This window comes from Amphritea opalescens (assembly GCF_003957515.1).
Taxonomy (GTDB): domain Bacteria; phylum Pseudomonadota; class Gammaproteobacteria; order Pseudomonadales; family Balneatricaceae; genus Amphritea; species Amphritea opalescens.
Genome location: NZ_RQXW01000019.1, coordinates 1 through 57,255, shown reverse-complemented (window position 1 = coordinate 57,255; position 57,255 = coordinate 1). Strand labels below are relative to the sequence as shown.

Genomic DNA, 57,255 nt, shown 5'->3' with positions numbered 1-57,255 from the left:
ATGCGTGCCCGTGGTGCACAGCTGACGGATATCGTTATTTTGGTTGTCGCGGCGGATGATGGTGTTATGCCTCAGACCGAAGAAGCGGTTAACCATGCGAAATCTGCTGGCGTGCCATTGGTTATCGCGGTTAACAAAATCGATAAAGAAGACGCTGATCCAGAACGTGTTAAGAACGAACTGGCGCAGCGGGATGTCTTGCCGGAAGAGTGGGGTGGTGATGTTCAGTTCGTCAACGTTTCCGCTAAAACCGGTGAAGGTATCGATGCACTGCTGGATGCCGTATTGATGCAAGCAGAATTGCTTGAATTGAAAGCGATCCCTGAAGCACCGGGCCGTGGTGTGGTGGTTGAATCCCGTCTGGATAAAGGACGTGGTCCCGTTGCAACACTGTTGGTTCAGAATGGTACCCTGAAACAGGGCGATATCGTTCTGGCCGGACTGCAGTATGGTCGTGTGCGTGCGATGCTGGATGAAAATGGTAAGCCGGTTAAAACCGCTGGACCTTCTATTCCCGTTGAGATCCTCGGTCTAGATGGTACGCCAGGTGCAGGTGATGAATTCACTGTTGTCTCTAACGAGAAGAAAGCCCGTGAAGTGGCCTTGTTCCGTCAGGGTAAATACCGTGAAATTAAACTGCAGCGTCAGCAGCAGGCGAAACTTGAGAACCTGTTCGAGAACATGCAAGCGGGCGATGTTAAAACACTTAACATCATCCTTAAAGCGGACGTACGTGGTTCTCTTGAAGCACTGACCAGCTCGTTGATGGAACTGAGCACCGATGAAGTTAAGGTGAATGTCGTTTCCGGTGGTGTCGGTGGTATTGCTGAAACCGATGCGAACCTTGCGGTTGCCTCTAGCTCAATCATGATCGGCTTTAACGTCCGTGCTGATGCACAGGCCCGTGCGATCGTTGAGCGTGAAGGTATCGAACTACGTTATTACAGCGTTATCTACGACATCATCGATGATGTTAAGTTAGCGATGACTGGTTTGCTGTCTCCTGAGTTTAAGGAACAGATTGTCGGTATTGCTGAAGTACGTGATGTCTTCCGTGCACCTAAGATCGGTGCAGTTGCCGGTTGTATGGTGACTGAAGGTTCTGTTTTCCGTAACAAGCGTATCCGCGTATTGCGTGAAAACGTTGTTATCTATGAAGGTGAGCTGGAATCCCTGCGTCGCTTTAAAGATAACGTGGCTGACGTTCGTCAGGGCATGGAATGCGGTATCGGCGTTAAGAACTATAATGATGTGAAGGTCGGTGATCAGATCGAAGTCTTCGATACCATTGAAGTTCAGCGTACCCTTTAAGAGTGTTTTGACAGGCTATTATGGCAAGAGAATTTAGTCGTACAGAGCGAATCTCTGACCAGGTCCAAAAGGACCTGGCTCAGTTGATTCAGCGAGAAATTAAAGACCCACGCCTGGGGATGGTGACGATCAGTTATGTAAAGATCGCCAAGGATCTCGGTTATGCCGATATCTACATCACCGTCATGGCAATGGGTGGTAAAGATGAAGCAACGGCCGTGACAGAGTCTCTTAAGGTTCTGAATAGCGCGTCGGGCTTCCTGCGTGGACAGTTGTCCAGCAAGATCAAACTGCGGGTGATGCCGCAATTACGTTTTCACTTTGATGAAAGTGTAGACCGTGGCCGTCGCCTGAATGACTTGATTATTAAGGCGACTCGGGAAGACGGTAAGCACGCTCAGGACGACGAGGAGTAACCCTTGGCAAGACGGGCAAAAGGCCGGTCGGTCAATGGTATTTTTCTACTCGATAAGCCGGGTGGAATGTCGTCAAACCGGGCGTTGCAAATTGTAAAGCGGATCTATGGTGCGGCCAAAGCGGGTCACACCGGCGCTTTAGATCCGCTGGCGACGGGAATGCTGCCGCTTTGCTTTGGTGAAGCGACTAAGTTTTCCCAGTTTCTGCTGAATGCCGACAAACGCTACATTACTACCGCAAAGCTGGGTCAGCGAACTGATACCAGTGATGCCGATGGTGAAGTGGTTGAAGAACGGCCGTTGCCTGATAACCTGAGCGCAGCGCAGATTGATGAGCTGTTGCAACGGGAGTTTACCGGCTTGATTACGCAGGTGCCGTCGATGTTTTCGGCGCTTAAGCATAATGGTCAGCCGCTGTATAAGCTGGCACGCCAAGGTATTCAGGTTGAAGTTAAGAGTCGTCAAGTCACGGTATTTAGCATCGAGCTACTGGCGTTTCGTGGCGATGAAGTCGATCTCGATATCCGTTGTAGTAAGGGCACCTATATCCGCTCGATTGTTCAGGATATGGGCGAGATGTTAGGTTGCGGAGCCCATGTTCAAATGCTCCGTCGGCTTGATTCTGGTCCTTATAAGGCTGAGGCGATGATGCCATTGGCTGAGCTAGAGCAACGGGTCGCTGATATGGGTAGTGATGCGGCTTTGGAAGACATACAAATGTCTTTGGATGCGCTATTATTACCGTCTTGGAGTCCGGTTGCGGATACACCTGAAGTGTTGTTGTCTGATAGTCAAACCCGTGCCCTCTGTAACGGTCAACGGGTGATGTTGGATAGCTTTGAAGAACAGCCTTTGGTGCGTATTCGTGATAGCGGTAGCGACAAGTTTCTGGGGATTGGTGAGATCGACACCTATGGGCAGTTACTGCCCCGTCGCTTGATGAATACTCAGGATATATAATTGATGTGTCTGTGTGGCTTCGGCGGCACGGGCAATATGACGTTGAACTGATAATATGCTCGGTACAACGCGACTATTAATCCATCACACGTTTATCGGTGGTGTGCATATTAATTTTGGAGTTTTTGAAAATGGCATTATCTGTTGAAAAGAAAGCTGAGATCGTTGCTGAATACGCACGCGTTGAAGGCGACACTGGTTCTCCTGAAGTTCAGGTTGCACTGCTGACCCACAACATCGTTGGTCTGCAATCTCACTTTAAAGGTCACATCCATGACCACCATTCTCGTCGCGGTCTGATCCGCATGGTAAACCAGCGTCGTAAGCTGCTGGATTACTTGAAGAAGAAAGATGTAACTCGTTACGCTGATCTGATCAAGCGTCTCGGCCTGCGTCGTTAAGATAATGTTCCGGGGTCATCTTTGATGGCCCCGGTGCTTTTTAAGGTCTGCTAAAATAGAGATCTCTATATGCGTCTGTACCGCGTTTTACACCAACCAGCCTGTACTCTGGTGCGTTCTGAGTGTTACCAGAGCCCAGCAGAGTACTGGCTATAAAGAGGCCGGTGTGACGTTGCACAGACATTTTTTTTGTTTCGCATAAAGATAAGGAATTGTATCGTGCCACAAGCAATTACTAAGACATTCCAATACGGTAAGCATGAAGTTACCCTTGAAACGGGCCGCGTTGCTCGTCAAGCGAGCGGTGCTGTATTGGTTACCATGGGTGGTGTACAGGTTTTGTGTACCGTTGTTGGTGCTAAATCAGCCCGTGAAGGCCAAGACTTTTTCCCACTATCTGTTCACTACCAAGAAAAATACTACGCCGTTGGCCGTATCCCAGGTGGTTTCTTTAAGCGTGAAGCCCGTCCGTCAGAAAAAGAAACACTGACGTCTCGCCTGATCGACCGTCCTATCCGCCCGCTGTTCCCTAAGGGTTACATGAATGAAGTACAGGTTATCTGTACTGTTATGTCTGCGGATAAGATTAACGATCCTGATATCGCTGCAATGATCGGTACTTCTGCTGCGTTGGCCGTTTCTGGTATCCCATTCCAAGGCCCAATCGGTGGCGCACGTGTCGGTTATACCGAAGCGGAAGGTTACTCCCTAAACCCAACTTACGAAGAACTGCAAACCTCTATGCTCGACATGGTTGTTGCGGGTACGTCTGATGCGGTTCTGATGGTTGAATCTGAAGCGCAAGAGCTGTCTGAAGATGAGATGCTCGGTGCGGTTGTCTTTGCTCATCAGCAGATGCAAGTTGCTATCAGTGCTATCAACGAATTGGTTGCTGAAGCCGGCAAGCCACGTTGGGAATATGCACCAGAAGCTAAAAACGAAGCGCTGATCGAACAGGTTCGCGGTGTCGTTGGTGATGATATCAATGCTGCTTACCAAACGGCTGACAAAATGGAGCGTCAGAACGCTCTGGGTCAAGCTCGTAGCAAAGCGGTTGAAACGCTGTGTGGTGAAGAGGGTCAACCTTCTGCTGCTGAAGTATCCGGTATCTTTAAGTCACTGGAAAAAGAGATTGTTCGGGGTCGTATCCTTGATGGTCAGCCACGTATCGATGGCCGTGACAGCAAAACTGTCCGTGGTATCGATGTTGAAGTCGACGTACTGAGCGGTACTCACGGTTCTGCACTCTTTACCCGTGGTGAAACTCAGGCGATCGCTACCTGTACACTGGGTACTGCCCGTGATTCACAAATCATCGATGCGATCGAAGGCGAACGCCGCGATCCATTCATGCTGCACTACAACTTCCCTCCTTACTCTGTAGGTGAAGCGGGTCGTATGGGCGCAACTGGCCGTCGTGAGATTGGTCACGGTCGTCTGGCGCGTCGTAGTGTTGCTGCGGTTCTGCCGACACAGGAAGAGTTTCCGTACACTATCCGTATCGTGTCTGAGATCACTGAATCTAACGGTTCAAGCTCTATGGCCTCTGTTTGTGGTGCGTCTCTGTCTATGATGGATGCAGGTGTTCCATTGAAAGCACCGGTTGCGGGTATCGCAATGGGTCTGGTTAAGGAAGGCGAGCGTTTCACTGTATTGACCGATATCCTAGGTGACGAAGATCACCTGGGTGACATGGACTTTAAAGTGGCCGGTACTGAAGCGGGTGTTACTGCGCTACAGATGGATATCAAGATCACCGGTATTACCGAAGAGATCATGGATATCGCACTGGAACAGGCTTATGAAGCTCGTGCTCACATCCTGAAAGAGATGGCTAAAGTGATTGGTTATGCACGTCCAGAACTACCGGACAATGCACCTGCCATGACACTGTTAGAAATCAACCCAGAGAAGATCCGTGATGTTATCGGTAAAGGTGGTGCAACCATCCGTGCCCTGACTGAACAGACTGGCGCGACTATCGATATCGAAGATAACGGTACTGTGCGTATCTACGCAGCTGATAAAGCAGCAGCGAAAGCGGCTGTGGATAAAGTGCGTGAGATTACCGCTGAAGCTGAAGTTGGTAAGATCTACGAAGGTAAGGTTGTGCGTCTGGAAGAGTTCGGCGCCTTTGTTAACATCCTGCCGGGTAAAGATGGTTTGGTTCACATCTCTCAAATCGCTAACAAGCGTATTGAGAAGGTAACCGACTACATCAAGATGGATGACACGGTTAAAGTTAAAGTGATGGAAGTAGACCCACGTGGTCGCATCAAGTTGACTATGCGTGATCTAGAGCAAGATGAATCAGTAGAATAAGATTTTAGTCTGCTGTTAAAAAAACCCGCTGATGCGGGTTTTTTTGTATCTGCTAGAGCCATATTGATGGGTATTTTGTTGAGGGTGAGAAAATGAAAAAACGGATGATGCTCGTCTCTGCTTTGCTGTTGGCGGGCTGCGGCGATGAAGTCGGGGATGTATCACTTGGGCTGCTAACGACGAAGGATATTAAACTGAATGTGTTGGTGGACCCCATCGTTACCGGTGTGACCTGTCATATCGCGAGTATCGAGGCGGATCTTGATTTTTCGGACCCCAGCGACTCATCGATTGCCTGTCGTCAAACGGGCCCGATTACGGCGGAGATGATTGCCGCGATTGACCGAGCCAAAGATGGCGAGGTGGTATTTCGTAAATCCAAGAGCGTGCTCTTTAAAACGATGAAGGTGCGACGTATTTTTGATCCGCAATCTCAGACCCTGATGTATCTGTCATACTCAACCAAAGAGATTAATGGTAGCTATAAACACAGCCTTTCTACGGTGCCGTTATGGGGAACTTCTGCCTATCAAACGCAACAAATCCCCACGAAGTAAAGAATTACACGGCTGATTTATATTGCTCTAATCCCGCGATGGACGGTTGATAATCGCGCTGATCACTCTTGGCTAGCGCCCGTAATAGGCGTCCGGTAATGCAGTTAAAGCATTGTGGTCCATTGCGCTGACAGAGAGAGTTAGCACAGGCATTGAGTAGCAGTTCATGGGCTACCTGTTGTTGTACGCTGCGGGTGGTTGAGTACAGCTCATGGCAGGTAACAATGCCTAGCTCAAATAGCTCTGAGACAGCAGTGCCACGCCATTCAGCGATCAGATGATTGGATAGACCGCTGTGCAGCTTTATCACCGGTTCTTTGCGTTCTAGCCATGCATCAATTCTCAGTGCATTCATCATTAACTCTCCATTTATTGAATGATAATGATTCTCATTATGATTATTTGAGTCGTTAATGCAATAGTTTTATCACCTTATTTTTTATTGTGCATTTATTACCCTAACGGCTGAAGCCTACGAGCGCTGAGGCTTAGCCTAGTTGTCCCAATGTTATGCACAGGCTTGTGCCGTGAAAGCTGGGGATAACCTCAGTGGATAAGGTTTGCTCTAACCCTGTTTTTGACTTGTGAGTCTCCTCGTAGACTTAGCTCATAACGGTTGTGATTTATATGACGGTGCTGATTCTGCTTGTCTCTTCTTGTATACGGCTGATAGCTAGGTCATGCTTACGATTCAGTATCTATTCAGTTGATTTTGGCGGTTAAAATGATTCAAGACTTAGAGGCAAACAAAGCCAATGCGATAGCCTTCTATCGGACAGCCTATTTAGGTGATCCCAGTGCGGCGATCGCGACCTATGTTGGCGCGGAATATATCCAACATAACCCGGTGGTGGCGGGTGGTAAGCAAGGGTTTATCGATTACTTTGATGAAATGGCGCGAGACTTTCCGGATAAAACCATCGAGTTTGTTCGTGCGATAGCACAAGGGGATCTCGTCGCCTTGCATACCCATCAGGTTTGGCCGGGTAATGATCAGTATGTGACGATGGATTTCTTTCGTTTTGATGAGCAGGGGAAGATCGTCGAGCATTGGGATGCGATACAGGGCGTGCCTGCTGAGAGTAAAAATGGTAATCCGATGTATTGATCGGCGAGGTCTGTGCGCCTCGTTAACGAGGCTCTAGAGGCTTTTTGCGTTTAGTCGAAGGGAAACTAGGCTTCCCTTCGAACGGCGTACAGGTGATGCTGTTAAGCGTGCGTTACTGCTTTTCCCGCATCACACAATAAAGCCGGAAGCCGTAAATGGTATACAGGCAGTTCAGAAAGCCAAACACGATATCAAACAGGCTGCGTAGTATCAGTGATTCGATACCCAGTGTTTGAAGCAGCATCTCTATCAGTAGATTACTGCCGAGCAGTATGACAAAGAGGAATGCTAGGCCATTGAGTAGAGGCCAGAAGAACTCAGAAGTGTCTTGCCAGCTGTTTTTTAACGACTCGGTGGGGCCTGATTTTTCGATCACGCTGTGATATTCGGCAAACCCCCAACGGATCATGACGTAAACGCCGGGGATAAAAAACAGCAGTAAACCGATAACGATACCGCAAGCGCCTAAGAGTTTGGTGAGAAACAAGGGGCCCCAGCGTTGTAGGCCGATTTTGAGTGCTTGGCCTGTGGTGATCGGGTCTTTATTAACGACCGATTCGAGGTAGGCGATCGTTGCACCGGCATACAGCGGCAGAAAGACCAGGCTAGCCAGATAGAACATCAGAATCGAATCGTTCATCTCTGGGTTTTCTGGGTCAACCGATTGCAAAGCGCTCATGCTAATCAGGGTGATGAGAATAATAAATGGTAGCTGTATCCGCATAATCGGTTGCAGATGTGCGCGGAAGAAGAACCAAGTTTGTTTTAGATAAGTGGCGATCATGCTGTCTTTGTCACTCGTGTTTAGTGCGGTTGGGCCAGTAGTATCAACTTAAAGCTACCGTTGTCGGCGATCACTTCTATGGTTGAGAACAATTTTTTGGCTTTTCGTTCAAGCGGGATATGTAAGTTCACCACAAAGCAGGCGATCCCGTCTGATTGTAGGTGTCTGCGTGCCGCGTTAAGGAAACGGTCGGTCATATCGCCTTCAACACTGAATCCCTGATGAAACGGTGGATTGCAGAGTATGAGAGGATAGCGTTGCTCGATCTCTTCGGCGCAGTCTGCGACCACCACTTCACCATTGATACCCTGTGCGCGAAAGTTGGCTTCACAGGCCAGCAGGGCGCCAGCATTGTTATCCGTCGCGGTGATTTTACAGCCAAGGGGTGCGCAGTTCATCGCTAGATAACCATAGCCACAGCCGAGGTCGAGGGCGGTTTCTGGTGGCGCCGTGAGTCGTTCGGTGAATTGCGCTAACTCAGAAATCAGAAAAGCGCTGCCTTTATCGATCTTATTCCAACCATAGACGCCGGGCTTACTGCTGTAATTGAAGTGTTCATCGCTGGCCACTTCTCGTAGCTGAGGATAATCCTGGTCGTCCAGTAATTCGCTGTCGGCGGCTCCCGGTGATTGCAGAATTCCCATCCAAGTGTTTTTGTCTAACTTGGATTGCTCCATCTGCCCCGCGAATAGTTTTTTCGCTTTATCCAGATAGGTTTTAATGCCTTCGTTTTTCAGCCCTGCGATGCTCAGTGTTCCGCCCGGTTTGAGAATGCGGATCGCCTGATTAATCACATGATGCACCACGGGTTTCTCTTTCGATACCCGATAGATGATGTTATCCACACTGTGGTCGGCATAGGCGGTGAAGTCGAAATCTGAAAACTGGCTAGTCCAACCGGCGTTTTCTAACTGCTGACAGAGATCGAAGCGGTTGCTGATCACGGTGACGGCAGGATTAACCCGAGAGGTTTGGTTGAGCAGGTTCTCATCGGCAATCCACAAAGAGGTGCCGGTGGCGTTATCCAGTTGTGGTTTTAAGAGGGTAAAGGCGGTGTCAGTCATCAGAACGATTTCGCTTCGGCTTCGGTGAGAAAACGGTATTCACCGGGTTCTAGGTCTTCATCTAAATGGACATTACCAATCTGCTCCCGGTGCAAGGCGGTGACTTTGTTACCCATCGCGGCGAACATGCGCTTAACCTGATGATAGCGGCCTTCATGTAGTGTGATTCTGGCTTGGGTATCCGAAAGAATCTCTAATTCAGCCGGCAGGGTGGGTTTGTCTTCGTTACGTAGCGTAATACCGGCAGCAAACTGTTCGGCATAATCGGGGGTAATCGGCTCTGCGGTGCTAACAAGATAGACTTTATCGCACTGGTGTTTAGGCGAGGTGATGCGATGCGACCATTGGCCATCGTTGGTGATCAGCACTAACCCTGTGGTGTCGATATCTAAGCGCCCAGCGGGGTGTAGATCACGTATGGTGAGCTGCTCCAATAAGTCGATAACCGTCGGATGTTCACTGTCTTCGGTGACGCAAACAGTACCCGCGGGTTTATTCAGCATTAAATATTTAGGGCCTGGCGGGGCAATATCATTGCCTTCCAGAGATACCTGGTCATCGCTTAGGACTTTGTAACCGTGATCCTGACACAGCTGACCGTTCACCTCGACATTCTTACATTTGATCTGTCGTTTAATTAGACTGCGGGGTAAACCAGTTGCCTGACTTAGGTATTTATCCAGTCGCATTGAATTTCATCTGCCTGTTATCGAAAAAGAGCTAGTATACCGGTACTCGTCAGAATGCAATAGGGCTGCTAATCAGCTAATATACGCCGTTCTGATATCCATCCCTTGCCATTAACCGTGTGACTGCCTGTGAAGCTTTTTGTAGATAACCTTACCAACGTTGATTTTTCTTACTTACATCCTCAGCGCGGCCTGCTGGGAGAGTCCTGGCTAGTGCAGTTGGTGCTCGATGGTGACCTCAATGCAGAAGGGATGATCTGTGATTTTGGAATCGTTAAAAAAGCGGTGAAACATTGGTTTGATAACAGCATCGACCATGCGTTGGTCGTGCCGACCGAGATGGCTAATCTGCATTCAGAGCAACTGAATGGCGAAACAACGGTTATCTGGCGTTATCCCGCGGGTGGTGAATTCTACTGTCGTTCACCAGAACAGGCGATCGTGCTGGTGGATATCGATCAGATTGACGAGATTAGCTTGGCCGCTTGGTGTAATGCCCAACTCTTGGCGCTATTCCCTGAAGAGGTGAAAGGACTGGAGATCAGCTTTGTGCCGGAAGCGATCAATGGCGCATCTTATCATTACAGCCATGGATTACAGCAGCACGATGGCAATTGTCAGCGGATTGCGCACGGCCATCGTTCGCGTATCGAAGTCTTTTTAGATGGGCAGCGGGATGCGGCGGTTGAACAGCAATGGGCGACAACCTTTAATGATATCTATATCGGTACCCGAGGCCATTTGGTGAGTGCGACCGATGAAGAACACCACTATTGCTATGATGCCCCACAGGGTGAGTTTGAGATTCGTTTGCCTGCGAGCCACTGCTATCTGATCGATACGGAAACCACGGTAGAGCAGATCGCCTGCCATCTTGCCGCACAGGTGAAGCTATCCCATCCAGATAAAGAGGTCATGGTGAAGGCGTTTGAAGGCGTAGGAAAAGGCGCTATAGCGACAGCCTGATTGGGGCCTCGCTCGCGATGAATCTCTGACGCATGAAAGCGTGAATGACAGACATAAAAAACGCGGCTATTGGGCCGCGTTTTTTGTTACAACAGTTTAGCGAGGTTTAGCTGCGTTCGATCGCTAGCGCAGTACCCATACCACCACCGATACAGAGTGTCGCCAAGCCTTTTTTAGCATCGCGACGAGCCATCTCGTGCAGTAGGGAAACGAAGATACGGCAGCCTGAAGCACCGATTGGGTGGCCTAAGGCGATAGCGCCGCCGTTCACGTTAACCAAGGTGGTGTCCCAGCCGAGTTCTTTGTTAACCGACAGAGCCTGAGCCGCGAAAGCTTCGTTCGCTTCAATCAACTCTAGGTCATCAACGGTCCAGCCAGCTTTTTCGAGAGCTTTCTGAGTCGCGCAGATTGGACCTGTACCCATGATCGATGGATCAACACCCGCAGACGCATAAGCCTTGATGGTTGCCAATACAGGTAGACCCAGCTCAGCAGCTTTCTCTGCAGAACAGAGAATAACGGCCGCAGCACCATCGTTGATGGTAGAAGAGTTACCGGCGGTGACTGTGCCATCTTTTTTGAAGGCTGGACGCAGTTTACCCAGTGCTTCTGCCGTGACGCCAAAACGAGGCTGCTCATCGGTATCAAACACAATAGGATCGCCTTTACGCTGAGGCATCACAACGGGGATGATCTCATCTTTGAACTTGCCAGAGGTGACAGCGGCTTCTGCTTTGTTCTGAGAGGCTGCAGCAAAGACATCCTGCTCTTCACGGCTGAAACCATACTTGTCGACAATGTTCTCAGTGGTGATACCCATGTGATAGTCGTTGAACGCATCCCATAGGCCGTCTTTGATCATGGTATCAACCATTTTCCAGTCACCCATACGGGTGCCTTGACGGGAGTTTGGCAGGATATGTCCAGAGATGCTCATATTTTCCTGACCACCGGCAATGATCATTTCAGCATCGCCACAGCGAATCGCTTGAGTCGCCAGTTGAATAGATTTTAAGCCAGAGCCACAGACTTTGTTGATCGTCATGGCGGGTACTTCAATTGGCAGACCAGCATTGACCGCCGCTTGGCGTGCTGGGTTTTGGCCGCAGCCACCCGTTAACACTTGGCCAAGAATGACTTCGTCAATTTGATCAGCCGCAATACCGGATTTTTCCAGCAGCCCTTTAATAACAATCGTGCCGAGCTCGCTGGCAGGAACGGATGACAGAGAACCATTAAAACTACCTACAGCCGTACGGCCAGCAGCTACAATAACAACATCACGCATGATTATTCCTCTTGCTTATAAGATTGCTGCAGAAGTGTAGTCACATAGCGTGACGAAATTATGGCAGGTCAGTCAGAAACCTGACACGGGATACTCTACAGCTGTTTTGTAATCATTTTTATTTGTGCAGTGCAGTACAACATAGACAAAACGCTACTGCAATGGGGTTAGCCCTGCGAGGTGACATGAAGCATAAAAATTGCCACCGGCCTGAGAATTTAACAGGTGTTTCGCGGATAGCCAAGCAGACTAAAGGTGGAGAGGGCGGGGGAATTGCATTTTGAGGATCAGGTGCCACGCTTCGGCGGCACCTGATCATGGCTTAGAGATCGAGCATCATATTGTCGATGAGCCGAGCTTTGCCTAGGTAAGCCGCGGCGATTAAGATGATCTCGGTATCGTCACTGTCGGCCTGTCGTAGATCATCACGTTTAGAGATGCAGTAATAATCACGTTTAAAACCGGCTTGCTCGAGAGCTGTCTGAGCCTCTTCCTGTAACGTTAGATAATCACGTCGGCCTGCGGTTATCTCCGCGATAGTCGTACGGATCGTTTGATTCAAGATTGGCGCAATGGCCAGCTCTTCAGGTGTCAGGTATGCGTTACGGGAACTCAGCGCCAGATTGCTTTGTGCTCGAGCAATGGGTGACCCCTGTATCTCGACGGGTAGGAATAGATCTTCTGCCATCCGGCGAATCACCAGTAGCTGTTGAAAATCTTTCTCGCCAAAGATGGCAACATCGGGCTGAACAATACCGAAGAGTTTACATACTACGGTGGCTACGCCGCGAAAATGTCCCGGCCGGGTGGCACCACAATGGATATCAGAGATACCCGGCACTTCGATTAGGGTTTGTATCACCTGACCATTGGGGTACATCTCTTTAATGGTCGGAGCAAACAGGTAATCGCAGTTCGCCAGTGCGAGCTTTTCCTGATCTGCTTCCAGTGTTCGAGGATAGGCATCTAGGTCTTCGTTCTCACCAAATTGCAGCGGGTTAACGAAGATACTGGCGACGGTGATGTCAGCATTATTATTGGACTGTTGGATCAATTGGATATGACCCGTATGGAGATTGCCCATCGTTGGGACAAAACCGATGCGTTTGCCCGCACGACGTTCTGCGCCGATAGCATCACGCAGTTCGGCGATAGAGTGGATAGTTTTCATGATTACTTGAATCCGTGTTCCGGTCCGGGGAAGGTGCCTGCCTTAACTTCGTCAGCATAGGCTTTAAAGGCTCCGGCGATATCATTGCTGTGCGCCATAAAGTTTTTGACAAACTTCGGACTGCGCCCCGGTGTAATACCCAGCATGTCGTGCATCACGAGTACTTGCGCATCGGTGTCAGCACCCGCGCCTATCCCGATCACCGGAATATCGACGGCTTGCGTGATTTCACCGGCTAACAGGGAAGGGACGCACTCTAGCAGCAGCATGGCTGCACCGGCCTGTTCTAGGCGTACGGCGTCTTCAATCATCTGTTTGGCGGCACTGTTATCGCGACCTTGAATTTTATAGCCACCGAGGACGTTAACCGCCTGTGGGGTGAGTCCTAGGTGGGCGCAAACGGGAATGCCACGTTGCGCTAGCAGGGCGATGGTCTCGTCCAGCCAAGCGGCGCCTTCCAGTTTGACGATATGTGCACCGGCTTGCATCAATGCCGCAGCACTGTCCATCGCTTGTTCGGGCGTGCCGTAGCTCATGAAGGGTAGATCCGCCATGATCATGGAGCCCTGATTGCCCGCTTTTACAGCCGCCGTGTGGTATGCCATCTCTTCGACGGTAACCGGAAGTGTACTATCGTTGCCCTGCAGTACCATGCCCAGGGAGTCGCCCACTAACATCACTTCAACACCCGCGGTGCTGATAAGGTGAGAGAAACAGGCATCGTATGCAGTGAGAACTGCAAATTTTTCACCGGCCTGTTTCCGCGCCATTAGGGTATGAAGGGTAATGCTGCTCATAAGAGAACCTGCTTATTTATTACTCACACGGGTGGGGATTATACCTAGGCCTTTTCGGATTAACTATTGTCTATTGAGCATAGACAGCAAAAACGTTATAACTTATTGTTTTATAATAAAATTAGTTTGACTATATTCGTTCTAAAGAGCCGTTTTCGCAGCATTTAAGGCAGTCTGCTAGGCTTGTTTGGCTGGTGATCCACAGGTCGGGAGCGATTTCTGCGAGGGGATAAAGTACAAAGTTACGTGCTTGAATAAAGGCGTGTGGGACCGTTAAACGCTCGTTATTGATCTGTTGATCACCATACAGGAGGAGGTCTAAATCCAGTGTGCGAGGCCCCCAATGTTGTATTCTCACCCGCTGGTGGTGTTGCTCAATCGCTTGTAGAGCATCCAGTAGATCGAGAGGCAGCAGCGTTGTTTCTAAGCAGGCGACGGCATTGATATAGTCGGGTTGGCCGGGTGGGCCAACTGGATCGCTCCGGTATAGGCTGGAATGGGTCAGGGCGCGACAGTTAGCTAAACGTTCAAGTTCGAGTAGCGCTGTCGTCACCTGTGTCACTGGGTTTTCGAGATTACTTCCCAGGCCGATATAGCAACGGGTCCATGTGGCGTGGGCTTGCTCAGCCATTGTTCTGCTCAGGTTTTTTACCGGGGCTGCGGCGACGTCTGCGACGTTTTGGTGCCTCATCCTTAGGTACTTCGCGGGACATATGGCTGCGGATCTGTGGGTTTTGAGTTTGGTAGTCTGTCCACCATTTACCCAATCCTTCGAGATCTTCACCACTATTTTCACGCAACATCAGCAGATCATAGGCGGCTCTAAAGCGCGGGTGTTCCATGAGTCGGTCGGCACGTTTACCTTGACGACGCGGCAGGCGGAATTGTAACTCCCAGATCTCGCGGATCGGGGTGGAAAAGCGCCGAGGAATCGCCGTTTGCTGTATCTGTTCAGATAGAATCTGATTAGCGGCTTCGTGCATGGCAGGCACCGTGTGCATACCATCATTCTTCTGCAGCTGCGTCATGCGCCGCTGCATTGGGTACCAGAGTAGCGCTGCGAACAGAAAGGCCGGGGTGACGCTTTTGTTCTGCTGTAAGCGTCGGTCGGTATTCTGTAAGGCGTTCAGTATCAGTTGTTCAACAGGCTGACCTTGTGGGTCATCAAGGCAGGCCGCCGTCTGACGGAAAACATGCTCTAACAGGCCGTATTTGCGGAACTGATGAAAGGATTCGATGCCGTGGCCGGATTGAAATATTTTTAGTACTTCATCGAACAGTCGCGCCGGAGCAATATCTTTGAGCAGATAGCCTAGCTCATATAAGGGGGCTTCGGTCGCCGGTTCAATAGTAAAACCCAGTTTAGCGGCAAAGCGTGCCGCGCGAAGCATGCGCACAGGGTCTTCACGGTAACGGGAATCTGGATCGCCAATCATTCTTAGCGTGCGATTCTGCAGGTCATTAAAACCGTTGGTGAAGTCGTAAACGCAGTGATCTTTAGGGCAATAGTAGAGGGCGTTAACGGTGAAGTCGCGCCGTAGAGCATCTTCTTCGATAGTGCCGTAGACATTATCCCGGACGATCATGCCGCTATCATTTTGACGGCCGTGTTCACCATCGCTGTTTTTCGGCTGGCTGTCATGACTGGCACGGAAAGTGGCCACTTCGATCATATCTCGACCAAAGCGTACATGCAGTAGCTTAAAGCGTCGACCGATCAGACGTGAGCGACGAAAGATCGCATGTGCCTGTTCGGGGGTGGCATTGGTGGCGACATCGAAGTCTTTGGGTTCTTTATCCATGAGTAGATCGCGGATACAGCCGCCGACGAGGTAGCCTTCATAGCCCTCATCCTGCAAGTGATAGGCTGTTTTCATCGCCGCATCGTTTAGCCGCCTGCGGGGGATTCGGTGGATCTCTTCAGGGATAAGCACTGGGCCACTGTTTTGCGGGCTGGCTTTGCCGGCTGATTGCTTTCGATTACTACCGAATAGTTTACGGATAAACGAGCCTATAGGTGATGAGTTTTTGTCCATATCTTACTGAGAAACTTACGCAGAAATAAGAGCGCAGAATAATAGCACAAAATACAATCAAAAAGCGTAGTTAAAGCCGTAGTTTATATGATCTTTGCTGTCGGATGGCAGGGAGTTTTGATACAGAGAAAGGAGAGGGGGTAAGCTGATCGCTGTTAGACAACAACTCAGTATTAGCTTGTTGTTTTTGTTTCTAATAGCACTGATTCGGGACCGTTGTATTGGGTGTCAATTCAGCGATCAGCTTGTAGAGCCTCATTTTTATTTTTATTCGAGGCAAGATACTTATCAACTAATCATCTGGGTTTTATTTTTATTATGATTATTAGCAGTAAGTGTTTTTTTTCTTCTTGTCTTAATAATAGCACTTGCTGTGCCAGTTATTATAACTATATGTTTTTAATGGTTTTTATTGTTTTTGTGCCTTTTTTGTTACCCGGTGTTACCGAGGAAGGTAACAAAAACTGTTACCTTTCTACACATGCTGCACTTGCTTCGTGGGGGATAAGTAACACTTTTTCGCCAAGGTGAGACGCTCATATGTGGTTGGCGGCTTTATTCTTTCGGTTTGCGTGGAATTCCCAGCTTTTGTCGCCGCTCCCATAAGCACTTGCGGCTCACGCCTAATTTCTTCGCCAGCTTGGTCTCGCTCATTGAATCCTGATTTTCCAAGACGAAGCGCTGAAAATAATCGTCTAGAGAGAGGTTTTGGTCGCCGCGTCGCTCTCTAGTGTCGGTTTCAGCAACCAATGAGTGGCCGCTGGCAAAGCTTGATTCCAGTTCGGCTAAGGAGTCGGGTTCGATATCGAGACCAAGCAGGTCGGTGGTAATCATATGATCATCAGCCAGAATAACCGCCCGTTCGATCGCATTTTGTAGTTCGCGCACATTACCTGGCCAGCGGTAGCGGATCATGGTTGTGCAGGCATCATCGCTGAATTTCAGCAAGGGTGAACCGAGCTTTTTACAGCTTCTCTGTAGGAATTGCTGGGCAATATCGATGATATCCTCACCTCGCTCTCGCAGCGGAGGCATTTGAAGCTCCATGACGTAGAGTCGATAGTATAGGTCTTCTCGAAACTCGCCGGTTTTGGCTAGCGCTTTGAGATTGCGGTGGGTCGCTGCAATAAGGCGGACATCAACGTTGATCGATTTTACCGAGCCAACTCGACGGATTTCACTCTCCTGTAGGAATCGCAGCAAACGCGCTTGAGCTTCAAGGGGTAGTTCGCCGATCTCATCGAGAAACAGTGTGCCACCATGGGCAGCTTCTATCAGGCCATTGCGGGTTGCATCGGCACCGGTAAACGCGCCTTTTTCATGGCCAAAGAGTTCAGATTCAATCAGGCTCTCGGGAATAGAGGCGCAGTTAACGGAGATCATCGGTGAGCCTGAGCGAGCGCTTTGCTGGTGGATCGCCCGGGCCGCGAGTTCTTTGCCGGTGCCCGATTCGCCTTGAATCAGCACGGTAGCGTCGGTGCCTGCGACTTTCTGGATGCGCTTAAATAGATTTTGCATCGCGGTGCAGTTGCCGACCATCTCGTTACTGCCACTGGGACTATCACCCTCTGCCGGTGCTGAGGTGTCGTCATCAGTGCTACGGAGTTTGATGATATTGGCGATGGTTTCTAGAATCTCATCGTGATCAAAGGGTTTGGCGATATAGTCCACCGCGCCCATTTTCATGGCTTCGACGGCGGAGCGCATGCTGGCGTAACTGGTCATAATGACGACCGGTACCGCTTTAGCGAGATCGATCAGATCGGTGCCCGGTGCGCCGGGTAGGCGCAGATCACTGATGATTAGGTTGTAATCATTGAGGTTGAACTGGTTGGTCGCTTCGTCAACAGATCCTGCATCGTCAACGGTGTAATGGTTGCGCTCCAGCAATCGCCGGAGGGCAGAACGTATAATAGACTCATCTTCGACGATAAGGATGCGGCTCATTCGGTTTACCTTTGCTTCTTATCCTCGGGTCGCAGGTGTTTGTTATATTACAAACTTAATCCTGTTAACTGACCGGGAGGGTGATAACCATCTGAGTGCCATTGTTCTGATTTTTATTGGCGGGACTCACTACGTTAATACTACCATAATGCTCCTCGATGATGTTATAGACCAATGACAGCCCCAGACCGGTTCCTTTGCCCGGATCTTTGGTGGTAAAGAACGGTTCAAAGAGTTTGTTGATGTGTTCCGCAGAGATGCCGCTACCCTCATCGGTGATGGTAATCACCACGGAGTTACTCTCGCGTGTAGCGTCCAGCCAGACCGAGCCATGGTCGGGTGACGCGTCGCAGGCATTGTTGATCAGGTTGATAAATACCTGCATCAGGCGTTGAGGGTCGCCGCTAAGATGGATTGAGCTATCAATATTATTATTCAGTTGCAGTGATTGGCCGCGGCTATCCATAGAGACGAGATGTAGCGCTTCGTCGGTGAGCTCTTTTAGATTGATCTTTTCGAGGTGCTGCTGTTCATCATTTAAGCCTGAGTGGGCGAAGCGCACCAGTGATTGAACGATGCGGGTAATTCTTTGGGTCTGGGTGACGATCTGTTCAGCACTTTCAAGAATATAGGGGTCATCGGTTTCATACTTGAGGTTCTGTGCTAAACAGGCGATACCGGTGACCGGGTTGCCAATCTCATGGGCCACACCGGCCGCGAACCGACCAATGGAGGCGAGTCGTTCGTTATGGGTTAGGCGGTTGACCAGCAATTGATTATCGGTTTCGTTTTCTAGCAGAATCACCATCGACTCGGGGTCATCGGCGAGGCTGGCTTTGTGCAGGCTAAGCCAGCAGTTCTCATCATTGATCAGTAAGTGTTGTGATAACAGGTGGTTATTATCTTGCCGCGAGAAGTCGTTGAGTAATTCGCCCCAGGGCGCTGGCAGATTCAGTAGCTTGCGGGTTAATACAAAGGATGCCTGAAGTCCGGTGAAGTGCTCCATCTCCTCATTCCAAAAAATAATCTGTCCCTTTTCATCCAGAGAACAGGCCCCAAGAGGCAGACGTTGCAGTGTCATTCGGTGATGACGGCGCAGATTGTCGAGTTCGGCCGCCAGACCGCTCAGGCGGGTCTGATAGGTTTCCAGTTGCGCCTCTAACAGGTGAATATCCCTCGTACGGTATTGGCCTAGAGACTCTGTTTTAATCTGCTGATTGAGCAGGGTGCTGGCTTCAACCGGCCCGAAGAGTGCGCTAAGACGGCTTTCGGTATGGGTTCTGAGTCTTACGAGGTCGATGGCGTTGAGCTCGCCACTGACGAGATTGAGTTCATGCAGGGCTTGATCGATCTCGCGTTTGGCGGTGGTTTTTCCTAGCCGGGGGCTGAGCAGTTCGACCAACTCATCGCTGTGGCTAATGTTGAGCTGTGGCCCTACCGGACGTTGCAGGCTGTTATGTAGGCAAGCACTGGCGCTGGCGATCTCCTCCTGTGAGCTGCGGGTGAGGATAGAGGTGAGCAGGAAAATAATGATATTGGCGGTCAGCGCATAGATCGCAATCTGATGCCAGTTGTCATAATCCATAATGACGGCATCGGCGGTGAGAGTATCGCCCCCAAGCAAGCCCGTTAGCATCGAGCTAATCCAAATACCCATGCCCGCAATGAGTCCTAGGCAGAAACCATTGCGGTTGGCGCCGGGCCAAAACAGGGTGGCGAGAATGCCGGGTAGAAACTGCATAAAGGTAATGAAGGCTAACGTGCCAAGCCAATGAAGGTTGTAGTTCAGTCCCACGGTACTGTAGAACAGATAGCTGCAAAGCATCATTACAATAATGAGTATACGTCGCAGCCACAATAGTCTGGAGTATAAACGCTGGGTTGCTAGCGGAGGCATCAAGGGCAAAATAAGGTGGTTTTGCAGCATAGATGCGATTGAGATCGTCGCCACAATGATGATTCCGCTGGCCGCCGTTAGCCCGCCGATAAAGGCGAGGGTGGTGAGGAAGTTAGAATCCAGCTGGATGCCGAGATTGAGAATCAGAAAGGCGGGTTGATCGGCGATGCCTAGTTTAATGCCGGCCCATAAAATAGGCGGTACGGCGAGTGCCATGATCAGCAGGTAGAGAGGCATCCCCCAACTGGCTTTGTGCAGGCTGTTGGATGATGTGTTTTCGGTAAACATCATATGAAAGGTGTGCGGCATCACAATAATGGCGGAGAAAAAGCCCAGTAACATGGTGCGCCACATATCACTATCGAGTGGCGTATCGAATATCGCCAACTCTTGTGGGTGCTGTAGCAGCCATTGTTCAAGCCCTCCTGGGCCGCCCATCACCTCGAAGAGTGCATAGAGGGCAATGGTGATCATGGCGATCAGTTTAATCAGAGAGCCGGTGGCCATCGCAACAATCAAGCCGGTACGGTTGTAGCGTAAAGACGGATTTCGAGCGCCGACAAGAATCGCGAACAGGGCGATGAGGGTGCAGAACCCGATAGCGATCTGATCGGAGGAAAAGTCTTGGTTTAGGATGTGTAGCGAATCTGAAACGGCCTGAATCTGAATCGAAATTAACGGCAGAATGGCGATCAAAGAGAAGATGGCCGTAAGCGTACCCGCCGTGGCTGAGCGAAAGCGGAAGGCGAAGAGATCGGCTAATGAGCTCAGTTGGTAGGTACGGGTGATACGCAGGATGGGAATCAATATGACCGGCGCAAGGAAAAAGGCCGCCGACGCGCCTAGGTAAGAGGCGAGAAAGCTATAACCGGACTCTTTGGCGAGGGCAAAGGTGCCGTAAAAGGTCCAAACGCTGGTGAATACGCCCAGTGATAGGACATAAGTGACCGGATGATAGATGATCCGTTTTGAGATCCAACCCCGTTCCGTAATATAGGCGGTGCCAAAGAGCGCGGTCAGATAAGCGATGGCGATGAAGATGAGTTCCGTTAGATTAAAATTCATCGCTGCGCCGCCTTCTTTCGAGAATCGCAATAATCAGTATCAGGGCTGCCCAGATAATAAAAGGACGGTACCAAGGGGTAGAGGAGTTAGGCCACCATTGGTCCAAAATTGGGGATAGTAGATAACCACCTATCACCAGCACAATCAGAACACGATAGAAATGCATCAGTTAGTCTCCAGAACAATGCTCATTTGGCTGGGGATAGCGGTGATATCCCAGTGCTCGATGGCCCAATTAAGACACTCCTCTAGGCGACAATCATATAACTCTACCACCGGTTGCTGACCTAAAAAACGTAACGCTTGAATCATCTGTTGACGGGCTTGTTGGTGATCCAGTGCCGGTGCAAGGGTTTGTTTGCTAAGTTTTTGCCCTTGGACATTAGTGGCCACGGGGATATGGGCGTAGATCGGCTGTGGGTAGCCTAACTGCTGTTGCAGGTGTATCTGCTTAGGGGTTGAGTCGAGTAGGTCTGAGCCGCGTACGATATGGTTGATCTGTTGCTCGGCATCGTCAATGGTGACGGCGAGTTGATAGGCGAAAAAACCATCCCGTCGAAAGATGACGAAGTCTTCTGTTGGGTCGTTAGCGGGCTGATGCCCTTGGATAAGATCATCAAAGGGGTAGCGCTGTTCACAATGGCTGCGAATCGCACAGTCGCTGCTGTTTTTTGGCGGATGAGTGCGGCAATAACCATCATAACGTCGCCCGCCTGTACGATCGAATATCTGTTGCCGCGAGCAATGGCAGGGGTAGGCAAGATGGTTATCGATCAGCTGTGACAAAATATCATGGTAGATGGGCAGGCGGTCGCTTTGACGTATCACCGGCCCATGCCATTCAAAGCCAAACTGTTCTAGGGTGTTAAGTATGCTATCCGTGGCGCCTTTGACCACGCGGGGCGTGTCAAGATCTTCAATGCGTACTAGCCATTGGCCATTATGTGAGCGAGCGTCAAGGTAGCTGGCAAGTGCAGCTAAAAGGGAGCCAAAGTGGAGCGGGCCAGTGGGTGAGGGGGCAAAGCGACCTGTATAGACCATTGCAAAAGCGGCCGACGATGTGTCAGCCGCGTAGGGTCAGATACCGAGCTGCTTCTCTTTGATCTCAGCCAGTGTTTTGCAATCAATGCAAAGGGTTGCAGTTGGTCGTGCTTCTAGTCGACGCACACCGATCTCTACACCACAGGCTGAACAGTAACCATAATCATCGTCGTCGATGGTGCCCATCGCCTTGGATATCTTATTGATCAATTTGCGTTCTCGGTCACGGGTGCGCAGTTCGAGGCTGAATTCCTCTTCCTGGCTAGCCCGATCACTAGGGTCAGCAAAGTTGGTTGCTTCTTCCTGCAAGTGATTGACGGTACGGTCGACCTCTTCCATTAGTTCCTGTTTCCAGGCGTTCAGGATGCGACGGAAATGATCTTTTTGAGCATCATTCATGTACTCTTCGCCTTCCTTAATAGGATATGGCTCAAAGTGGGTGAACTGTGTTTCTTGATTCGGCATAGTTCTGCCTCGCTTCTCTCTCAACAGGTCGGGCAACCGTGCCCGAACGCTTCTACCAACGGCTTAGATGCTGATGGTTTTTTAAACCATCCATCAGAAGGGAGCTGAAGTTACCAGAACCTTTGGGTTAGCACCAGCCCCCAGATCAAAAAACTATTTTTGTACTGATATTGGTCTGATTTATTGATTTTGTCATATCGCTATGAACGCTTATCCTCTGCAAGCATTACAACCGTTAATTATAGCAGTGATTGTTGTTTATACCGCATCGGCTAAAGGAAGCTTTATCTGAGTGATTCTGCGTTACGGTTGTGACTAATGTATAATCCTCGCCATTCGAAAATAGCTAACAGAGGAACCGCCTGTCATGAATAACTGGTCGGATCGGGTCGCTGATATTGAGTCTTTTAAAGTCATGGATCTGCTAAAGCGGGCAAAGGAGCTGGAAGCTCAAGGACATGATGTGGTGCATATGTGTGCGGGTGAGCCAGATTTTGCTACCCCCGCGCCCATTGCTGAAGCGGGCATTGCGGCGATTCAGGATGGGCATACGCAATATACCCCGGCGGCGGGTATTCCAGCGTTACGGGAAGCGATTGCCGGTTTTTATCAGTACCGTTACGGTCTGGATATTCCCCCTGAGCGGATAATCGTCACCGCAGGGGCGTCGGGGGCGCTGTTGATGGTGTTTGCGACCCTGGCAAACCCAGGGCAGACTTTTATGATGGCGGATCCAGGTTATCCCTGTAATCCTCGGTTTTTACGTCTATTAGAAGCGCGCGGGCAGTTAGTGCCGGTTGAAGCCGCCGATAATTATCAATTAACCCCTGAGCTGATTGAGCAGCATTGGCAAGCCAATACCGCTGGGGTTCTGCTGGCCTCGCCATCGAACCCTACCGGTAGTGTTGTGCCGCGGGAGCAGCTCGAACTGATTGCGCAAACGGTGAAAGGCAAAGGGGGACATCTGGTCGTCGATGAGCTCTATCACGGCCTGACCTATGGTTTTGATGCGACCTCGGTCTTGTCGGTGGATCAGGATGCCTTCGTCTTGAATAGCTTCTCCAAGTATTTCGGTATGACCGGTTGGCGCTTGGGCTGGACGGTCGTACCTGAATCGGCTGCACCGGATATTGAGCGGTTGGCGCAGAATCTATTTATTTCACCACCTACCATTGCGCAACATGCAGCGCTGGCGGCATTCCGGCCGGAAACCCTCGAAATTCTTGAGCAGCGTCGCGAAGCGTTTAGAGAGCGACGGGATCTGCTGGTGGACGGTTTACGAGCATTGGGCTTTGGTATTCCGTTGATGCCGGAGGGTGCCTTCTATGTCTATGCTGATGCCTCCCGCTTTACCGATAACACCTTCGACTTTTGTTGGGATCTGTTAGAGCAGGATAAAGTCGCGGTGACGCCGGGTGTTGATTTCGGTGATTATCAGGCTAATCGCTATATTCGTTTCTCCTATACCACCAGTGTGGCGCAGATAGAGAAAGCGTTAGCGCGTTTGCGGTTGAGACTGAGCTGATGCAACTGGAAAAGATGCAGTCCGGCCGGTTGATCAAGCGTTATAAGCGTTTTTTGGCGGATATTGAGCTCGATAGTGGTGAGCAGTTAACGGTGCACTGCCCTAATACGGGATCGATGAAAAACTGTGCAGACCCAGGGAGTGAGGTGTGGATTCAGGATTCCGGTAACTTAAAACGCAAATACTTATTTGGTTGGGAGCTGGTGCGGGTTGAGTCGCTTTTTTGGGCCTGTATTAATACGGGCCGAGCGAATGCCTTGATTCGAGAAGCGATCGAAGGCGGTATTATCGATGAGCTACAGGGCTACCAGCAGATTCGTCAGGAAGTGAAGTATGGCGATGAGAATAGCCGTATCGACCTTCTGTTGGAAAGTTCTGAGCGGCCACTGTGCTATGTCGAGATTAAAAATGTCACCCTGTTAGAGGATGACGGCATCGGCTCTTTTCCCGATGCGGTCACCACTCGGGGAGCCAAGCATCTTCGGGAGTTGATGTTGATGGTCTCGCAAGGGCATCGGGCGGTATTGATGTTTTGTGTGCCTCACACCGGCATTGAACAAGTACGCCCAGCGGATCATATCGATCCTGAGTATGGGCGATTACTCCGTGAAGCGGCGGCTGCGGGGGTTGAAATCTATGCGTACGGCGCCAGCATTACACCGCAGCAGGTGACGATTAGTCACTCGCTACCGGTATGTCTTGATTAGGCGATGCAAACTTGCCCCTCTATCACCTCAAAGCTGATCGGCACTAGTTTGGCGCCGGTACAGGGGCCTGCAATACAGAGGCCTTGATCGATGGTGAATAGGGCGCCATGGGTGGCGCACTGAATAAACTGTTTTTCTAGATCGAGAAAGGTGTCCGGCATCCATTCCAGCGGGATGCCTTTATGTGGGCAGCGGTTTTCATAGAGATAGATGTTTCCCTTTTGGTTAACGGCAAAGAGCTTTCGTTCACCTAGCTCTATGCCTTTAGCACTGTTGTCGGGTAGTTCGCTGATGGAAAATAATGGTGTCATGGTGGTCATGCTGAACCCGTTTAATGATCCTATGAGAAAATATCAGACAGGGGTGTCGATACTGCTATTATAATCGCCAACTTTTGTGACTAATTACACCTTTTAAATAAAATGTGATCTGAATCTGTGAACAGCCTGCTGACCACTCTGTTTAAGTGGCGTATTTTGATGATAACCCTTGGGGTGTCGGCGGTTGCCCACATCGCCCTGATCGGTGGCTGGCTGACTGCAACGCAAGCTCCGCATGTCGGAGGGCAGATACTGACGGTTAGTGTCACCGCGGCGCATGCAGATAATCCTAGCGATTCGGCGAATACTGCGGTTAAGGATGGGCCGATTGAGTCCAAGGATGTGGCTGCGGCTCAGAATGAGCTTGAACCTGCCGACCGAGTCGATCCTCCTGAACCAAATAGCACCCAGCCTAATATCGTTATTCCGCCTAAGCCTGCGGTTACCGAGCATCAACATGAGAAGCGCGAAAAACCTCAGCTGAAACCGGCCGTACATAAAGCGGTTTCTGTTGTGGAAAAAAAGCTGCTAGTAAAGTCGTCAGTAAAACCGACAGTAAAGCCGCCAGTCGAGGAAAAATCCATACCGACGTCGCAGGCTGAGCCGGTTGCACAGCGCTCAGACAATAGTTCAAACAATAATTCAGACAATAGCGCGGCTTCAGCAGAGGCGACACCGGTATTGCCCGATAGTGCTGGTTTACAGGGCGCACCTCTGTATCAGTCACAACCACAATTTATGACACCACCTGAGTCACCTAAATATCCGCGTTTGGCCCGTAAGCGGGGGATTGAAGGGCGGGTGATGCTGCACGTGATGATCGATCGAAAAGGTGCCGTCACCGGGCTGAGTGTGGAACATAGCTCGGGTTCAGTACTGCTTGATCGGGCTGCGCAGAAAGCAGTGAAGCGTTGGCAGTTTGTACCGGCTAAGCAAAACGGTATTGCGGTTGCATCCTATGTGCGTGTGCCCATTGATTTTGTATTGGAGAAACATTGATGAGTCATCGTAAGGTTGTCTTGGGGTTTAGCTGTTTGTTGCCTCTGGTGATGCTGGTGTCATTACTCACGGGTCCAGTATCGCTGGATCTAACGACGATTTTTGATCAGTCGGTGGCCGCTCAGGTGTTTTGGCAATTGCGGGTACCTCGGTTATTGCTAACGTTGTTGGCCGGTGGGCTGTTGGCGATTACTGGGGCTGCGGCGCAATCGTTATTTCGTAATCCGTTGGCCGACCCTGGCTTGATTGGTATCTCTGCCGGTGCTGCGCTCAGTGCTGGGGTGATGATGGTGTTGCTGGGGAGTTCGGTGTATCTGTTGGGCGGCTTAATGTTGCCGCTGGCCGCGTTTGCGGGTGGCGTATTAACCACCTTGCTAGTGGCGCGCTTATCGGTGACGTTGCAGGGCGTGTCGGTCACAAATATGCTGCTCTGTGGCATAGCGATTAATGCGATTGCCTTGGCGGGGCTAGGCGGCTTGAAGTATCTGGCGGGAGATCAACAGCTGCGCCAACTGAGCTTCTGGATGCTGGGCAGTTTGAATCATAGTCGCTGGCAAGATCTGCTGGTGTTGCTGGTGGCCGCCGTGCCGGTGCTATGGTTGTTGCCCCGTTATGGGCAGAAACTAAACCTATTGCTCCTAGGGGAGCAGCAGGCGAGTCTGCTGGGGTTGGATGTGATGCGTTGTAAACGGGTGATGATTCTGTTGATTGCACTCGGTGTGGGTGCGGTGGTGGCTCTAACGGGGATTATTGGTTTTGTGGGGCTGGTGGTGCCCCATCTTGTGCGACTACTCACCGGTCCCGATAATCGCCGTTTGCTACCGTTATCGGCCTTGTTGGGGGCTATCTTGCTGACCTTGGCGGATATTATTTCGCGATTATTGGTTTCTCCGGCGGAGTTGCCGGTGGGGATTGTGACGGCGCTGGTGGGCGGGCCGTTTTTTTTACTGTTGTTAACGCGCCGTAAGCGGGAGTTGCGAGTATGTTGAAGGCGTCAGGGATCTGCCTGCAGCGGGGCGGTAAAACGTTGCTTGAGGATATCAATTTAGCGCTGCGCCCAGGTGAAATTACGGTGCTGTTGGGGCCGAATGGTGCGGGCAAATCAACGCTGTTAGGGTTGTTATCAGGGCTGCAGCCGCCGGATAGGGGCGAAGTGAGGCTCGATGAGCAGTTGTTAACTGAGCTAGACCCACAGCTGCGGGCGCGTTTTATGGCGATGTATACGCAGCAGCAGCCGCTGAATTTTCCTTTTCGGGTGGAAGAGGTGGTTGCCTTAGGGTGCTATCCATTGATGCTGGCTGCGGATGCAATGACTGCCCGAGTCCGCGATAGCTTGGCTCAGTTTGAGCTGCAATCACTGGCTCAGCGGGACTATACATCATTGTCCGGAGGCGAACAGCAGCGGGTGCAGGTAGCGCGGGTCTTGGCGCAGGCCGGTGCGGAGTGTCAGGTTTTATTGCTCGATGAACCGGTCAGTGAGATGGACCTAAAATATCAGCAACTCTTGCTGCAGCGTGTTCGGGCGGTCGCCGATCGCGGGGTTGCAGTTTGTTGCGTGCTGCATGACCTGAATCTCGCCGCGCAATTGGCAGATCAGGTGGTCTTGCTACAGCAGGGGCGAATGTTCGGGGTTGGCCCAGTTGCCGAGGTGATGACAGCTGCCAACCTGAGTCGGCTTTACGGTGCTACGGTGACTCAGGTGGTGAGTGAGCCTCAGCCGGTGTTTGTCAGTGGCTTAATATCGTAAGACGTTGATCAAATGGCTAATCTAAGAGATAAGCGGCAGGCTGATAAGCGGGTCTTGGCTAATCTGATCACAGAGGTCTTGAATCGCATGCTCACCGAGGGTGTTAATGCGGTAGCTGTAGGCAAGCTCCTCCTCTTTTAGTGACTCTTTACTGTCCTGCTGTTGCCGCATAATGGTGACATCGGCATCGGATGGATCGACGCCTTCTTGCTGGCGTATGATTAGGCGTTTTTCCATTGATGCTTGGTCGCAATGACAGGCGATAATGCGTAGCTGAACACCTATTTTCTTAGCCATCTTCAGATAGTTATTACGGGTTCGTTCGCGAATAAAGGTGGCGTCGACGATGACCGTCTCACCGGCGATGAGTAGTTTTCGCGTCAGTGCTTTGAGATGGTTGTAGGTATGCACATTCATCTCATTGCCATACATCTCTAAGTTTTCACCCTTCAGGTTAAACTCACGGTGCAACCGTTTACGTTCAACGTCCGAGCGGATACGGATGGCGCCACTGCGCTCTAATAGCTGCTGACTGAGGTAGCTTTTGCCGCTGCCGGAGACCCCATGCATTAAAAATAGCACCGGTGAGGGTTTATTGGCGTAACTCAGGGCGAGTTTGATATAACGGCGATATTCGCGTAAATCATGCTCGGCCCCGATCATGGCCACCTTGGCACGGACCATCGCGCGATAGCCTTTATAGAAATTCAGTAGTTGGGTGCCGTCATAGTCACCGGTGATCTCCAAGTAACGATTAAGGCAGCGGTGCGCAAAGGCGTGTTGTTGATTGGCTTCAAGGTCCATCAGCAGAAAGGCTAAATCGCAGATGGTGTCGATCCAGCGAAACTCTAGATTAAATTCAATACAGTCAAACAGCCGTACTTGATTCTCTAATAGGGTGGTATTGGCAAGGTGTAGATCGCCATGGCATTCACGAATATTACCTTCGCGTTTACGTTGCTCTATTTTGTTGGAGAGGCTGCGAAACTGCTGACTCACCTGATAGGCCAGCTGTTGTAGTTCCATCCAGTCATCTAGGGAATCGAGGTGCTCACCGGTATGGGTAAAGTTATCACTGACCACCTGCCAGATAGTGTCCGGTTCACCCCAAGGGCCATCGGCACTGGCATGGGGGACGCGCAGATGGAAATCGGCAATCTGCTGACTGAGCTCATCAATATGCGCGGGTAATAGCGCATGCTTTAATAGCAAACGATCGAGCCGTAGGGAATCATCGAATTGACGCATTTTCACGGCATACTCGAATGGCGTGTTAATATCGTCCGGTTCAGCCGTGGTTAATTGCTCGGCAATTAGTGTGGGGTTGGTGGGTGTACCGCAAATAGCCACCACCTGTTGATAGATATCCGGCGCTAAACGCTGATTAAGGCGTAGTTCTTCAGAACAATAGTGTTTGCGACTCTCTAGGCTGGTAAAATCAAGGAAACCGAAATTAACCGGTTTTTTGATTTTATAGGCAATATCCCCCGTCAGGATTACCCACGAGATATGCGTCTCAATCACCCGTATTTCGCTGGTCGGATGCGGGTAATGGCTAGGGTTGGACAGAGCGGTGATCAGTTCTTGAGTCATAAAGTCAGTATGCAGTTTCAGTAGGTCATTGCCGGAATTCACAGAGGATTATACGTAGCCCATGGCAAAAAAGAGAGGGGCAGCAGCATCCCGTGCCCAAAAGAGTCGTAAAACAGCGCCAAAAAAGCCATCGTGGAAGCGTCGGCTGTTGATGTTGATGCTCAAATTGACCTTGGTGATGACGGTGATCGCCGCCGTAGGTCTCGTTTATCTTGATGCACAGGTGCGGGCTAAATTTGAGGGTAAGCGTTGGGCGCTGCCTGCGAAAGTGTATGCGCGGCCATTAGAGCTATTTCCGGGGCAGCCGCTGAGCCGTGACGATCTGAAAATAGAGTTGAAAGGCTTGGGTTATCAATTTACATCGCGCGCCACGCAGCCGGGTAGCGCCGAGTGGGCGTCTAGCCGAGTGCGGGTCTATACGCGTGGATTTAACTTTCCGGATGGGCAGGAGCGGGCACAGAAGTTGTTGATCGACTTTAACGGCGCCTCGGTCAGCCGTATTCGGGATGCGGCGGGCAATCAGTTGCCTTTAGCGCGGCTGGAGCCTGTATTGATAGGCGGTATTTACCCTAAAGATAATGAAGACCGCGATCTGATTCAGCTGTCTGAAGCACCTCCGCACCTAGCGGATGCGCTGATCGCTATCGAGGACCGTAACTACTATAGCCATCATGGTATCTCTTTGCGGGGTATCGCTCGAGCGATGCTGGTGAATATTAAAGCGGGCCGCTTTGTGCAGGGGGGGAGTACCCTGACGCAGCAGTTGATCAAAAACTTTTATCTTAGCTCTGAGCGTTCCTTGAGTCGGAAGTTGGCTGAAATTCCAATGGCGATCTTGCTGGACCTGCATTACAGCAAGGATGAGATTCTTCAGGCCTATCTTAACGAGGTTTATCTGGGGCAGGAGGGCTCAAGAGCGATTCATGGCTTTGGTTTAGCCAGTCAGTATCTTTTTGCGCAGCCGATTCGCGAACTCAAGCTGCATCAGGTGGCGTTGATGGCGGCGATGGTGAAAGGTCCCTCTTTTTATGATCCCCGCCGCCATCCTCAGCGGGCGAAAGAGCGTCGTAACCTAGTGCTTAAGGTGTTGCAAGAGCAAGGTAGTATTACCGCGGATGAGCGGGCTAGGGCTGAGCAGCAGCCGCTAGGCGTGGTTAAACAGCAGAGTTTACAGAAGGGTGCCTATCCGGCTTATTTAGATCTCGTTAAACGGCAGTTGCGGGAAGAGTATCCTGAAGAGGCGCTCAATAGCGAAGGTTTACGGGTGTTTACCGCGTTAGATCCTATTGCCCAGATACGGGCAGAGAATAGCCTGGTTGAGGTGACGGCATCGTTGCAGAAGCGCTATGGGGCTTCGATCAAAGCGCTGGAAGGCGGGATGGTGGTCAGTAATCCGCTCAGCGGAGAGGTGTTGGCGGTTGTGGGTGGTCGTAAAACTCGCTATCAGGGGTTCAACCGAGCGCTGGATGCGAAGCGTCCGATCGGCTCGCTGATTAAGCCTGCGGTCTATCTTGCGGCATTGGAGCAGGGCTATACCCTCGCGTCCATCATTGAAGATAAGCCGCTTGAGGTGAAACTGCCTAATGGTGATGTGTGGCGACCGCAAAACTATGGTCGAACCAGTCACGGGCCGGTGCCGCTGCATCGGGCGTTATCCCACTCGTATAATCAGTCAACCGCACGGTTGGGGCTTGAAATCGGTACCGGCAAGGTCGTCGATATGCTGAAGCGCTTAGGGTTGCAGCGGGAGGTTACGGAATACCCGTCGATGTTATTGGGTTCAACGGCTTTATCGCCGTTGGAAGTGGCGCAGCTATATCAGACCATCGCCGGTAATGGTTTTCAGGTGCCGATGCGAGCCATCCGCATGGTGACCGATAGTCATAATGAAGAGCTATCACGCTATCCGTTCCATATTCAGCAAACGGTGGATGGGGGGACGATGCATCTGATTCAATATGCGTTGCAAGAAGTTGTCCGGGAAGGGACTGCTCGTTCGGTGTATAGTCGCTTGCCGTCTAGTCTGACGGTAGCGGGTAAAACCGGCACCACCAATGATCAGCGTGACAGCTGGTTTGCGGGCTTTGCCGGAGACCGTTTGGCGGTAGTTTGGCTGGGGTTGGATAATAATAAGCCGCTGCCATTGACCGGCAGTAGCGGGGCGCTGCGTGTCTGGACTGAATTTATGGCGCAGGCTCATCCACAACCATTTGTCGCAGAAAGGCCGGAGAATATCCAGTATCATTGGATCGAAGATGCTACCGGCTTGATGTCGGGCGAAGGCTGCGAAGGCGCGCGACAGTTACCTTTTATTGAAGGCACCGAGCCCAAAGAGTCCTCAGGATGCGGTGATAACGTTATTAATAATCCGCTTGATCTGTTCAAGCGCTGGTTTAGATCGGAATAAATAGATGAAAAAAGTAATAGCGACAGGTTTTGGTCTACTTTTAACCTCAGTGTTGGCGGGGTGTACGGGCGGTAATGCGAATATTAGTCCGATTGTTGAAGATCGTTCGGATGCTGGCAAAAATGTCGTGGTGGATCGGAATACCGGTGTCCAAAGTGCGGTGGCCACCCCTGTGGAGACCGGTCAAGGGTTTACCGTCATTACGCCGTCATCATCACCATCGACAACGGCATCGGTGCCTGTGCCGAATAATTCTGCCCCTGTCGTGTCGGATAGTAATCCTGCCGTCGTGGCGTTACTCGATGGTGCGCGTGAACAGCAGAAACAAGGCGAATACCGTACTGCGCAAAGTAGTCTTGAGCGCGCTCAGCGAATCGCACCGCGTGATCCTCAGGTGTACTTTCAGTTGGCGGATCTGCGACGTCAGCAGGGGCAATATCTGCAAGCGGAGCAGTTGGCGCTTAAAGGGCTGACATTGGCGCGAGGCCAATCGGCGCAGGAGCGTAAGTTCTGGATTTTGATTGCAGATATTCGCAGTGAAGGTGGTGATCACAGCGGTGCGGCGGATGCCCGTGCGAAAGCCCAATCATATTAATGATCAGTTAGCTGGTGAACTGGTTTCGTGCTGAGGCGTTTTGAGCGGGCACTGTCTGTTTAAAGCGTTTTCAGGTGGCGTCGATTTATCGGTGTGGACTGGTTGTGCTGTATGACTAATCAATTTTCGGCTAATCAAAGATGTGCATGCTGCTTAAAAGAGGTGTGCGAGGCGTAGAAGCGGTGTTTGATCCGTAGTGTTGAATGGGTGTTGATGGATCCTGTTTATGATCATGAGAACAAAAAAAGGGCAAACCCCGTAGGGTTTGCCCTTTTTTAACGGCCGCTATTGATTAGATAGCAACGATGTTTTCAGCTTGTGGACCTTTCTGGCCGTTAGTTACAACGAATTCAACACGCTGACCTTCAGTCAGAGTTTTGAAACCATCGCTAACGATAGCGCTGAAGTGAGCGAAAACATCTGGGCCAGATTCTTGTTCAATAAAACCGAAACCTTTAGTTTCGTTGAACCATTTAACTGTACCGGTAGTTGTAGTAGACATAATAGTATTATCCTGAGATTTATATAAGAGTAGTGCCTTTAGAAGGCTTTATGGCATCAAAATATAGACTGAGACTTAGAAACTGCAGGACGTGGTGTTACGAATAAAACAACGAAATGTAGGATGTAAATATGAGAATTCTTTCTAGCTGCCGATTACTATATAGAGTGATTAAAGGTATGTCTATCTATTTGTTCTTTTATTTTCAAAAGAATCGTTGATGGCCTGCCGATGGACTGGGCTGTTTTACCCATGTCTTGCGCTGGGGGCCCCTAGATACGGCGTTTTAATCTAATGGCGATGGCGCCAATACCGAGAAAGAGAATGCCCAGCAGTACCAACGTGGCGGGCCAGCCTAGCGAATTGGCAAAGTACTTTTCAGAGAAGTAGACAATAAAGCTAAGCATGGCAATCACGCTAGTTAGCAGCAGCGCACGGCTTTGCAGTACCACCGAGGCATAAAGTCCTATTGCTGCAATGGCAAGGAAGAGGAGTTCGGCCGAGGTATTCTGTAGTAAGTCGAATACACCGCTATAGGCCATGACGGAGCCTAAGAAATAACCGAGGATGATCAGGCGTGGATAGCGTCCGGACTTATGTATGCCATAGGCGGTGGCGATGATGCATCCCCCGATGATGAGACAGGCCCAATTGGTCGCGGTGAATTGTTCGACGCGTTCAAATAAGCCACCGTTAAGCCAGCAAATGCCGATTAATAATGCCGGCTCTGTTAGTGCTTTGTGGGATGTCTTTTCGATGGCGGTGGCGACAATAAAGAGAGAGGAGCCTAAGGCGATCGCAATATAAGCAAGGGTTAAACCGAGTAGGTCGAGCCCTACATTTAAAAATCCGTAGCTGAAAAAGAGCCCGGTCAAGAGGAGTGTTGTCCGGCGATACTTAAAGAATATGGCCCATTGATGTATCGCCATCACCCCAAAGACGCAGAGTATGGCTGCTCGCCAGTTATCCCCTTGGGGATAAAACTCGTGAATGAGTACAAACCAGCCATTGGTCATCATGGCGGCCGAGGCCAGTGTGAGCGGCAGGATAAGTCGCGGAAACTTGCCTTCATAGAGGGCGGATATCAGCACGATTAATAGAATATAGCCGACCCCAAGCGTAGTTAGGATGCGCATCGTACTGCCCATGCTATCCCAGAAGGTGCCGATATAGGTGCTGATGCCGGCAAGAATAAAAATACCTCCCAAGTAAGCCAGCAGGGTGCGCAGAATATCCCCTTTGCTACGGTGATCGGTTGGCGTCGTAACGTGCTGATCTAATGCGGTGCCGATCTCGTCGGGGCGGATGTCATAAGTCTTCATGAGCTGGGCGATATGGTTGATGGCACCCGCTTTATTGGTCACGCTCGCGACGCCAAACAGTCCGGCCAATAATGGCCACCAGATCGCACTACCTAGCAAGAGAATGATAATAAGCAATACCAGTAACATCATCATGGCGAAACCCATCCGATAAAGTGGGTGCGACCACGGTAGTATTGATTGGTAATGCTAGGTAGGGGGATATGACGTCCGCTTTTTCTCAGGGCTGCGCCGTAGCGATAACCTGACGAATAAAAGAGTCCGCCGAACAGGCGAGAGTCTGAGCGCGTATTGAGGACGAACTCGTAACCATCTGGCGCAATGCTGGATGAGTCGACCTCGACTCCTTGTAGATCAGGCAGATCGATACGTTGAGGTTTGGTGCGCACGGACGGTGTTTTTTTCGTATGTGACGCAGGCAGCACAAAGGCGATCTCCTGCACGGCGCCGGTTTTGACATGGTAACGCCAGATTCTTGGTCGGTGATCGTTGGTGCGGCTTCCCTGATCAATGAGCTGAACCGAGCGACTGATGACCGCGATTTGTAGTCCAGCCTGATTGTTGACGTATTCGGTGGCGAACAGTAAGTCATTTTGCGGCGGCGCAACCAATAGCGTCGGTAATCCCGATGCCAGCAGGAACAGTGTTACCAGCAGTAAAGGCAGGCCCAAACCAAAGGCGATCGTAGGATTGTCACGTAGAAAGCTCTTCATGCCGAATGTCTCGTTGATGGTGCTGGCGATATCGTTATTAAAGGCAGTATATCAGCACAATCGCTAGGGGTGTTGTTAGCGGTCAGCGTTTGTTTTGCGGTGCTGAGGAAAGGGGGCAATCTAGCGGTAATAGGAGGAGAGATAAAATGAAAGCGAGCAGGACTATCAGATAAGTGCTGTGGCGTTCATCACTCAGTATGGAACGCCCTCGGCAGAAAGGCTATCTTCGGCCGAGGGCTTATTAGCTGTGTTTGAAAGGCGCTAATAATTTACTGACTGATGGTGGAAAGAAGCGCTGGATTGGTGACCAGGTTTCTTACGCCGTGGGCGTGATCTTCGTCGAAAACATTACCTTCACACCATTGGCCAACCGTCTCAATATTAACTTTAGCGACTTTAGGTCGTACGCTCCAGGTGACCTGAAGTGGTGAACCTACTTCGTTATAGCCCGGACCAGTGGTTGATCCCGCATATTGAACCGGCGTGCCGGTATTGGTTGGGACGTTCATGGCTTGGTTTAAGTTTTGCTTTCTAGCGTATAGGGCTAGATCAGCAAAATCGAGAGCGCTTTGGTCATTGACCAGTACATAGACCTGGGTTTCTACCCGCAGCTGAGGATTTTTAATGGCATCATTCAGGCATGAGCCTAAGGTTGGGCCTGGGTTTACTTTAGCGGTGGAGTGTACATAGTGAACTTCGATGGTATCACCGGCACTCAGTGCACCGTGCTTGCTCGGACAGATCTCATGTCCAACCGGCTTTAGCTCGGCAGCACTGAGGGTGCCTGAGTATTTATAGCCACTTTGGAAACCATGGCCGTCACCATTGCCAGCATACTTGGTAAATTCGCCACCTTTATGTTCAGCGTTCTTATGAAAATGGATATTACAGAGGTTCATCTCGGCCGCGGGAGGCGCCGGGTTAAAGGTGCGAAGGTTTTTGCCGGCAACGGCATCAATATCGCGAGGTGCTTGAGGGCCAAATCCTTTACCTGCGGTATTTTCTGCAAGTTTAGCCCGTTGTTCTGCGATAACACTGTCAGAGACGGTAGCATGATGAGCCGAAGCGTGGGTGTCAACATGAGTGTCATGGCTGCTATCTTTGGCACCCGCATGCATGGGTAATAACGCGGCGGCGACTAAGATGGTTACTAATTTTATTTTCATTTTTATAATCCCTTGTGTGATAACTAACACTGCTGTTTGGTGTAAGAATCAGGCCTGTTGTTTAAAAGCGAGCACTGAAGCAGCGGAGGAGGGTAGCATAATTATTGATTGTATTTGTTAGTTATTAGTCGAAGTTAAAGTTAAAAATTTTTATATTGAGTTGCCTTAAAATTCAATAATAGAGGCGAAGTAATACATTTGTATGACACTTTTAGTCAGTGAAAATAATGATTGATTAATGTGTGTTGGAGCCTAAAGCGCATAGGGATAATGGTTATTGTTCGATGCTATAAAATGGTGAATCGCAAAACAGACAGTTTCTTTCACTCGGTCAAAAGTCGCAATATCACATCTATTTTAGTGCTTTTAGCCCCTAAACAAGCTCATTCAGCCTTGTTTAGGTGATTTTGAACGGGTTAACCCCTTGCGGTTCGTATCATCTGGTCAATTCTAAACACATTGGCTAAGGCAAACAGCATCGCCAGTTTGTTATCATTTTTCTCTAAGCCGCGATAGATGACACAACTTGTTTGGCGCATTTTTTAATAAGTGGAAGCAATCAGGCAATTCGCTAAGGTAAAGCGCTCTCCATTATGCAGCAGATTTTTTACCTCTGTGATGTGCGTTGGTGCCCGTTGAGCCTAGGCGGATTTCTTGGTAGCTCACTCGCTTTAGCAGCGAGTGGCTCACGGAGTTGTGATATTTATTACGTTGTTGAATACCCTAGGTATTGTGGTAACCATAATGCTATTTGTGGGAAAAATATAATCAATAATAAAGCACTGAACATAGTCACCATAAACAGCAACGCCCAACCAAAGGTCTGCTCTAAGGGTATATTAGCCACTTTCGTAGTTACCATTAAATTAATGGCGACAGGTGGGGTAAACTGACCAATAGCGATATTCATAGCTAATAGGATACCAAACCAAATGGGGTTCCATTCAAAATGATTCATTAGAGGTACTAAGATCGGTGTGAGAATCAAATAGATAGAAATAGCATCCAGTAACATACCTGCTAATAGCACAAGTAGCATAACCAAAAGTAGTAACGTTAATGAGTTATCTGAAACAGAAAGAATGACATCAGCTAAACGTGTAAATGTGCCTAAGGTCGTGCCTGCCCAGGCAAAAATTCCAGCTAAAGAAATAATTAGCAACACTATACCTGAAATTTTAACGGCTTCATTAAATATGTCTAACAGGCTAGACAGTGTTAGCAAACGGTAAATAAATGCGCCAATAAATAGACCATAGGTTACTGCAACCACGGCAGCTTCTGTTGGTGTAAATAACCCGGAACGTAGTCCGCCTAAAATAATTACGGGTGCTAATAAGGCCGGAATAGCTTTGATAAAGCTTTCTTTAATGGAAAGGCGTTCGGCATCAGATTCAGCATCAGGTGCTTCCCAACCATTTCTTTTTGATAAAATATAGGCTGGTATTAATAAAGATGCACCGGCTAATAACCCTGGAAATAAACCTGCTGCAAATAAAGCTCGTAAATCCAAACCAGGAATCATCACCGAGTATAAAATTAACGCAATGGAAGGCGGGATAAGAATAGCGGTGGAAGAGGCCGCAGCAATTAAAGAAGCTGAAAAAGGGCGGGGATATCCTGCTTTGGTCATACTTGGCAACATTACCATAGCAACAGCTGCCGCATCGGCAGGCCCAGATCCACTCATACCACCCATTATTAAGCAGACTAGAACCGCCACCAAGGTCAATCCACCATAGCGACGGCCAATTAATGATTGCGCTAAGTTAACTAAACTTGCTGCAACCCCTGCTCGCTCAAATATAAGCCCCGTTAAAATAAATAACGGAATAGCAATCAGTGGGTATTTAGCTACACTGTTATAAGTATTCGTACCTAAAGTTGCCAACATATCAGGGGATAATCCGGTGATTATACCTGTTGCGCCGCCTAACCCTAATGCAAAAGCGACGGGCATACCTAGGAATAAACATGCCCCGAAAACAACTAACATCCATAAATCAGGGCTCATTGCTGCGCCTCTTCTGAATAATCATCCATCTTTAAGCGGCTGATTAAGTTCTGAGTACTACGAAAAATAATAGCAACGGAAAGTAGCGGTAACCAAATTAAGTAGATCCAAGTAGGGTAACCTAAACCGGGTGACGTTGTTTCCCACGTAAACTCTTGATAAGCTAATAAGCCTCCATACCAAACAATTAAGCTAAGCACGATAAGACTGCCCAGCCACTGTATAACATAGATAATACGTCGACCTGTTAGGCCCAAATATTTTTCTAATAAAGTAATGCGAATATGCTCATTATTTTTTGCAGCAACTGCGGCGCCGGAAAAAGCCAATATAACGATTAGAAATACCGAGAATTCTTCAGTAAAAGCAAAAGAAGCATTTGTTGTATAACGTACTAATACGTTAGCCAAACTGATGACGCAAATAGATGCTAAGGCAATAATGCCTAACCAAGATTCAAGTGAAAAGGTGTTTTTTGACATGATGTATAGCCAGTAATTAAATACTCTAGGTTAAGTATTTAACCTAGAGTGAATTTTTGATCTTTAAGTAGCTATTATTAATTAACGATTGGTAATGGCTGCTTGTGCTGCTTCTACTAAGTCTTCACCAATTTTTGGTATCCACTTTTTGTAAACACCTTGGGTAGCTGTAACAAAAGCTTGGTGTTGCTCAGGCGTAAGAGCGGTTACTTCTACACCGCGGTCACGAATAGATTTAAGCGTAGCATCCAGTTCTGCACGTGATTTAGCAATCTCCCACTGACCAGCATCATACGCAGCTCGCTTTAGTAGCTGTTGATCCGCAGTCGATAATTTAGACCAAACACGCTTACTTGCACCAAAGATGAGTGGATCATTCATATAATGCCAGAGTGTTAGGTGTTTTTGATTAGCACGATCGGCGCGAGCAACATCAAATACTGATAAAGGGTTTTCTTGACCATCAACAGCGCCAGTCGTTAATGCAGGCAAAGCATCCGTCCAGCTCATTTGAGTAGGGTTAGCACCCAGTGCGTTAAACGTGTCTAAAAACAGTGGTGATCCAACTACGCGTACTTTTAAGCCTTTTAAATCTGCCGGTTGAGTTAAAGTGCCGCGCGAGTTAGATAATTCACGAAAACCATTTTCACCCCAGGCCAAGGGAACAATGCCTCGTTTTTCAATGGCATCAAAAACCATTTGTCCTGCTTTACCTTGGGTAATCGCATCAACGGCTGCGTTGTCAGGCATCAAAAAAGGTAATGAGAACAAGTTGGCTTCTGGTACTTGAGTTGACCAGTTAATGGTTGAACCAACGGCCATATCAATTAAACCACTGCGCATAGCAGAAAACTCACGAGTTTGATCGCCGGATACCAACTGTGCGTTGGGATAGACTTTTAGCGTAATACGACCATCCGAACGCTCTTTTACCAATTCAGCCCATTTGCTGGCTGCTTGCCCCCAAGGAAAGGCATCTGATAAAACAGTAGAGACTGAAAATTCACGGGTTTCTTGTGCAAAAACAGGCGCAGCACCTAAGCTTAAGCAAGCAGCACTCAGTGCCAGCCATTTTTTAATGTTCATTATTTGCTCCAATATTATTGTTTTAAAGTGGCAGATACTAACAGAAGTTCAGTCTAGACTTAACTTCATATTAGAAAGATGGACTACTCTTGAGTGAAAAATTGCTTTTTTTAAGCAATTACTCAATAGATAAGCGGGGATTCATATAATAAGTGCGACATTTTTTGCTAAAGGTGGAGAGGTGATCAACTGTTTATCGAGAACTCGACCGAAACGGATCAAAGGATGGTTATCATCCTGAACAGGCTCAGCAGAAGACTCAAGAGCGTAAGATTTTGGCAGCTAAATACAAAATTCTAGCGTTAACGGTTGAGTATGTTGAACTTGGTTTGTCACTTCACTGGAGTCCAGAGCAGATTAGCGGTGTTGGGCATTTAATTGATATGCCAGTCAGTCACGAGAGGATCTACCGCTATATCGCTGGAAATAAATCCGCTGGCAGAACGCTTTACAACGCGCTACGGCAAGGACATAAACGCTATCGACGAGGCGTGAATACAAAGCGTTGTGTGATACCCGATCCTCGTTTGATAGATGAGCGACCTGAGGTCGTCGAAAATAAAGAACGCTTTGGCGATTGGGAAGTCACTGTTCTGGGTAAGCCAAGGCACTGGGGCACTCGTCACGCTGGCAGAACGTAAAAGTCGCATGCACCCTAGGGTTATCTGTTTTCTCAGCGGGGGTGTCGTTATTGGCTATCACTGAAAAGAGTGACGCGATTACGCCCGCTTTGCTTCGATTGATACAGGGCTTTATCGGCTTCCTCTAGCCATTCGGTTTCGCTGTATTGTTCGAGCGAGATTTCAGAGATGCCGATGCTAATAGTGACCGATAATGTGTGACCTGCGTATTCAATCACAGATGCTTCGACCTCCATACGTAGCCTTTCCGCAAAGGTGATCGCATTGGCGCCGTTTGTCCCTACGAGGATGGCACTATACTCTTCACCGCCATAACGACCGATAAAGTCTGTTTTGCGGGCTTGCTTTTGCAGCGTATCCGCGATGGTTTGGATGACAATATCCCCGGCTTGGTGGCCATAGGTATCATTCACTTTTTTGAAGTGGTCGATATCAAGCATAATTAAACAAGACGATTCCTGTCGACGACCAAAGCGAGCAAACTCTTTTTCCAAACATTCCTGCCAGTAGGCGCGATTATACAGCCCCGTCAATCCATCCACCCGGCTGAGTGATTGCAAGCGTCTATTGGCCGCCTGCAGTTCCTGTTGCGCTATTGCATTGTCGGTGGTGTCGTAGATCAAAATGCCGATATGATTCACTTGGCCCGTTGGTGAACTCAAGGGGGTCAAGGTGACATTTTGATACATATAGGGCGAGTTGCCTGTGATCGGCCGGTGACTCTTAAACTTAAAGAGGTAAGGGCGTTGTTCCCAAGAAATATAGGCCGTATTGCTTAACAGTAGAACGCCTTCCATCTTTTTTCTTAGCCAGCGTTCAGGGAGGTCTGGAAACAGTTTAAACAGCGGTTGATTGGCCGCTTTGCTGGCCGCAATACCCGAATGATTTTCCATAAAACCATTCCATAGGCAGATATGCTGATCTCGGTCGACAACAATGAGACCGGCTTCGAAATTCTGTAACAGCCCTAGAATCCAGTGGATATCATCAATGTCTTGTACTGGGTGATTGGTGTTATTCATGAAAAATATTTCGCCATCTCTTGTAGTTTAGGCAAGGAATCTTCCGTGAATATAATCAGCAATTCACAATAAAAATCGTGAGACTTTAATTGATAGTCAATGGTTATCATTAAGGTTTTTTGCCACTGGGTGTTTTGCTCTGGTAGTGCAGAAAAATCACGTAGGATAATCGGCGTTGCTCGACTCAAGGAGATATCGAGTTGTTTGGCAAACCCTGAGGTAAATGCGCCGATTAGGGTATTGGAGAGGGTCATTTGCAAATCAGCATCAAGCTGGTCTGTTTGTCCCTGCATATCCATTAATTGAGCAACCGTATTGAGGTTACCCCGTTGAATGAGCAGCAATGCCTCGCCAGCGAGGTGAGGGCCAACAAACCCTTGGCTGACCAAATCAAAATCACTGTTGGTAGCGCTGAGCAGTATCATTTCAATTTCAGCAGGGGAAGCCAGGCTGACTTTCGGTATAGGCAGGGCAATAAAGGTATTTAATAGACGCGCCAGCTGATTACCGGCCTGCCCCATCGCGACATTGGCAATTTCTTGATAGTAGTCGGGCAGTTCTAAGACTTCTTCATTGGCTATGTGGGTTTCAGACTGTTCAAGCTCTGAGAGCAAACCATACTGATTTAAAGCGTCTGCAATAATCTCAGGCGAGCAGGGTTTTTTAATAAAGGCCAAAGCCCCGAGTGACATGATTCGTTTTTGTGCTTCAGGTTGAATATCACCTGAAACGACCACAACGAGGGTAGGCAGATCATCGATACGGATATGTTCCAGTGTTTGATAACCATCCATAATCGGCATGTTTAGGTCAAGGAAGAGAATGTCTCCTTTTCCGGCTCGGACGGCTTCTAAAGCTTCTAGGCCATTTTCAGCAAAGGTGATTTCTACATTCCAGTTTCGAAGCGCGGAGGCTATTTGCTTTCGTGCTAGGCGAGAATCATCACAAATAACGACTGGAACAGCTGACAAGTGCGCTTTCCTTTAATTTTAAAACCTCAAAGTGGTTAGATATGATACCCATATAGAGTATAAAGTCACCCGTCGATGTCGATTAAAGCTTCATGTTTTGTGTTGTTGCTGCTTAGTATTTAAATGTCGAACAAATGTTTGATAGAAGTAACTGTATAATTTAAAACAGTTATTTTTATGAGCAAAGATGGATGTTGTCATTAAAAATAAATGATCAATTGTTCAAAATAGTTTGGCGGTTATCGGCCTAGGTGTTTATTTGATCGCTTAACGAATTCGAATGCTGAGGGTGATAGAAGATGATGGCGGTCGGTATTAACACATGAGAATCGTTAAAAAGCCTGACAGACCCAGTTGCATGGTTCTTCTGTCAGGCGGCACCACTTATCGAACGCTTTGTTTTATCGCGATAGCAGAGAGGGGTAGAGTCGCCGCGAGAAATAGCGGATAGAGAAAGGGATGATCAAAGAGCGGGTTGGTTAGCAATGCTCCGGGCCCCATTAAGAGCAGGGCGATAGCCATATTGGCGGTCGCCAATAGCGTGGTACCTCGAAGCTGCGCTCTGCTCTGAGACCAAACGGCCAGTAACATGGCAGCAGGCACGGCCACAGCCACAATCTGAGTGTATAGTTCACCGTGTTGCATGCGCCGTAATAGTTCAAACAGAGCAAATAATCCGATTAACCAGCGTCCCCATGCGGGCCGCTCCCAGTGGCTATGACGCGCACTGATCAGTAGCGCGGTGGCAAAGAACGGTAGCGCGACAAAGTAAGCAAGGTTACTCAGTAGTCGTTGCAGTGTCGCAATATCGGTTCCAGCAATGCTGTCGGACCGGCTGATGAGTTCAGACAGTGACCAGATAGCCAGAAAGAGGGCGCTTAGCGCGGTTGCTTGTAGGGTGGCTTTAGGCCCATCGGGCTGGGTGTTTGCATGACGTTGTAGTTGCAACGCCGCGAACAGAGCGCTGATTAACAGCGCTCCGTATGCCAAACTCATCAGCATGGTTTATTCCGCTGCCAGCTTAGCAAAGACACGACCTGCCGCTTCGATGGTCGCGTTGATATCGTCTTCGGTATGCGCCTGAGACATAAAGCCGGCTTCAAATGCCGACGGTGCTAAGTAGATGCCCTCGTCCAACATACCGTGGAAGAAGCGGCCAAATTTGTCGGCATCGCACTTCATGACTTCCGCGAAGCAGGTGACCTGCTCTTGGTCGGTAAAGAAGAGACCAAACATGCCGCCCACCTGAGTCGTCGTGAATGGCACGCCGTGACGCAGCGCCATCGCTTCGAATCCTTGGGTCAGGAGTTCGGTTTTCGCGCTGAGCTTTTCATGGAAACCCTCTTCCTGCAAAGCATTAAGCATCGCCAGACCGGCCGCCATCGCCAGTGGATTACCCGACAGAGTACCGGCTTGATAAACCGGCCCAAGTGGCGAGATATACTCCATGATTTCACGTTTACCACCGAAGGCGCCTACCGGCAGGCCGCCACCAATCACCTTGCCCATGGTGGTGAGATCTGGGGTAACGCCGTAATAACCCTGTGCGCCGGTTAGCGAGACGCGGAAACCGGTCATCACTTCATCGATGATTAATACCGCGCCGTATTCATCACAGACTTCACGCAGGCCTTGCAAGAAGCCTGGCAGTGGCGGAATACAGTTCATATTGCCGGCAACAGGCTCAACAATAATACAAGCGATCTCGTTACCCGCTTCAGCGAAGGCCTGACGGACATTGTCGATATCGTTGTAAGTTAGGGTGATGGTGTGTTCTGCGAGGCTAGCCGGTACGCCAGGAGAACTGGGCTCACCGAGTGTCAGCATGCCGGAACCTGCTTTTACCAGCAGAGAATCGGAATGGCCGTGGTAACAGCCTTCAAATTTCACGATTTTGTCACGGCCGGTATAACCACGGGCTAGACGGATCGCACTCATGGTGGCCTCGGTGCCGGAGCTGACCATCCGTACCAGATCCATACCCGGCATGATCTCGCAGACTTTGTCGGCCATGTCGATCTCGATGGCGGTGGGCGCACCAAAACCAAGACCGGAGTCCATCACCTTGCGGACGGCATCCATTACGGTAGGGTGAGAGTGGCCGAGAATCATCGGGCCCCAAGAGCCAACATAGTCGATGTAGCGCTTATCATCCTCATCGAACATATAAGCCGCTTCGCCCCGTTTAAAAAATATTGGCGTGCCTCCGACGCCTTTAAATGCGCGTACGGGTGAATTAACACCACCTGGAATATGGGCCTGAGCGGCTGCAAACAAAGACTCTGAACGGGACATGTTGAACTCTCTTAAATTCGTGTCGTGAGTGGGTCAGTTAAATAGACCGTTGAACTGTCCGGCCTGGGCGCAAATATCATCACTGGCAAACAGATTGTGGATGATGGCGATCATATCCGCCCCGGCTGAAATTACCTGACCTGCATTATCCATATTAATGCCTCCAATCGCTACCACCGGAACCGCGAGAGTTGCTTTCGCTTGATTGATTAAACTGATGGGGGCAAGGCTGGCGTTAGGTTTTGTACTGGAGGGGAACATCGCGCCAAACGCGACATAGTCAGCTGTTTGTTGGTAGGCGGTCTGCGCTAGCGCCAGTGAGTTGTGGCAGGTATTGCCAATAATGGCGGTTGATCCTAGATAGGCGCGTGCTTGGTCGACATTACCATCCCCTTGGCCTAGATGAACACCATCCGCACCGCTAGCCTTGGCGAGTTCAGTATCATCGTTGATAAGAATCGGGCGCTGATATTGATGGCATAAATCCACCAGTGCTAAGGCTTGTTGTAAACGCAGCGATTGGTTGGTGGATTTGTCGCGGTACTGAATAATATTGGCCCCGCCGCGAAGTGCTTGCTCCACTTGAAAGAGCAAGCTGTTGGTATCGGGCATGAGGGTGCTATCGGTAATGGCATACAGGCCATGTAGTGGAGATTCTTTCATCGTACTCGGTGGCCTTGATTAAGATTCGATTTTTTGGGTATAAAAGTGCTCGACGTGTTCTCGGGTAATAATACCGGTGATCTCTTTGCTGTAGTTTTGTATCCAGAGCGCATCGAGTTGTTGCTGGTTCATACGATCGAGTGCTTCTTTCAGCGTTGCATTAATACCGATAGCGGCGATATCTTTACGCACCGCGGGCACTTCAGTGAGTGTTAGCATTTGCTCGAGATTCACATCGTTCAGTTCGCCTTCATGCGCAAGAAATTGTTCTAGGCTGGCGGGTAAAAGGATGTAGCGTGGCTGCCCTTGGCTATCATCGAGCACAATCCATTCCGGTTTTTGTGCCAAGATTTGCATAGCCGTCTCGGTGCTAATAGTCATCGCGCTGTGGATAAGTTGGCTGCTCATCACGCTGCTAACGCCCTGTCGAGATAGCGCCTGAGTCAGAGGCTCGTGACGATAATCTAACCCCTGCACATAGAGTTGATTGAGAAAAATAGAGGGTTGTTTGAAGAAAAAGCGCACGGTGGTGCTGGCAACGACGATAGCCAGCATGCCAGGAAAGATGATGTTGGGGTTGGCCGTTAATTCGAGTAACGCAATCAACGCCGCGAGAGGAGCATTGAGGACGGCGGCCATCATCGCGCCCATGCCGAGCATCGCGTAAAAACCGACACCCGAATGGTTAGCCCCCGTCATATAGGCGACGATTAAAGCAAAGGCTGCGCCGGTGAGGGCGCCGATGTAGAGTGTGGGGCCAATAAGCCCGCCGGGTATGCCGAGCCCGAGTACAACGGGGGTGAGAAGTCCCTTAGCGAGCAGCAAACCTATGAGCAGTGTCAGGCCCATATTTCCCTGTAGAACGTCTGAGAGCGTGTCGTATCCTAGCCCCATGACCTGTGGGTATCCGATGGCGACGATGCCCGTGAGTAGGCCTGCGGTTAACAGTTTTACTCCGAGCGGCCATGTGACTGACTTTTGAGTTTGCAGTAATAGGCTAATAAAGGCGGCGGCGACCAGCGCACAAAGAATGCCAAGGAGAATTACAAAAGGGAGTTCTGTCATCGATTGAATCTGCAGCGCAGGGATAGTGAACGCTGACTCATCCCCGTAAACCATCCGCAATAGGAGTGCGGCGGTGACCGATGCGACCAGTACCGGGGTAAAGCCGATTACCGTATATTCCATCAAGATCACCTCCATCGAGAAGATGACGCCCGCCAGCGGGGTATTGAAGGCGGCGGAAATCGCGGCGGCCACACCACAACCCACTAAAATACGCAGCGAGTTATTGGGCAGTCGGAGTATCTGTCCGACGAGACTGCCGCACGCGGCGCCTAGGTGAACAGCGGGTCCTTCACGGCCGACGGAATGGCCGGTTAATAACGCGATCGCGCCGCCAAAAAACTGAACCAGCATGTTTTTTGCCGGTAGGTTGCCTTGATGGTAGCTCAGTCGTTCCATGACGTGGAGCACGCCGACTTTACGGGTAGCCGGCAGTAACTTCCAAAACATCAGGGCGATAGCGATCGTACCCGCGATAGGCAGCAGGATGCGTACCCAGATGGGCAGTGCTTCAAAATTTTCACTCTGGCCACCGGGTAGCCAAGCTTGCAGCGGTAGGTCAATCAGCAAACGAAAGGCTAAAATGACTAAACCGGATGCCAACCCTGAGAGGATGCCGAGCAGCACCAGTTGCGGTAGCGCTTCGACATGGGCGAGTCGGTTACGAAAGTGGGCGAATGAAAAAGAGTCTTTGAACATCTGAAATGAATCAGCCTTTTGTTAAAAGCATGGAATAGAAGCATTGGCTTTCAGCCAGCGATATCATTTTATGACACCTTGCGTCGCATTCATTATCTATTTTACGCGTACGCAATAGTAATGCCCCTCAAGGGTTTGTATCATACGCAGACTGAATAGAAAACCGTAGAACCAATTGTGAGGTCAAAGTGATCAAAGTAGGTATCGTAGGCGGCACGGGTTATACCGGCGTAGAGTTGCTAAGACTGTTGGCGAACCATCCTGAAGTATCGGTTGAGGTGATTACCTCCCGATCTGAGGAAGGGATGCGCGTCGATGATATGTATCCCAACCTGCGTGGTCACTATGATCTGCAGTTTACGGTACCGAATGTTACAACCCTAGCGCAGTGTGATGTTGTCTTTTTTGCCACCCCCCATGGTGTGGCGATGAAAATGGCGCCTGAATTGGTTGAGCAGGGCGTACGGGTGATCGATCTAGGGGCTGACTTCCGTATTAAGGATTTAGAACTTTGGTCTAAATGGTATGGCATGGAGCACACTAGCCCCGCCTTAGCGGCGCAAGCGGTTTATGGCTTACCGGAAGTGAACCGCGTGGCGATTAAGGATGCGCGGATGGTGGCTTGCCCGGGTTGTTACCCTACTGCGACGCAGTTGGGCTTTCTGCCGCTGGTGGAAAACGGATTGATTGATCACCGTCGTCTGATTGCGGATGTTAAGTCCGGTGTCAGTGGCGCAGGTCGTGGCGCGAATGTTGGTTCGCTACTGTGTGAAAGCAGTGAAAGCATGAAGGCCTATGGTGTGGCGGGTCATCGTCATCTGCCTGAAGTTAAACAGGGGCTGAGTGAGGCTGCGGGCCGTCCGGTGGGGTTAACCTTTGTACCACATCTGACACCCATGATTCGTGGTATTCACGCCACCCTTTACGGTATTTTGAAAGACCCTGTCGATGGGTTGCAGGCGCTGTTTGAAGAACGCTATGCGAATGAACCCTTTGTCGACGTGATGCCCGCCGGTAGTCATCCTGAAACCCGTAGCGTTAAAGGCGCCAATATGTGTCGCCTGAGTGTCTTCCGGCCCCAGAACGACGATACCGTAGTGGTTTTGTCGGTGATCGATAATTTGGTGAAGGGTGCCGCAGGGCAAGCGATCCAAAATATGAATATTATGTTCGGCTTTGATGAGACCGAAGGGTTACGACACGCAGGGATGTTGCCTTAGTCCTAATTTTCTATACTTGACTAAATTAGTCGGTTAAATAGATAATAAGGCTCTGAATGGGTAAACACGAGTGAGTGAACAGATATGACAGAGATGACTGACCAGCAGCCGGACATGGTTTTTTCCGATTCCGCCGCGGCGAAGGTAAGAAGTCTGATCGAAGAAGAGCAGAACGATAACCTTAAACTACGGGTATTTATTACCGGTGGTGGTTGTGCGGGTTTCTCTTACGGTTTCACTTTTGATGAAGCGGTTGCTGATGACGACACCGCCATCGAAAATGATGGTGTCACTATGTTAATTGATCCCATGAGCTATCAATATCTGGTGGGCTCGGTGGTGGATTATAAAGAGGGCCTGCAAGGTTCTCAATTTGTGATTAATAACCCGAATGCAACGACAACCTGTGGTTGTGGTTCCTCCTTCTCTATCTAATTAATCAGGCGGCGGTTCTGACGCGGCAGCGTCAAAGCGCGTCAATAGAACCCCGTAAGGCGTCATTTACCATTGGTAATGGCACTTTGCGGGGTTTTTTATTGCCTGAATTTTACCGTTTGGGAGAAGATGAATCAGCACTGCTGATGCTGCAGAATCGACCTAGTCCAGGGGATGCTAGGCGTTATTAACTCAGTACATGAGAGATATAGATTTTTGCGGTTAGGCCGAAGAGGGTAAGGTCGCTTAACAACCCTAGGAAAATAACGCGTCCTTCTCGATTGGCTTTCGCCTGAAGTGAGACGTGCCAGACACTCCAAAGCTTGAAGACAATCATGCCGATGACGGCAATAAAAACGTAGATCTCACTAGTCGTCCAGATAACCATGATTATGCCTGTCTATAAATATTCATTTGACATGAATGTTATAGATTATTAATATTCATTTCAAATGAATATTAAAGAGTTTTATGTTCCTAAACTCTCGGGAGTAAATAGATGAACAGGTCGGACATACTTAAGCCTTTAAGTCGGGAGCACCATACCGCCTTAGTACATGTGAAACGGATACTTGAGCAGGCGGCTAAAGGTGAGAAGGCGGTATTGAACTATTGGCAGCAGGAGGGCGCTCAACTGCAAGCCGAGTTGGCGGACCATTTTTCAGAAGAAGAGTCGCTGGTGGAAGGGGTGCAAGAGCCACTATTGCAGCGCTTTCGAGAGGAGCATCAGGCGCTTCGGTTGTTGATGGCCGCTCCCAACGCCGAGAATCTGCAAGCTTTCGCTCATCTGTTAAAAGCACATATTCGTTTTGAAGAGCGGGAGCTTTTTCCCTGCCTTGAGGCTCATCACTACGACAGGCTGCAACATAACCGCCATCAATAAGGCGGCTTAAAATCTTAACCATTCAATCGTTCTATGCCATTACTGAGGGTGAATATGAAAACTGAATCGATCGCTATCGTAAAAGCCACCGTGCCTGCTATACAAGCATCGGGGGAGGCCATTACGCAACATTTTTACCGGCTGTTATTTGCTGAAAATCCTGAATTGCAGGATGTATTCAATATGGCCAGCCAAGCCAGTGGGCGACAGCAGTCTACACTGGCGGCGGCTATTTTAGGGTATGCAGCCAATATCGATAATTTGGGCGCGCTCGGAGGGGCTGTCGAAAAAATTGCGGCTAAACATTTTAGCCTCGATATTACTCCGTCCCAATATGACATTGTTGGACGTAACCTATTGCGGGCGATCAGAGAGGTTTTAGGTGAAGAGGCTGCGACCGATGAGGTGTTGGCGGCGTGGGCTGAAGCTTATCAGCAACTGGCGGATGTTCTGATTGGCCGAGAAGAGCAGCTCTATAACCAAGCAAAAGCGGAGGGGTGGAGTGGTTTTAAATCCTTTACGGTCAGCCGCATGGTCGATGAAAGTGATGAGATTCGCTCCTTTTATCTAACTCCAGTTGATGGGCAGCCGCTGCCTGAGTATCGCCCTGGTCAATTCTTGAGTGTAAAACTCAGAAGCCTTGATTGGGAGTATGACGAAATACGTCAGTACAGTTTATCCGACAGTTATCGTGCAGACGGTTATCGTATTTCGGTTAAGCGTGAACCGTCTGCACAGGCCGAGGTGCCGCCAGGGAAAGTCTCGAACTATCTGCATGATCATCTAAAAGTGGGAAGCTCGTTAGCCGTACACATGCCTGGCGGCGATTTTGTTTTGAAGCACAATGATCGTCCAGTGGTGTTGATAAGTGGTGGGGTGGGTATAACCCCCATGTTGAGTATGCTGAATGATTTAGTGTTACGTCACGATACTCGGCAAATCGTCTGGTTGCATGGCACCCGGGATTGTCGGAGCCATGCGTTTGCGGAACATATCGGCTGCTTGAAAAGAGATTGCTCTAACCTAACCGCGTTAACCTTTTATGATGATCCTTCTGAGGCAGTACAGGGAAGCGATTATGACTACCTAGGCTATATTACGGCTGAACGGCTTGAACGCTATTGTCCTAAGGATGCTGAATTTTATTTCTGTGGCCCGTTGCCATTTATGCGGGCGATCTATCATCAATTAAAAGAGTTAGGTATTGATGATGCACAATTGAACTATGAGGTATTTGGGCCGAGTGAAAGCTTGGTTTGATGTTGATGCAACCGATCTATAAGAACGCCGCCGTGGATCTTATGTCGCTGTTTTGTGTGTCAGCATCGATCAATTAAGCCTGTGGGCTCAGCTTTATCCACAGGCGCTTTTGGCAGTGGATTCTCATCTGCTGTTACGACGTTTATCACTGCTTCTGCTATTGTGTTGATATTAAACGGGGTATAGTGATTAACCCCGTTTTATTTAACTTTCTTATACAGGTATGAGCGTCTATGAGACTAACGGCTTTCACCGATTTTGGCCTGCGTACATTGATGTATCTGGCGAGCCTAGAAGAGGATCAGCTAAGTAGTGTTGCTGAAGTTTCAGGGGTTTACGGTGTTTCCCGGAGTCACATGGTCAAAGTCATAGGGCAGTTGGCTAAGTCCGGTTACGTGCAAACGATTCGTGGTAAAAACGGAGGTATTCGTTTGGCGCGACAGCCTGATTTAATCAATATCGGTGATGTGATTGAGCAGCTAGAAAATCATCTTGATGGCGTTGATTGCGTCACCACATCCTGTCAATTAGCTCCCTGCTGTGAGCTGAAAAGCGCCTTGATGAAAGGGATGCAGGCGTTTATTGAAGCCATGCGGCAGTATACCTTGGCCGATCTGATAGTGAACAAACGCCAGTTGATTCCACTGATGAGCGCAGGCTGAAAAGCATTGGCGTTCAGTTTTATCCCCAATAAATAGCGCCTAATGGACGGTAGCCTAAGGCGCCGGTCACACCCGGCTCGTTACCGCTTTGATGATTCAAGGTTCGATATGCCAGCCATGCGAATGCCGCCGCCTCCACCCAGTCTGGGTCGAGATTCAGATCGGCAGTCGTGCCTAAATAGTGAGGCTTAAGTAAGGCTGTTAGCCGTGTTTTGAGTTGTTGGTTATAGCTTCCGCCGCCACAGAGAAAGACCTGTAGGTTGCTTAGTGCGTGACTATTAATGGCATCCGCGATCGTGCGGGCGGTTAATTCTAGCAGGGTTGCCTGAACATCCTCCGGTCTTGGTTGCGTTGCCAAGGTTGCGATCATCTGTTCGATCCAGTCGTGGTTAAACTGCTCCCGTCCGGTGCTTTTAGGGGCTGCTTCAGCGAAATAGGGTAGCGCCAGCATGGTCTGTAACAGCGGAGGTATTACCACGCCGCTAGCGGCCCACTGACCATCTCGATCATAGCTTTTCTGCTGATGCTGCATTATCCAGCTATCCATCAACACATTGCCGGGCCCTGTATCGTAGCCGAGCACCGGTTTATCTGGGGATGCTTCAAGTATGGTGAGATTGGCCATGCCGCCAATATTGACCAGTATTCTATTCTGCTCGGGTTGGCGAAACAGTGCGCTATGAAACGCAGGTACGAGTGGTGCACCCTGTCCGCCCGCCGCCATATCTCGCCGGCGGAAGTCGGCAACGGTGGTGATTCCGGTGCGTTCAGCAATCAAGTTTGGATCGCCGACCTGCAACGTGAAATGGGCGTTCGGACGGTGGCGAATGGTTTGGCCGTGGCTGCCAATCGCGGCAATATCCGCCCGTTTTAGCTGATGTTGTTGGATGAGGTTTTCGACCGCGGTGGCGAATAGCTCCGCTAGGGCTAGATCTAATCGGCCCAAGCGTTCAATCTCATTATCGCTGGGATTGAATAGCGCGAGGGTGGCAGCATGGAGCGTTGCAGGAATCGGCTCGCTATGGCTGGCGATCAATTCAAAGGTCGGCTCAAAACGCACCGCGACAGCATCAATACTATCGAGACTGGTGCCGGACATCAGGCCTATAAAGATCGGAGCGTTCATTCAAGTTCCCAAAGGGTCGGCAGTGATTACTTAGATGCTGAGGCCAGTTGGGTTGCCTTGTATGACTCCAACTGGGTTAGCGCTTTTTCTGCGACGGCAAAAAATGGCGCCCGTTCCGCTTTATCGATCGGAGCCGCATGGGGTAATTTAACCGTTTGCGGGTTTTTGTGAACGCCGTTGACGCGGAATTCATAATGCAGATGCGGGCCTGAAGCCAGACCTGTCTGGCCGACATAGCCAATCACATCACCTTGACGGACACGGGTGCCGTTCTTCTGGCCTTTACGGTAATTGTTCATGTGACCGTAGAGGGTGGTGATATTGCCGCCATGTTGCACGATAACGCAGTTGCCGTAGCCGCCTTTTTTACCCCGCCAGATGATTTTCCCATCACCTGCCGCTTTGATCGGCGTGCCGGTGCGAGCCGCGTAGTCGGTCCCTTTATGGGCTCGTGTTAGTCCCAGAACTGGGTGCTTGCGACGTGTTTTGAAACTGGAGCTGATCCGTGCGAAATCCACGGGGCTACGCAAGAACGCTTTGCGCATACTGTCGCCCTGTGGCGTATAAAAGCTGCTTTTACCCTCGCTGTCGGTATAGCGGATGGCTGTATAGGTTTCTCCCTGATTCACGAACTGGGCGGAGAGAATATTGCCTTCGCCTATCTTTTTGCCATCGAGAAACTTTTCTTCGTAGACCAGATTAAAGTGATCCCCCTGACGCAGGTCCAACACAAAGTCGATATCCCAACCGAAGATGGCGGCCAGCTCCATAATCATACGGTCGGATAATCCTGCTTGTGAGGCATCCAGAAAGAGAGAGTTTTCGATGGTGCCTTCAACAAAGCGTGGCGTGATATCCGGTTGTTTTTTGAGTTCTTTAACGCGGTAGCCTTGGTCGGTGGAAATGATCAATGAGCTTTCTAGTTGATTGCGGATATGTTTGAGCTTAGATAATTGATGATCATTGATCACAAAACTAAGGGTTTGGCCGGGGTAAATCCGCTTCAGTGCATCTGTTTCTTTAACCGCATCACTGACGAGAAAGGCATCCCGGCTGCTCAAACCGGCACGTTTGAAAATAGAGGTGAGGGTGTCGCCGTTGCGTACGGTGAAATCCTGCCAATGTTCGACGACCGGTTCAGGCGCCTCGGTTATAGGCGTGACCGGTTCCTGTGCTATTTGGGGCTGGGTGTCGACGGGGCGGCTAGGCTCAGCGGTGACCGTGTCTGTTGGTAGCGATATGGATGTAGTTGTTGTCTGATTAAAGACCGATGCGGGGGCTTTTTCTGACGGCATAAGCATCGCAGTTAGACCAATAATGGTGGTGCAGATGATGGCTGCCATTAGATGGGTAACTGGAATATGCTGTTTAAGTCGCTTGATGAACAACACGTGACAGGGCCTCAGAATGTAAAAGTTTCGCAAAGTATACCGGAAGCACTTAAATAATCGAAATATTCACACACTATCGGCGAAAAAGGGTGTATGTAGAGAGAAATTGCCGTTATCTAGAGACCATTCTGTCTTGAAATGGCTTCAATTTTTAGCTTTATCGCACTGGGGAGATTTGCTGTTGTTATCTCTGTGCCGTTATCGGCATCATGGGTTTGTCGGATTTAATCCGTAAGGGTAGAATACGCCCTCTCGATGGAGACTACTTATTTTTTGCAAAGGGTTAATAGAAGGCAATGACAGATATAACACTGCTACAGGATCTTAGTGCGCGCGGGTTGATCGCGCAGATGACCAGTGAAGAAGAACTGGAACAACACCTGGCTGATGGTTCTGTCACCCTTTATTGTGGCTTTGACCCCACTGCAGATAGCCTTCATATCGGTTCTTTGGTGCCACTGTTGGCGCTTAGACGTTTTCAGCAAGCGGGCCACAAACCGTTGGCGCTGGTAGGCGGTGCCACTGGGTTGATCGGTGATCCGAGCTTTAAAGCGCAAGAGCGTAAGCTGAATACCGATGAAACGGTATCCGGTTGGGTCGAAAAACTCAAAGGACAGGTTAGCCAGTTTATCGATTTTGATTGCGGTGCCAATAGTGCCGAAGTGGTTAACAACCTCGATTGGACGCGGGAAATGGATATCCTGACATTCCTGCGAGATGTGGGTAAGCACTTCTCGGTTAACCAGATGATCGCGAAAGAGTCGGTTAAGCAGCGCATCGACCGTGAAGGTGAAGGGATCTCGTTCACCGAATTTACCTACATGATTCTGCAATCTTATGATTATCAGCAGTTGAACACGAGTCACAACTGTACCCTACAGATTGGCGGTTCTGATCAGTGGGGCAATATTACCGGCGGTACTGAACTGACGCGGCGTATGAATGGCAACAAGGCTTTTGGCCTGACCTTGCCGTTGATCACTAAATCCGATGGTACTAAGTTTGGTAAGACGGAATCAGGGACTATCTGGTTGTCGCCAGCGAAAACCTCGCCTTATGCGTTTTATCAGTTCTGGCTACAAACCGCCGATGCCGATGTTTATGCTTTCCTGAAATACTTTACCTTCGTGACGGTTGAAGAGATCGATGCGTTGGAGAAGGCCGATGCTGAACGTGAAGGTCGTCCTGAAGCGCAGTCTGTCTTGGCCCGTGAAGTGACTAAGTTGGTGCATGGCGAAGAGGGCTTAACGGCGGCGATGCGGATTACTGAAGCATTGTTTAGCGGTAACCTTTCTGATTTGAGCGAAGCTGATTTTGAACAGCTGCAACTGGATGGTCTGCCATCATCTAGTTTAGTTGATACTGATCTGGCTGAAACACCGCTAACCACGCTGTTGAGCGATGCGGGCTTAGCCGCCTCGGGTAAGCAGATCAAAGATGCTTTGCAGCGCAATGCGGTGATTATTAACGGTGTCGAGAAAGGGATGGCTGATAATATGAAAGCGGCCGAGATCTTTACGGCGGAAAATGGCACCTATGACCGTTTCTTCCTCGTAAAACTGGGTAAGAAAAAACATCACCTGTTTTCTATCTGATAACAGTAGAAGTAGAAAGACGCGCTATTCGCAAGAATAAGCGCGTTTTTTTTGCGTTTTATTTTTTGCGGAGCTAAGCCTAATAGCGCATAGATATTCTGAACTTATGATCTATGCTTATAAGTATATTAAATTTAGTCTCTAATCAGGAGGGTGTATGCAAAATACATCTCGGCATGTTTTTCGTATCACCAGTTTAAGCGCAGCGGTTTTTTTAGCCGCGTGTAGTAGTAATTCACCACAATCTACCGTTGCCTTCGATCCTGTTGAGATGGAGCAGCGTAATCAGGTATTAGTCGATAAAGAGAAAGAGCTAGCACTTCGCGAAGCGGTTTTGGCCGATAAAGCGGCGAATCAGCAAGGATCTGAGCCTCTGTTGCCTCCTTCGGCTAAAGCGGGTGAGTGTTATGCCCGTGTTTGGGTTGAGCCTAAGTATCAATCGTATACTGAAACCGTCTTGGTGAAAGAAGCCGGACAGCGGGTTGAGGTGATGCCTGCACAGTATAAAACGGTGACCGAGCGGCTGATGGTTCAGCCCGCCAGTTTTGAGATGATGCCGGTACCTGCTAAGTATGATGTCGTTAAAGAGAAGAAACTTGTTCGTAAAGCGGAGCAGGTGTGGCGTATTGATAAAAGCATCAAGAGTGCGCCAGCCAGCCAAAACTTGTTAGCCGCTGCCGCTGCGGATGGTATCGATTTGGATGCTGCTACGCCAGGTATGTGTTTTCATGAGCATTATGTGCCAGCCGAGTTTGAACAGGTTAACGAGTCCGTGTTGACCCGTGAAGCTTACGACAAAGTTAGCGTTGTGCCCGCTCAATATCGCTGGGTAGAGAAACGGGTCATGGTGAAAGAAGCCAGCAGCCGTATTGAAGAAGTGCCTGCGCAGTATAAAACGGTCACAGAGCAGGTTGTCGATGTACCGGCTCATACCGTATGGAAGAAAGGCACGGGGCCGATTCAAAAGATCGATCAGGCGACCGGCGAAATTATGTGTTTGATCGACGTGCCTGCTAGTTACAAAACAGTGAGCCGAGAAGTGCTAGTGACACCTGCAAGCACGCGTACGATTGAAATTCCTGCTGAATATAAAATGGTGAAAGTGCAGGAACTTGTAGCTGAAGCCCGTGAAGAGCGTACTGCGGTACCGGCGGTCTATTCAGATGTTGCGCTGACCAAAAAAGTTCATGATTATGAGTTTGATTGGCATGAAGTGCACGACATGACTCATCCAAAAAGAACCCGTACCGGCAATCAGATCTGTTTGACCGAAACGCCGGCTAAGTATGAAACAGTCGAGCGTACCGTGGTTGTTCAGCCTGCTGGTTTTAAACGTAAGGATATCCCTGCGAAGTATGAAACCGTTGAAGTAACTAAGCTTGCTACTGCGCCTCAAGAGAAGCGTTTTGAAATTCCGGCTGAATATAAGACGGTAACGCTGAGCAAGTTGGATAAAGAAGGTTATATGGAATGGCGCTCAATTTTGTGCGATACCAATATGACCACCACGAATATTTCACATATTCAGAAAGCATTGTTGGCGGGTGGGTTTGATCCAGGCCGTATCGATGGTGTGATCGGTCGTGAGACTATGTCTGCGGTTAACGCTTTCCAGCGTGCCAATGACCTGCCGGTTGATGAATATATCAATATGCAAACAGTGAAAGCACTTGGTGTTAGTTTATAAGCACCATCAATAAACGCTAGTGTGAAAACGCCCTGACTTGTCAGGGCGTTTCAGACTGCTGAAAAAGTCCTCGTCAAATGACGAGGATTTTTTATAATAGAGCCATGTTAAAAGAACGCCCCCAAACCCAGTCCACCCTTGAGTTTGTCTGTATTGATGAGCTTGTGCCTAAAGATC

At 49.6% G+C, this 57,255-nt stretch carries 54 protein-coding genes and 2 pseudogenes (1 of these 56 only partly in view); 23 read left to right on the top strand and 33 right to left on the bottom strand.

What is annotated here, in order from left to right; genetic code table 11:
• The 6 genes from infB to EH243_RS16300 form a co-directional block, all read left to right on the top strand.
• Positions 1-1,311: the 3' portion of a translation initiation factor IF-2 gene (gene infB / locus EH243_RS16325; protein ID WP_126159732.1), read on the top strand. The gene continues 1,278 nt to the left of window position 1, outside the view; the window shows 1,311 of its 2,589 coding nt (coding positions 1,279-2,589); its start codon lies off the left edge, out of view; the stop codon is at positions 1,309-1,311.
• A 20-nt stretch (positions 1,312-1,331) separates the two neighbouring features.
• Positions 1,332-1,727 carry a 30S ribosome-binding factor RbfA gene (gene rbfA, locus EH243_RS16320; RefSeq protein WP_126159731.1) on the top strand — a complete coding sequence of 132 codons (396 nt, stop codon included), beginning with the start codon at positions 1,332-1,334 and terminating at the stop codon, positions 1,725-1,727.
• Positions 1,728-1,730: 3 nt separating this feature from the next.
• Positions 1,731-2,687: a tRNA pseudouridine(55) synthase TruB gene (gene truB / locus EH243_RS16315; protein ID WP_126159730.1), complete on the top strand. Its 957-nt coding sequence runs from the start codon at positions 1,731-1,733 to the stop codon at positions 2,685-2,687.
• Positions 2,688-2,818: 131 nt separating this feature from the next.
• Positions 2,819-3,088: a 30S ribosomal protein S15 gene (gene rpsO, locus EH243_RS16310; protein ID WP_126159729.1), complete on the top strand. Its 270-nt coding sequence runs from the start codon at positions 2,819-2,821 to the stop codon at positions 3,086-3,088.
• A gap of 219 nt (positions 3,089-3,307) precedes the next feature.
• The gene (gene pnp / locus EH243_RS16305) at positions 3,308-5,410 is read left to right on the top strand and encodes a polyribonucleotide nucleotidyltransferase (protein WP_126159728.1); all 2,103 of its coding nucleotides are present in this window, start codon (positions 3,308-3,310) and stop codon (positions 5,408-5,410) included.
• Positions 5,411-5,502: 92 nt separating this feature from the next.
• Positions 5,503-5,967 carry a CreA family protein gene (locus EH243_RS16300; RefSeq protein ID WP_126159727.1) on the top strand — a complete coding sequence of 155 codons (465 nt, stop codon included), beginning with the start codon at positions 5,503-5,505 and terminating at the stop codon, positions 5,965-5,967.
• A gap of 4 nt (positions 5,968-5,971) precedes the next feature.
• Here the strand turns inward: EH243_RS16300 and EH243_RS16295 are convergent, their stop codons facing one another.
• Positions 5,972-6,325, bottom strand: a complete 354-nt coding sequence (locus tag EH243_RS16295; RefSeq protein ID WP_164549143.1) for a hypothetical protein — start codon at positions 6,323-6,325, stop codon at positions 5,972-5,974.
• 366 nt (positions 6,326-6,691) lie between these two features.
• Here EH243_RS16295 and EH243_RS16290 point away from each other — a divergent pair, with 366 nt between their 5' ends.
• Positions 6,692-7,075, top strand: coding sequence for a nuclear transport factor 2 family protein (locus EH243_RS16290; RefSeq protein ID WP_126159725.1), 384 nt, complete (start codon positions 6,692-6,694; stop codon positions 7,073-7,075).
• Between the two features lie 112 nt (positions 7,076-7,187).
• Here the strand turns inward: EH243_RS16290 and EH243_RS16285 are convergent, their stop codons facing one another.
• From EH243_RS16285 to rsuA, 3 genes are read right to left on the bottom strand one after another with little or no spacing between them, the layout of a single operon-like run.
• Entirely contained in the window at positions 7,188-7,859 is a 672-nt protein-coding gene (locus EH243_RS16285; protein WP_126159724.1) for a hypothetical protein, read from the bottom strand.
• Between the two features lie 20 nt (positions 7,860-7,879).
• Positions 7,880-8,923, bottom strand: coding sequence for a class I SAM-dependent methyltransferase (locus tag EH243_RS16280; protein ID WP_126159723.1), 1,044 nt, complete (start codon positions 8,921-8,923; stop codon positions 7,880-7,882).
• Entirely contained in the window at positions 8,923-9,612 is a 690-nt protein-coding gene (gene rsuA, locus EH243_RS16275) for a 16S rRNA pseudouridine(516) synthase RsuA (protein WP_126159722.1), read from the bottom strand. The genes EH243_RS16280 and rsuA overlap by 1 nt, the downstream gene beginning before the upstream one ends.
• Before the next feature lie 129 nt (positions 9,613-9,741).
• On the opposite strand from rsuA, the gene EH243_RS16270 reads away from it, so the two are divergent.
• On the top strand, positions 9,742-10,578 hold the full coding sequence (locus tag EH243_RS16270) for a 6-carboxytetrahydropterin synthase (protein WP_126159721.1): 837 nt from the start codon (positions 9,742-9,744) through the stop codon (positions 10,576-10,578).
• A gap of 106 nt (positions 10,579-10,684) precedes the next feature.
• Here the strand turns inward: EH243_RS16270 and EH243_RS16265 are convergent, their stop codons facing one another.
• From EH243_RS16265 to dksA, 10 genes are all read right to left on the bottom strand, one after another.
• Positions 10,685-11,866, bottom strand: a complete 1,182-nt coding sequence (locus EH243_RS16265) for an acetyl-CoA C-acetyltransferase (RefSeq protein ID WP_126159720.1) — start codon at positions 11,864-11,866, stop codon at positions 10,685-10,687.
• Positions 11,867-12,188: 322 nt separating this feature from the next.
• Positions 12,189-13,037, bottom strand: a complete 849-nt coding sequence (gene panC, locus EH243_RS16260; protein WP_126159719.1) for a pantoate--beta-alanine ligase — start codon at positions 13,035-13,037, stop codon at positions 12,189-12,191.
• A gap of 2 nt (positions 13,038-13,039) precedes the next feature.
• Entirely contained in the window at positions 13,040-13,834 is a 795-nt protein-coding gene (gene panB, locus EH243_RS16255) for a 3-methyl-2-oxobutanoate hydroxymethyltransferase (protein ID WP_126159718.1), read from the bottom strand.
• Between the two features lie 130 nt (positions 13,835-13,964).
• Positions 13,965-14,465 (bottom strand): 2-amino-4-hydroxy-6-hydroxymethyldihydropteridine diphosphokinase, encoded by a 501-nt coding sequence (folK, locus tag EH243_RS16250; RefSeq protein WP_126159717.1) that lies wholly within the window; start codon positions 14,463-14,465, stop codon positions 13,965-13,967.
• Positions 14,458-15,870 carry a polynucleotide adenylyltransferase PcnB gene (gene pcnB / locus EH243_RS16245; protein WP_126159716.1) on the bottom strand — a complete coding sequence of 471 codons (1,413 nt, stop codon included), beginning with the start codon at positions 15,868-15,870 and terminating at the stop codon, positions 14,458-14,460. Before pcnB ends, folK begins: the two co-directional genes overlap by 8 nt.
• A gap of 555 nt (positions 15,871-16,425) precedes the next feature.
• Positions 16,426-17,817 (bottom strand): sigma-54-dependent transcriptional regulator, encoded by a 1,392-nt coding sequence (locus tag EH243_RS16240; RefSeq protein WP_126159715.1) that lies wholly within the window; start codon positions 17,815-17,817, stop codon positions 16,426-16,428.
• Positions 17,818-17,881: 64 nt separating this feature from the next.
• Complete coding sequence (locus tag EH243_RS16235) at positions 17,882-20,779, bottom strand: sensor histidine kinase (RefSeq protein WP_126159714.1); 2,898 nt, start codon at positions 20,777-20,779, stop codon at positions 17,882-17,884.
• Complete coding sequence (locus tag EH243_RS18560) at positions 20,769-20,945, bottom strand: hypothetical protein (RefSeq protein WP_164549142.1); 177 nt, start codon at positions 20,943-20,945, stop codon at positions 20,769-20,771. The genes EH243_RS16235 and EH243_RS18560 overlap by 11 nt, the downstream gene beginning before the upstream one ends.
• A complete protein-coding gene (gluQRS, locus tag EH243_RS16230) occupies positions 20,945-21,820 on the bottom strand; it encodes a tRNA glutamyl-Q(34) synthetase GluQRS (protein WP_126159713.1) in 876 nt (291 codons plus the stop codon). The genes EH243_RS18560 and gluQRS overlap by 1 nt, the downstream gene beginning before the upstream one ends.
• A 36-nt stretch (positions 21,821-21,856) precedes the next feature.
• Positions 21,857-22,285: an RNA polymerase-binding protein DksA gene (dksA, locus tag EH243_RS16225; RefSeq protein ID WP_126159712.1), complete on the bottom strand. Its 429-nt coding sequence runs from the start codon at positions 22,283-22,285 to the stop codon at positions 21,857-21,859.
• Positions 22,286-22,652: 367 nt separating this feature from the next.
• Here dksA and EH243_RS16220 point away from each other — a divergent pair, with 367 nt between their 5' ends.
• Together EH243_RS16220 and sfsA are read left to right on the top strand one after the other, a co-directional pair.
• On the top strand, positions 22,653-23,810 hold the full coding sequence (locus tag EH243_RS16220) for a pyridoxal phosphate-dependent aminotransferase (protein WP_126159711.1): 1,158 nt from the start codon (positions 22,653-22,655) through the stop codon (positions 23,808-23,810).
• Positions 23,810-24,517, top strand: a complete 708-nt coding sequence (gene sfsA, locus EH243_RS16215) for a DNA/RNA nuclease SfsA (protein ID WP_126159710.1) — start codon at positions 23,810-23,812, stop codon at positions 24,515-24,517. Before EH243_RS16220 ends, sfsA begins: the two co-directional genes overlap by 1 nt.
• On the opposite strand, the gene EH243_RS16210 is transcribed toward sfsA, so the two are convergent.
• Positions 24,514-24,837, bottom strand: coding sequence for a Rieske (2Fe-2S) protein (locus EH243_RS16210; RefSeq protein ID WP_126159709.1), 324 nt, complete (start codon positions 24,835-24,837; stop codon positions 24,514-24,516). The two genes, sfsA and EH243_RS16210, sit on opposite strands and share 4 nt — an antisense overlap.
• 117 nt (positions 24,838-24,954) lie before the next feature.
• Between EH243_RS16210 and EH243_RS16205 the strand changes: the two genes are divergently transcribed.
• From EH243_RS16205 to EH243_RS16195, 3 genes are read left to right on the top strand one after another with little or no spacing between them, the layout of a single operon-like run.
• On the top strand, positions 24,955-25,836 hold the full coding sequence (locus EH243_RS16205; protein ID WP_126159708.1) for an energy transducer TonB: 882 nt from the start codon (positions 24,955-24,957) through the stop codon (positions 25,834-25,836).
• Positions 25,836-26,825, top strand: a complete 990-nt coding sequence (locus EH243_RS16200) for a FecCD family ABC transporter permease (protein ID WP_126159707.1) — start codon at positions 25,836-25,838, stop codon at positions 26,823-26,825. Before EH243_RS16205 ends, EH243_RS16200 begins: the two co-directional genes overlap by 1 nt.
• Positions 26,819-27,583, top strand: coding sequence for a heme ABC transporter ATP-binding protein (locus EH243_RS16195; RefSeq protein WP_126159706.1), 765 nt, complete (start codon positions 26,819-26,821; stop codon positions 27,581-27,583). Before EH243_RS16200 ends, EH243_RS16195 begins: the two co-directional genes overlap by 7 nt.
• Positions 27,584-27,604: 21 nt before the next feature.
• Here EH243_RS16195 and EH243_RS16190 read toward each other — a convergent pair whose 3' ends face one another.
• Positions 27,605-29,218: a bifunctional aminoglycoside phosphotransferase/ATP-binding protein gene (locus EH243_RS16190; RefSeq protein WP_241235110.1), complete on the bottom strand. Its 1,614-nt coding sequence runs from the start codon at positions 29,216-29,218 to the stop codon at positions 27,605-27,607.
• A 19-nt stretch (positions 29,219-29,237) separates the two neighbouring features.
• On the opposite strand from EH243_RS16190, the gene mrcB reads away from it, so the two are divergent.
• Positions 29,238-31,583, top strand: coding sequence for a penicillin-binding protein 1B (mrcB, locus tag EH243_RS16185; protein WP_126159705.1), 2,346 nt, complete (start codon positions 29,238-29,240; stop codon positions 31,581-31,583).
• A gap of 4 nt (positions 31,584-31,587) precedes the next feature.
• Positions 31,588-32,178 (top strand): tetratricopeptide repeat protein, encoded by a 591-nt coding sequence (locus EH243_RS16180; RefSeq protein WP_126159704.1) that lies wholly within the window; start codon positions 31,588-31,590, stop codon positions 32,176-32,178.
• A gap of 292 nt (positions 32,179-32,470) precedes the next feature.
• Here the strand turns inward: EH243_RS16180 and EH243_RS16175 are convergent, their stop codons facing one another.
• From EH243_RS16175 to EH243_RS16140, 8 genes and pseudogenes are all read right to left on the bottom strand, one after another.
• On the bottom strand, positions 32,471-32,680 hold the full coding sequence (locus EH243_RS16175; RefSeq protein WP_126159703.1) for a cold-shock protein: 210 nt from the start codon (positions 32,678-32,680) through the stop codon (positions 32,471-32,473).
• A 272-nt stretch (positions 32,681-32,952) separates the two neighbouring features.
• Positions 32,953-34,137, bottom strand: a complete 1,185-nt coding sequence (locus tag EH243_RS16170) for a DUF2157 domain-containing protein (protein ID WP_126159702.1) — start codon at positions 34,135-34,137, stop codon at positions 32,953-32,955.
• Positions 34,134-34,715 carry a hypothetical protein gene (locus EH243_RS16165; RefSeq protein ID WP_126159701.1) on the bottom strand — a complete coding sequence of 194 codons (582 nt, stop codon included), beginning with the start codon at positions 34,713-34,715 and terminating at the stop codon, positions 34,134-34,136. The genes EH243_RS16170 and EH243_RS16165 overlap by 4 nt, the downstream gene beginning before the upstream one ends.
• 269 nt (positions 34,716-34,984) lie before the next feature.
• The gene (locus EH243_RS16160; RefSeq protein ID WP_126159700.1) at positions 34,985-35,881 is read right to left on the bottom strand and encodes a delta-class carbonic anhydrase; all 897 of its coding nucleotides are present in this window, start codon (positions 35,879-35,881) and stop codon (positions 34,985-34,987) included.
• Between the two features lie 416 nt (positions 35,882-36,297).
• Positions 36,298-36,396: pseudogene (locus EH243_RS16155) on the bottom strand (IS5/IS1182 family transposase); the annotation flags it as partial.
• A gap of 191 nt (positions 36,397-36,587) precedes the next feature.
• On the bottom strand, positions 36,588-37,895 hold the full coding sequence (locus tag EH243_RS16150) for a TRAP transporter large permease (protein ID WP_126159699.1): 1,308 nt from the start codon (positions 37,893-37,895) through the stop codon (positions 36,588-36,590).
• Entirely contained in the window at positions 37,892-38,377 is a 486-nt protein-coding gene (locus tag EH243_RS16145; protein ID WP_126159698.1) for a TRAP transporter small permease, read from the bottom strand. Before EH243_RS16145 ends, EH243_RS16150 begins: the two co-directional genes overlap by 4 nt.
• A gap of 81 nt (positions 38,378-38,458) precedes the next feature.
• Complete coding sequence (locus tag EH243_RS16140; protein ID WP_126159697.1) at positions 38,459-39,463, bottom strand: DctP family TRAP transporter solute-binding subunit; 1,005 nt, start codon at positions 39,461-39,463, stop codon at positions 38,459-38,461.
• A gap of 185 nt (positions 39,464-39,648) precedes the next feature.
• Between EH243_RS16140 and EH243_RS16135 the strand changes: the two are divergent.
• Positions 39,649-40,117 (top strand): annotated as a pseudogene (locus EH243_RS16135) (IS30 family transposase); the annotation flags it as partial.
• Positions 40,118-40,151: 34 nt separating this feature from the next.
• Here the strand turns inward: EH243_RS16135 and EH243_RS16130 are convergent.
• From EH243_RS16130 to EH243_RS16105, 6 genes are all read right to left on the bottom strand, one after another.
• A complete protein-coding gene (locus EH243_RS16130; RefSeq protein ID WP_126159695.1) occupies positions 40,152-41,126 on the bottom strand; it encodes a sensor domain-containing diguanylate cyclase in 975 nt (324 codons plus the stop codon).
• A complete protein-coding gene (locus EH243_RS16125) occupies positions 41,123-42,097 on the bottom strand; it encodes a response regulator (RefSeq protein WP_126159694.1) in 975 nt (324 codons plus the stop codon). The genes EH243_RS16130 and EH243_RS16125 overlap by 4 nt, the downstream gene beginning before the upstream one ends.
• Before the next feature lie 384 nt (positions 42,098-42,481).
• The gene (locus EH243_RS16120) at positions 42,482-43,093 is read right to left on the bottom strand and encodes a hypothetical protein (RefSeq protein WP_126159693.1); all 612 of its coding nucleotides are present in this window, start codon (positions 43,091-43,093) and stop codon (positions 42,482-42,484) included.
• 9 nt (positions 43,094-43,102) lie between these two features.
• Positions 43,103-44,392, bottom strand: coding sequence for a glutamate-1-semialdehyde 2,1-aminomutase (gene hemL, locus EH243_RS16115; protein ID WP_126159692.1), 1,290 nt, complete (start codon positions 44,390-44,392; stop codon positions 43,103-43,105).
• A gap of 33 nt (positions 44,393-44,425) precedes the next feature.
• Positions 44,426-45,055: a thiamine phosphate synthase gene (gene thiE, locus EH243_RS16110; RefSeq protein ID WP_126159691.1), complete on the bottom strand. Its 630-nt coding sequence runs from the start codon at positions 45,053-45,055 to the stop codon at positions 44,426-44,428.
• Between the two features lie 18 nt (positions 45,056-45,073).
• Positions 45,074-46,819 (bottom strand): chloride channel protein, encoded by a 1,746-nt coding sequence (locus EH243_RS16105; RefSeq protein WP_126159690.1) that lies wholly within the window; start codon positions 46,817-46,819, stop codon positions 45,074-45,076.
• Positions 46,820-47,007: 188 nt separating this feature from the next.
• Here EH243_RS16105 and argC point away from each other — a divergent pair, with 188 nt between their 5' ends.
• Both argC and erpA read left to right on the top strand, forming a co-directional pair.
• Positions 47,008-48,039, top strand: coding sequence for an N-acetyl-gamma-glutamyl-phosphate reductase (gene argC, locus EH243_RS16100; protein WP_126159689.1), 1,032 nt, complete (start codon positions 47,008-47,010; stop codon positions 48,037-48,039).
• A gap of 84 nt (positions 48,040-48,123) precedes the next feature.
• Positions 48,124-48,474, top strand: a complete 351-nt coding sequence (gene erpA, locus EH243_RS16095; RefSeq protein ID WP_126159688.1) for an iron-sulfur cluster insertion protein ErpA — start codon at positions 48,124-48,126, stop codon at positions 48,472-48,474.
• A gap of 187 nt (positions 48,475-48,661) precedes the next feature.
• On the opposite strand, the gene EH243_RS16090 is transcribed toward erpA, so the two are convergent.
• The gene (locus tag EH243_RS16090; RefSeq protein WP_126159687.1) at positions 48,662-48,862 is read right to left on the bottom strand and encodes a hypothetical protein; all 201 of its coding nucleotides are present in this window, start codon (positions 48,860-48,862) and stop codon (positions 48,662-48,664) included.
• Positions 48,863-48,973: 111 nt separating this feature from the next.
• On the opposite strand from EH243_RS16090, the gene EH243_RS16085 reads away from it, so the two are divergent.
• The 3 genes from EH243_RS16085 to EH243_RS16075 all read left to right on the top strand — a co-directional run bounded on the left by EH243_RS16085 (position 48,974) and on the right by EH243_RS16075 (position 51,279).
• Positions 48,974-49,357 (top strand): hemerythrin domain-containing protein, encoded by a 384-nt coding sequence (locus EH243_RS16085; RefSeq protein WP_126159686.1) that lies wholly within the window; start codon positions 48,974-48,976, stop codon positions 49,355-49,357.
• A gap of 54 nt (positions 49,358-49,411) precedes the next feature.
• Positions 49,412-50,617 (top strand): NO-inducible flavohemoprotein, encoded by a 1,206-nt coding sequence (hmpA, locus tag EH243_RS16080; RefSeq protein WP_126159685.1) that lies wholly within the window; start codon positions 49,412-49,414, stop codon positions 50,615-50,617.
• A gap of 233 nt (positions 50,618-50,850) precedes the next feature.
• Complete coding sequence (locus EH243_RS16075) at positions 50,851-51,279, top strand: Rrf2 family transcriptional regulator (protein ID WP_126159684.1); 429 nt, start codon at positions 50,851-50,853, stop codon at positions 51,277-51,279.
• A gap of 19 nt (positions 51,280-51,298) precedes the next feature.
• Here the strand turns inward: EH243_RS16075 and EH243_RS16070 are convergent, their stop codons facing one another.
• Entirely contained in the window at positions 51,299-52,405 is a 1,107-nt protein-coding gene (locus EH243_RS16070) for an anhydro-N-acetylmuramic acid kinase (RefSeq protein WP_126159683.1), read from the bottom strand.
• Positions 52,406-52,431: 26 nt separating this feature from the next.
• Complete coding sequence (locus EH243_RS16065; RefSeq protein ID WP_126159682.1) at positions 52,432-53,796, bottom strand: OapA family protein; 1,365 nt, start codon at positions 53,794-53,796, stop codon at positions 52,432-52,434.
• 296 nt (positions 53,797-54,092) lie between these two features.
• Here EH243_RS16065 and tyrS point away from each other — a divergent pair, with 296 nt between their 5' ends.
• Positions 54,093-55,391: a tyrosine--tRNA ligase gene (tyrS, locus tag EH243_RS16060; protein ID WP_126159681.1), complete on the top strand. Its 1,299-nt coding sequence runs from the start codon at positions 54,093-54,095 to the stop codon at positions 55,389-55,391.
• A gap of 157 nt (positions 55,392-55,548) precedes the next feature.
• Positions 55,549-57,078 carry a peptidoglycan-binding domain-containing protein gene (locus EH243_RS16055; protein WP_206441644.1) on the top strand — a complete coding sequence of 510 codons (1,530 nt, stop codon included), beginning with the start codon at positions 55,549-55,551 and terminating at the stop codon, positions 57,076-57,078.
• Positions 57,079-57,255: the final 177 nt, after the last annotated feature.

Excerpts from the sequence above, each read along its gene's own strand:
- rbfA (WP_126159731.1), top strand. The coding sequence starts at position 1,332 with ATGGCAAGAGAATTTAGTCGTACAGAGCGAATCTCTGACCAGGTCCAA.
- rpsO (WP_126159729.1), top strand. The coding sequence starts at position 2,819 with ATGGCATTATCTGTTGAAAAGAAAGCTGAGATCGTTGCTGAATACGCA.
- EH243_RS16300 (WP_126159727.1), top strand. The coding sequence starts at position 5,503 with ATGAAAAAACGGATGATGCTCGTCTCTGCTTTGCTGTTGGCGGGCTGC.
- EH243_RS16295 (WP_164549143.1), bottom strand. The coding sequence starts at position 6,325 with ATGATGAATGCACTGAGAATTGATGCATGGCTAGAACGCAAAGAACCG.
- EH243_RS16290 (WP_126159725.1), top strand. The coding sequence starts at position 6,692 with ATGATTCAAGACTTAGAGGCAAACAAAGCCAATGCGATAGCCTTCTAT.
- EH243_RS16285 (WP_126159724.1), bottom strand. The coding sequence starts at position 7,859 with ATGATCGCCACTTATCTAAAACAAACTTGGTTCTTCTTCCGCGCACAT.
- EH243_RS16280 (WP_126159723.1), bottom strand. The coding sequence starts at position 8,923 with ATGACTGACACCGCCTTTACCCTCTTAAAACCACAACTGGATAACGCC.
- rsuA (WP_126159722.1), bottom strand. The coding sequence starts at position 9,612 with ATGCGACTGGATAAATACCTAAGTCAGGCAACTGGTTTACCCCGCAGT.
- EH243_RS16265 (WP_126159720.1), bottom strand. The coding sequence starts at position 11,866 with ATGCGTGATGTTGTTATTGTAGCTGCTGGCCGTACGGCTGTAGGTAGT.
- panC (WP_126159719.1), bottom strand. The coding sequence starts at position 13,037 with ATGAAAACTATCCACTCTATCGCCGAACTGCGTGATGCTATCGGCGCA.
- panB (WP_126159718.1), bottom strand. The coding sequence starts at position 13,834 with ATGAGCAGCATTACCCTTCATACCCTAATGGCGCGGAAACAGGCCGGT.
- folK (WP_126159717.1), bottom strand. The coding sequence starts at position 14,465 with ATGGCTGAGCAAGCCCACGCCACATGGACCCGTTGCTATATCGGCCTG.
- pcnB (WP_126159716.1), bottom strand. The coding sequence starts at position 15,870 with ATGGACAAAAACTCATCACCTATAGGCTCGTTTATCCGTAAACTATTC.
- EH243_RS16240 (WP_126159715.1), bottom strand. The coding sequence starts at position 17,817 with ATGAGCCGCATCCTTATCGTCGAAGATGAGTCTATTATACGTTCTGCC.
- EH243_RS16235 (WP_126159714.1), bottom strand. The coding sequence starts at position 20,779 with ATGAATTTTAATCTAACGGAACTCATCTTCATCGCCATCGCTTATCTG.
- EH243_RS18560 (WP_164549142.1), bottom strand. The coding sequence starts at position 20,945 with ATGCATTTCTATCGTGTTCTGATTGTGCTGGTGATAGGTGGTTATCTA.
- gluQRS (WP_126159713.1), bottom strand. The coding sequence starts at position 21,820 with ATGGTCTATACAGGTCGCTTTGCCCCCTCACCCACTGGCCCGCTCCAC.
- dksA (WP_126159712.1), bottom strand. The coding sequence starts at position 22,285 with ATGCCGAATCAAGAAACACAGTTCACCCACTTTGAGCCATATCCTATT.
- EH243_RS16220 (WP_126159711.1), top strand. The coding sequence starts at position 22,653 with ATGAATAACTGGTCGGATCGGGTCGCTGATATTGAGTCTTTTAAAGTC.
- sfsA (WP_126159710.1), top strand. The coding sequence starts at position 23,810 with ATGCAACTGGAAAAGATGCAGTCCGGCCGGTTGATCAAGCGTTATAAG.
- EH243_RS16210 (WP_126159709.1), bottom strand. The coding sequence starts at position 24,837 with ATGACCACCATGACACCATTATTTTCCATCAGCGAACTACCCGACAAC.
- EH243_RS16200 (WP_126159707.1), top strand. The coding sequence starts at position 25,836 with ATGAGTCATCGTAAGGTTGTCTTGGGGTTTAGCTGTTTGTTGCCTCTG.
- EH243_RS16195 (WP_126159706.1), top strand. The coding sequence starts at position 26,819 with ATGTTGAAGGCGTCAGGGATCTGCCTGCAGCGGGGCGGTAAAACGTTG.
- mrcB (WP_126159705.1), top strand. The coding sequence starts at position 29,238 with ATGGCAAAAAAGAGAGGGGCAGCAGCATCCCGTGCCCAAAAGAGTCGT.
- EH243_RS16180 (WP_126159704.1), top strand. The coding sequence starts at position 31,588 with ATGAAAAAAGTAATAGCGACAGGTTTTGGTCTACTTTTAACCTCAGTG.
- EH243_RS16175 (WP_126159703.1), bottom strand. The coding sequence starts at position 32,680 with ATGTCTACTACAACTACCGGTACAGTTAAATGGTTCAACGAAACTAAA.
- EH243_RS16170 (WP_126159702.1), bottom strand. The coding sequence starts at position 34,137 with ATGATGATGTTACTGGTATTGCTTATTATCATTCTCTTGCTAGGTAGT.
- EH243_RS16165 (WP_126159701.1), bottom strand. The coding sequence starts at position 34,715 with ATGAAGAGCTTTCTACGTGACAATCCTACGATCGCCTTTGGTTTGGGC.
- EH243_RS16160 (WP_126159700.1), bottom strand. The coding sequence starts at position 35,881 with ATGAAAATAAAATTAGTAACCATCTTAGTCGCCGCCGCGTTATTACCC.
- EH243_RS16150 (WP_126159699.1), bottom strand. The coding sequence starts at position 37,895 with ATGAGCCCTGATTTATGGATGTTAGTTGTTTTCGGGGCATGTTTATTC.
- EH243_RS16145 (WP_126159698.1), bottom strand. The coding sequence starts at position 38,377 with ATGTCAAAAAACACCTTTTCACTTGAATCTTGGTTAGGCATTATTGCC.
- EH243_RS16140 (WP_126159697.1), bottom strand. The coding sequence starts at position 39,463 with ATGAACATTAAAAAATGGCTGGCACTGAGTGCTGCTTGCTTAAGCTTA.
- EH243_RS16130 (WP_126159695.1), bottom strand. The coding sequence starts at position 41,126 with ATGAATAACACCAATCACCCAGTACAAGACATTGATGATATCCACTGG.
- EH243_RS16120 (WP_126159693.1), bottom strand. The coding sequence starts at position 43,093 with ATGAGTTTGGCATACGGAGCGCTGTTAATCAGCGCTCTGTTCGCGGCG.
- hemL (WP_126159692.1), bottom strand. The coding sequence starts at position 44,392 with ATGTCCCGTTCAGAGTCTTTGTTTGCAGCCGCTCAGGCCCATATTCCA.
- thiE (WP_126159691.1), bottom strand. The coding sequence starts at position 45,055 with ATGAAAGAATCTCCACTACATGGCCTGTATGCCATTACCGATAGCACC.
- EH243_RS16105 (WP_126159690.1), bottom strand. The coding sequence starts at position 46,819 with ATGTTCAAAGACTCTTTTTCATTCGCCCACTTTCGTAACCGACTCGCC.
- erpA (WP_126159688.1), top strand. The coding sequence starts at position 48,124 with ATGACAGAGATGACTGACCAGCAGCCGGACATGGTTTTTTCCGATTCC.
- EH243_RS16090 (WP_126159687.1), bottom strand. The coding sequence starts at position 48,862 with ATGGTTATCTGGACGACTAGTGAGATCTACGTTTTTATTGCCGTCATC.
- EH243_RS16085 (WP_126159686.1), top strand. The coding sequence starts at position 48,974 with ATGAACAGGTCGGACATACTTAAGCCTTTAAGTCGGGAGCACCATACC.
- hmpA (WP_126159685.1), top strand. The coding sequence starts at position 49,412 with ATGAAAACTGAATCGATCGCTATCGTAAAAGCCACCGTGCCTGCTATA.
- EH243_RS16075 (WP_126159684.1), top strand. The coding sequence starts at position 50,851 with ATGAGACTAACGGCTTTCACCGATTTTGGCCTGCGTACATTGATGTAT.
- EH243_RS16070 (WP_126159683.1), bottom strand. The coding sequence starts at position 52,405 with ATGAACGCTCCGATCTTTATAGGCCTGATGTCCGGCACCAGTCTCGAT.
- tyrS (WP_126159681.1), top strand. The coding sequence starts at position 54,093 with ATGACAGATATAACACTGCTACAGGATCTTAGTGCGCGCGGGTTGATC.
- EH243_RS16055 (WP_206441644.1), top strand. The coding sequence starts at position 55,549 with ATGCAAAATACATCTCGGCATGTTTTTCGTATCACCAGTTTAAGCGCA.